Source organism: Roseobacter sp. N2S (genome assembly GCF_031454055.1).
Lineage (GTDB): Bacteria > Pseudomonadota > Alphaproteobacteria > Rhodobacterales > Rhodobacteraceae > Amylibacter.
On record NZ_JAVDQB010000002.1, the window covers coordinates 513483 to 570595 of the forward strand.

Genomic DNA, 57113 nt, shown 5'->3' on the forward strand with positions numbered 1-57113 from the left:
CGATATGCGAGTGGGTCACAACCACATGGCTGACAGGCCGCCCGTTGATCGCCGCCAGCAATGCTGCCAGATGGGCGTCATTGTCAGGACCAGGGTCAACAATCGCCAGCGACTCGGTCCCGATCACATAGGTCTGGGTGCCGGTAAACGTCATCGGCCCGCCGTTCGGGGCGGTTACCACGCCAATATCAGGGGTCAGTTGCACCAATGTTCCGGTTTGCGGGGTATAATCGCGGTCAAACGGGTCAGCCATGGACGGGTCTCCAGCTTTGGGTTGCACGGGCGCAGCGTGGCACGTAACACTTTTTAGGTGATGTTTAACAAATGGCTCAAGCCCTATCTGCCCCGTTCCCTGTTCGGACGTGCCTTTCTGATCCTCGCGGTGCCGATCGTGTTGATTCAGGTGGTTGTGGGCGTCGTGTTTGTAGAGCGGCTGTTCCAAGACGTGACCCGCCAGATGACCCAATCCATGTCGCTGGATCTGAACCACCTGATTTCATTGGTGGCGCAGGATCAGAACACGCGGCTGACAGCGGCCCATTTGCAAATTGCGCTGGCCCCTGCCCCCAATGCTGACCTGAACGCGCCGGACCAGTTAAAGGACAGTCTGGATTTTTCAGGCCGCTATGTGATCGAAACCTTGCATGAAATGGTGCCCCAAGCGCGGGTTGTCGATCTGAACAGCGCCAAAGGGTTTGTCAGTGTTCTGTGTGAAATCAATGGCAAAGCCTATGATTTCAGCTTTCCGCGCAACCGCGTTTCAGCGGCCAACCCCCACCAGTTGCTAGTGGCGATGGTGCTTGCGGCTGTGGTTCTAACGGCCCTTGCCGCTGCATTTTTGCGCAACCAGATCAGCCCCGTGCGCCGCTTGGCCCGTGCAGCGGATGCTTTTGGTAAGGGGCAGATGTTACCGCTGTATCCCCGAGGCGCTTCCGAAGTCCGCGCGGCAACCAATGCGTTTTTATCCATGCGCGCACGGATTGAACGGCAGATTGAGCAGCGCACCTTGATGCTGTCCGGGGTCAGCCACGACCTGCGCACGCCGCTCACCCGCTTGAAATTGTCCCTGTCCTTGCTGGATCAACCAGACGGAGACACCCGCCTGATGGCGCAAGATCTGGACGAGATGGAGGAAATCCTGAACGAGTTCCTGGCCTTTGCCAAAGGCGACAGTGAAGAACAGGACGAAATGGTCTCTCCCCGCGCACTGGCCGAACAGGTGGTCAGCAATGCCAGCCGCAGCGGACGCGACATCACCCTGACATTCGAAGGGGCGGAGGACGCCGCACAACCCGTCAAAATGCGCCGCCCCGCCGTGCAGCGCACCCTTTCAAACCTGCTGTCCAACGCCCTGAAATACGGCGACCGGATTGAGGTCAGCGTCTACACTGGCGCGGGTTTTGTGGAATTTGTGGTCGAAGACAACGGCCCCGGCATCCACCCCGACCAGCGCGACGATGCAATCAAACCCTTTGCCCGTCTCGACACAGCGCGCAACCAGAACAAAGGATCTGGCGTGGGGCTGGGGCTGGCAATCGCCGCCGATATCGCCCGCAGTCACGGCGGCAGTTTGAACCTGAGCGACAGCGAAAAGCTGGGCGGGTTGAAGGCGGCGTTTAGGCTGCCGCGGTAGATTGGGGGAAACGGTTTGTGAATATTAACGGATACCCAATCGCCTGAAAAAGGAACAAGCAGCATGATTGCCTATGTTACAGTCGGAGCCGATGATATGGACCGCGCGAAACGTTTTTACGCGGCATTCCTGCCCGAACTGGGCTATGGGCTAAAGGAAGGGGCCGAGGGGCTAAGCTGGGCGCTGCCCCTTCAAAAGGGCCAGTCCGTTGCTCTGCCGGATTTCTATGTAAAACCAACCTTCGATGGACGCCCCGCTTCGGCTGGAAACGGCACGATGATCGCCTTTGAAGCGCGCAATCAACAGCAAGTACGCGACCTTCATTCAGCTGCGCTTTCCGCTGGCGGCTTTAACGAAGGCCAGCCTGGATTTCGCGACTCTTATGGCCCCTATTTTTATGTCGGCTACCTTCGCGACCCACAGGGAAACAAGATCGCCTTATTCTCAAATGACGAAAACGAACCCGGTCGTGACGATTGAATCGGATCGGCCTGACGACGGCAAGGAAACGTTCACAGCCAAGGTATTCGGGCCGCGCAACATAGGGTCCGCGCGCGCCCTACCCTTTATGCAACGCCCTTAACTCCCGCCGCATGATCTTGCTTGTGGCGGTCATTGGCATTTCGTCCAGCACCTGAATGGATCGCGGTGCCACATGGGGGGAAACCCGCTGTTTTACCAGATCAATCAGTTCTGCGATCAGCCCGTCGTGAAACGCACCTTCGCGCAGCACCACAAAAGCCTTGACCGCCTCGCCGCGGATATCGTCGGGGATGCCGATCACGCCTGCAAAGATCACGTCAGGGTGGCGGGTCAGGCAGGATTCGATCTCGCTCGGGCCAACGCGGTAACCGGCAGAGGTAATCACATCGTCATCGCGCGATGAAAAGCGAAAGAACCCGTCGGCATCGGTTTCCCCGATGTCCCCCGTCAGCAACCAATCGCCGTGAAATTTGGCGGCGGTTTTTTCGGGATTGTTCCAATAACCCAGAAACATCCCCATATGGCTGCGATGGATTGCGATTTCGCCGGTTTGACTAGGCTCCAAGACCGTACCATCCGGACCTAAAACCACAACATTGGCCCCTGGAATGGGCAGGCCCATACTGCCGGGTTTAGGATCAAAGACGCGCACGGAATTGCCCAGCACCAGATTACATTCGGTCTGGCCGTAGATTTCGTTGATGGTCAGCCCCAGCCCCTTGCGCCCCCAGTCCAGAATATCCGCCCCCAATGCCTCACCGCCTGAAAGGACGGATCGCAGGGTGGTGGCACCCGGGGCTGGAATTTGACGCATCAGTTTAAGGGCTGTGGGCGGCAGAAAAGCGTTGCGGATGGAATGGGTTTCGATCAGGTCATAGACACGTTCAGGATCAAATTTCCCCATGCGATAGGCGACCACAGGCACGCCGTAATACAGACTGGGCATCAACGTGTTCATCAAGCCCCCCATCCACGCCCAATCCGCAGGGGTCCATTGCAGATCACCCGAATGGGGAAAGAAATTATGGGCCATTTCCACACAAGGCAAATGCCCGATCAGCACGCGGTGGCCGTGCAACGCGCCTTTGGGCGGACCAGTGGTACCTGATGTATAGACCAGCAGTGCGGGATCATCTGGCGCGGTGGCTTTGGTGCGAAACTCGTCAGATGCCGCGCCAAGATCGCCGTGGAAATCACGGATCTGAACATCCCTTAGCTGCGGCCCTGCCCCATCAATACAAAAGATGGTTTTAAGGTCGGGCAGACGCTCGATCACCTCCAGCACTTTGGGCAGATTGGCGCTGTCGGTCACCAGCATTTTGGCGCCGCTATCACGCAGGCGGAATTCCAACGCATCGGCCCCGAACAGGGTAAACAACGGCAAGGCCACACCCACCAGTTTATAGGTTCCAAAATGGCAGACCGCTGTTTCTAGGGATTGCTGCAACAGAATGGCGCAGCGATCCCCCCGTTGAAATCCTTGCGCCGCCAGCACGTTCGCGAATTGGTTAGAAAGCCGGTTAAGGCTCTGATAAGACACGCTTTCCGTTGACTGCCCGTCCTTCAGGCAAATCAACGCCGTGCGCTCTGGGTCTTGGCGCGCCCAGCGTTCGACGCAGGCGCTTGCTATGTTGAAACGGTCAAGAACCGGCCATTCGAACGCCTGACACATGGCCGCCCAACTGTCGCGGCGGGCTACCAGCGTGTCGGCGAAAACCGTCATCTTATAAAGACCCTGACTTCCACCAAATCGGTGATCGGGATCGCCAGAACCTGCATGGCGGCGATGGAAAGCTGCGATCCTGATCCTGCCTCGGCACCACTTGGCACCAGCATCACATTCACCGAGGCCCCTGATTTTTCGACAACCACACGGCCCTTAGCCTCGGATGAGACAAGGGGGGTGCGCAGCCAGAAACCATCCCGTTCCAACAAACCAAGAGAGGCGATTGTGGTGCCTTTGTCCTGTTCGGGGCGGGTGACCGGTTTGGTGGCTGCGGCCAAAGCGGATGGGGTAACCTTGCTGGCCTCGGCCACGGTAAGTGGTGCTGCATCTGTGGTTGTTTCGAGGGGTGTCTCGGCATTTTGGGGGGCTGCCGCCACCGCCGTAGCGGTTTTGTCCCCCCGTTTAAACAGACCGAATCTGCGATCTCCGCATCCTGTCACCACAAGGGCTGCGATCACTAATAGGGGGATTTGTTTTCTCATGCCTGCTTGTCCTGTTCTTGACCCGTTTCGGCCTTTATCCGGCCCATGCGCCTTTGCCCAGACGATAGGTGCAGCCGCGTTTCAATTCAACTCCCCGAAAAAGGTGGGAAATGTCTTGAAGCGTGCCTACCTTCGACCTAGGTTCAGCCTATGACAGATGCACCCAGACTAGTTGACCCCTTCCAGCGCGCCATCACCTATTTGCGGGTGTCGGTGACGGATAGATGCGATTTCAGATGTGTTTATTGCATGTCCGAAAACATGACATTCCTGCCCAAAAAGGAACTTCTGACCCTTGAAGAGCTGGATCGCCTGTGTTCCGCCTTTGTGCACGAAGGTGTGCGCAAGCTGCGGATTACGGGGGGCGAACCCTTGGTGCGCCGTGGTATCATGGAATATTTCCGCGCCATGAGCCGCCACATCGACAGTGGCAAACTGGATGAACTGACGCTGACCACCAATGGGTCACAATTGCGCCGCTACGCCAAGGAATTGGCGGAATGTGGCGTGCGGCGGGTGAATATTTCGCTCGATACGCTGGATGAACAGAAATTCGCCAAAATCACCCGCTGGGGTCGTCTGGCCCAGGTTCTGGACGGTATCGACGCCGCACAAGAGGCCGGATTGCGGGTGAAAATCAACGTGGTCGCCCTAAAAGGCGGCAACGAGGATGAGTTGGAAAAGATCGTAAAATGGTGCGCCGATCGCGGTATGGACCTGACCTTTATCGAAGTCATGCCCATGGGGGACTTGGGCAATGAGGACCGTCTGGATCAATACTGGTCCCTGAAAGACCTGCGCAAGCGGTTGGAAAACACTTGGTCCCTGACCGATCTGTCCGAAAACACCGGCGGGCCTGCACGCTATGTGCGGGTGAATGAAACAGGCCAGAAAATCGGCTTTATCACCCCGCTGACCCATAATTTCTGCGAAAGCTGCAATCGCGTTCGTCTGACCTGCACCGGCCAGTTGTTCCAGTGCTTGGGGCAAGAAGATGAAGCAGACTTGCGCAAAGTTCTGCGGGACAACCCCGAAGATGACAGCCCGCTGATCCGCGCCATCCATGCTGCCATCGCGAAAAAGCCAAAAGGCCATGATTTTGATTATTCCCGCCAGCAAGTGGGCGGCACCATGACCCGCCACATGAGCCATACCGGCGGGTAATTTCGCCAAGTCAGCGGGGCTGCCAGCAGCCCTGCGCCGTCAGCTTTGGAATTGCACCTTTAAGGTGGTCCCCGAAGGCCCCGAACCTTGGACCAACTGGCCGTCCAACTGGGTCGCCGCCGAAGCCATCAACATTTCCCCCAGCCCAGTGTGCAGCGCCGCCTGCCCGTTCAGCGCCCCGTCCCCAGAAACCGCGGGCGCGGCAGAGGCGTCCCCCGATACAGCGCGGCCAACCCCTGTATCGCTGCAATCCAGCGTCCAGTCTTGATAGCCCGTTTTGGTCAAAGAAATGTGGACCTTGCCAGCCTGCCCATCTGGAAAGGCATGTTTGATAGAATTGGCCAGAAACTCGCTGACGATCATCCCGATGGCCGAGGCTTTACGGGCATCCAGCGTATCATCCACGCTGGTAACGATGACTTCAACGTTGTCAGGGGACACATCCCGCAACAACTGGCCCACCCGCTCTAGATAGGTTTTGGCCTCAACGATGCCTTGACCCTCGCGCCCCATCAGTTCTGTATGCAGCGACGCAACGGCCCCGATCCGACGCACCACCAAATCCAGCACCTCAACCGCTTTGGGATCGTTGACCGCACGGGTCGCAACCCGCGTGATGGATGCGATGGTCTGCAACGAATTTTTCACACGGTGGTCAATTTCGTTTCTAAGCGCTTCTTCAGCCCGCAACCGTTTGCGCAATTCCAACTGGGTCATCACCTGCCGCGACAGGGTCTTCAGCGCCTGTCGTTGGAAATCGCTCAACGCACGGGGCTTGGTATCCAGAACACACAATGTGCCGATGGGCAGACCATTTGGCGCAATCAGATTAGCCCCAGCATAAAAATTGACCTGCGGGCCATCGGTGTGCAGCGGGTTATCAGACGTGCGGGCATCTGCCGACATGTCCGGAATTTCCAAATAACTTTCTTCCAGTACCGCATGGGCGCAGACCGATTGTTCCAGCGTGGTTTCGCTGGGTTCAAATCCAATCCGCGCTTTGAACCACTGTCTGTCATCATCTACCAAGCTGATCAGCGACACAGGCACATCACAAATTTTAGAGGCCAACGCGACGATATCGTCAAAGTCTGCCTCGTCTGTGGTATCCAAAACGTCATAGGATCGAAGCGTTTTCAAACGTTTTTCGTGCTGTGGGTGTTGATCAGAGAGAATCGGCGTATTCCTTGGACATATCGTAAAACTTTCAAGCCACACTGATGATTAAGGTGACCGGTTCTAAACAGCTCGCGAAAAATGGGCCGAGCAATTGTGGAAATTTAACAAAGTTAGCATTGCAGAGACAAGTGGCTTTCAGGGTTCAAGTCCGGATTGCATTGCACAAATGGTTTGGTTTTGGCGCGTTTTCGCCGAACGGCCCACAACAAGTATGATTGGTGGTATCCGAAAGTCTTTTATCGGGCATCTGCCCGTAACAACTGCGCCCGCCGCGCGGGGATATTTGCGATTTCCACCCCCGTGAACACATGAAACGTGCCAAGGGCGCGGTCTATAACAGCGTGATCCGACACCCAGCCCCCCATCCCCAGATAGGTGCGCAACAAGCTTGGCATTGGCCGGTTGGCTTGGGGGCTGGACGAGGTTTGGATCGGGGTTTCCAGCAGTTCGGCAAAATTGCGGGTCTCGGCCGCTTTGCGTTTGGGGGCCCAACATTGGGGCGCCAGATGTCGTTTTTGCAGCAAGGCCAGCGCCGCGTGATACGGTGTTGTGTCATTGCCTGGAAAAGACGAACAGCCAAACATCATGCCGATCCCGTGGGTATCCACATAACGGGTCAGCATGGCCCAGCCAAGCCGTACAATATCAGGGTCATTTGCCCCAAAAGACGTACAAAAGCGGCCGATTTCAAGCATTGGTCTGGCGTAGGTTTTCAGCTTGGACAGGTCATAGAACTGCGCCGAATAGCTGATGCCTATGCCTGCCCCGCTATCCAGATGCAAAAACCGGAAACAGGCCAGAACCGCACCGCTTTGGGTGTCTTCTACCAGCACATGTTGGCATTTGGGATCAAAGTCATCCGCATCCAACGCCCCCGAGTCCGCCGATTGTGGCCCCGTAAACATCTGGTGACGCAACCGTTGGGCCGCCTGTAGATCCTGCGCGCTTGCTGCCATACGCGCCTGTAAACGCCCTTTGACCACCGCTGGGATCGGGGCAATCTTATTGTCAAATGCGGTCATTAAACACCATTAGTTGATCAGGGCCAGTTGCAGCCAGCTCTTTTCACTATATCTATGGGACCAAAGGTAAAACGACAATGTTCATAATCAATGAAGGAGCATGACATGGTAGACAAGATCGTAAAAAGTGATGCCGAATGGCGCGCGCAACTGTCTGACTTGGCCTATAAAGTCACCCGCAAGGCAGGAACCGAGCGGGCGTTCACCAATGACAACTACCCCAAGGCCGCTGGCATGTTCCATTGTGTGTGCTGTGACGCGCCATTGTTTGATGCGAATGCGAAATTTGACAGCGGCACAGGCTGGCCGTCGTTCTATCAACCTGCAAACGGCGATGCGGTCGAAGAACACGAAGACAACGGTTGGTTCATGCGCCGCACCGAAGTGTTATGCGCACGCTGTGATGCCCATCTGGGGCATGTGTTCAATGATGGCCCACAACCTACGGGCCTGCGCTATTGCATGAACGGCGCTGCTATGACGTTCCAACAGGAAAATGATGACTGATAGGGAATAACGGATCAGGAATAACGGGTCGGGGCGGCGTTCCCGCCTGCCCTAGCCCTGTCTGCTTCGGCCCGCCTTATGTGCGGGCCGTTTTGCGTTTCAGCAGCGTGTTAACCGTCATCCAACAACTGGCTGGCATTAAAGTTGCCAAAGTTGCCGATCAACTGACGGAAGAAGCTGGTGCCCTGCACGCCACTGTCTGTAACACGGCGGCTAAAGGTGATGACGCGCCCGTCCTCAAGACCAAAACGTTCGATGTTGCTGACCACATCGTTGGAATCAAACGAAACCGCCAGAATAGTCCGCTCAATGGTTTCAGGCTTGTGATAGGTGTAATACTTCACCCGACTGGAAATGTAATACCACGCGCTGTCGGACAGAACCCCTGTGGACGACGGACGCCCGATGGTTTCTTCCACACTGGCCCGCGTGTCTGATCCAACCAGAATATTTCCCAGTTCCTCATCCGCAGGCACAAAGCCGTGGTTCGTGTAGGTTGCCGAACAGGCAGTCATCACAGCAAGGCCGATAACCGCCAGCGACGTTCTGATCTTTTTGGCATGCTTGAATTGCATGTTGCCTGTGCCCCATTTCTTATGTCACTGGCGTGTCATAGCTTGCTCTTGCCCGACAATCAAATATCTTATGGGCCAGAGCAACGCAAATGCGTAAATGTGGGAAGACTGATGGCTAAAATTGATAAATCCAACAAGCGGGTGGAAACGCGGGCCCAACTGCCCGTAGCGGACATGCCCTCGGGGCGGGAAATTTCTTTTGATCTGGTGTTTGACAAAGACCAGTTGCTAGAGGCGCGCGCCAAACTGAACATTCTGGATGTGCAAAAACTGCGGTTCACCGGCAAACTGACCCCGCGCGGCCGCAAGGACTGGGCGCTGGACGGCACCATCGGCGCCTCGGTGACGCAGGCCTGTGTTGTGACGCTGGAACCGGTCAAAACCCGCATCGACAAACCTGTGGCCCGTATCTTTGTGACCCACTGGGAAGAACCCGAAGCTGACAGCGTGGTGGAAATGCCCGAAGACGTGAACGAGGATCCCCTTGGCAGCGAAGTCGATCTGGAAGCCATCGCAATTGAGTCGGTTGCTCTGGCCATGCCAGACTATCCCCGCAGCGCAGATGCGGCGCTGGAAGAGGCCGTTTTCACCGAACCCGGTGTTGCCCCAATGACAGATGAAGCCGCAAAGCCCTTTGCAGGGCTGGCTGCTTTGAAAGAAAAATTGAATAAAGAGTAGAAATCGCAGGAAAAGGGGTTGCGAAGCCACTGTAACTTTGTATTTTCGCGGCTCTTGTATTCAGGCGGTAAATGACGCCTTGTTCTTACGCTGAACAAGGGTTAAATGACCGCGCATCCGGGTAATAAATACCCGCCATATCTTGAGGTTGTGACATGGCTGTCCCACAGAATAAAATCACTCGCTCCCGCCGGGGAAACCGTCGTTCACACGATTCACTGGTTGCTGACAATCCGAATGAATGCCCGAACTGCGGCGAACTGAAACGCCCGCATCACGTTTGTGGCGCATGTGGTCACTATGCTGACCGTGAAGTAGTTGCAGTTGTTGACGACGTCGAAATCGACGAAGACGCAGCCTAAGCAACGTGAGATTGAGCTGATCTGATATGCAAACAAGCGTAACTGTCGGCTCAAAATCTGCTTTAAAAACAGTCATTTCTGTTGATGCAATGGGAGGCGACCTCGGGGTCGCCGTCGTTGTTGATGGCATGGCGCAAGCGGCCAGTGAAGACCCTGGCATATCGTTTATTGTGCATGGCAATCAGGCAGAAATAGACCCGCTGATCAGTCGCAAACCGGCCCTTTCAGGTCGGGTTACTGTGCGGCACGCGGATGGCGTCGTGGACATGCACGACCGCCCAAGCCACGTGATGCGACACGGCAAAGGCACCTCTATGTGGTCTGCCCTTGATGCTGTGCGCGACAAAGAGGCCAGTGTGGCCGTGTCCTGTGGCAACACTGGCGCGCTGATGGCTCTTTCCATGATTCGACTGCGCAAGGCTCCGGGGGTCAAACGTCCGGCAATTGCGATTCTCTGGCCCTCGTTGAACCCGCAGGGATTCAACGTGATGCTGGATGTGGGCGCGGATATTCGCGCCGATGCACAGGATCTTAAGGTTTTCGCCTTAATGGGAGCCTCTTATGCCCATAACGGTTTAGGGCTGGAACGCCCCCGCGTCGGACTGCTGAACGTGGGCACCGAAGACCATAAAGGCCGCCCCGAACTGCACGAAGCCAACGACATCATCGAAGAAGATGCCGAGCAGAACGATTTTGAGTATGTCGGCTTTGTAGAAGGTGGAGACATCCACTCTGACAAAGTAGACGTGATCGTCACTGACGGATTCACCGGCAACATCGCGTTGAAAACCGGTGAAGGCACCGCAGGCCTGATCACTTTGCGCATGCGTGAAGCGTTTAAATTCAACTGGCTCTCGCGCTTTTCCGCCCTTTTCGCCTACCCCAGCCTGCGCCGCTTACAACACCGCATCGACCCGCGCCGCGTCAATGGCGGGGTGTTTCTGGGGCTGAATGGCACCGTGATCAAATCCCACGGTGCTGCAGATGCCACTGGTGTTGCCGCTGCGATCCGCTTGGCGCAACAACTGGCGGAACTGCGCTTCACCGAAAAACTGGCAGCCCGTGTTGCATCCGGCCTACAGAACAGACAAGATACAGAGGAACCCCAAGGCACCAGTGCTGACGGAACCTAAATTACCGGGAAATTCTGACATATGACGACGATCCGATCTGTGGCTATTGGCATTGGGCATTACCTGCCTGAACGTGTTGTTCCAAATGAGGAATTTGCCACCAAACTGGACACGTCAGATGAATGGATTCAATCCCGTTCCGGCATCCAGCGCCGTCATTTCGCCGCCGAAGGCGAAGTGACCTCTGATCTGGCCGTGAATGCCGCCAATGCCGCGCTGACAGACGCAGGGCTGACGGGTGCTGACATTGACGCTATCGTTCTTGCCACCTCGACACCGGACCAGACCTTCCCCTCTACCGCGACCAAAGTGCAACACCGCATCGGCATGACCGGCGGCTTTGCCTTTGACATTCAGGCGGTTTGTGCAGGATTTGCCTTTGCACTGGCCAATGCCGATGCGTTGATTGTTTCGGGCCAGGCCAAGCGTGTGATGGTGATCGGCGCGGAAACCTTCAGCCGCATCATGAACTGGGAAGACCGCACCACATGTGTGCTGTTCGGCGATGGCGCTGGCGCCCTGATTCTCGAGGCCCAAGACGGCACTGGCGACAGTTCGGATCGCGGCATCCTTGCCACCGACCTGAATTCCGACGGGCAATATAATGACCTGCTTTATGTGAACGGCGGGGTCTCTTCGACCCAGTCCACAGGACATCTGGTGATGGAAGGCCGCGAGGTGTTCAAACACGCCGTCGCTAAACTGGCCGCCACCGCAAATGCAGCACTGGCCAAAGCAGAACTGACCCACGAAGACGTAGACTGGGTTGTCCCCCATCAGGCGAATCTGCGGATTATCAAAAGCACAGCCGCCAAGCTGGGCGTGCCGATGGAAAAGGTGGTTGTGACGGTTCAGGACCACGGCAACACCTCTGCGGCATCGATTCCCTTGGCGCTGTCCGTGGCCAAGGAAAAGGGCCTGATCCAAAAAGGTCAGGTTCTGGTCGCCGAGGCCATCGGCGGCGGTCTGGCGTGGGGCGCTGTGGTTCTGCGCTGGTGATTCGCCGCCAAATCCCGCATCTCGCCTGCCAATCAGCCCCTTGATCCACGCCGCGAAACTCTTTGCAGCCAAAGGGGTTTCCCCCAAGTCTTCTTATTTATTTCTTATCTACCAATGCGTTGCAGTTGACAGGTAAATTAGAATTCCAATAGGGTTTGGGGATAGAACAGGGAGACAGTTATGGGCGGTAAGACCTTAACACGCATGGATTTAAGTGAATCAGTATTTCGCGAAGTTGGACTTTCACGCAATGAATCAGCCGATCTGGTTGAAAGCGTGCTGGATAATATCTCTGATGCGCTGGTCGCAGGTGAGAATGTAAAGATTTCTTCATTCGGCACGTTTAGCATTCGGGATAAAACCGAACGGATCGGCCGCAACCCGAAAACCGGCGAAGAGGTGCCAATCCGCCCCCGTCGTGTGTTGACCTTCCGGCCCTCCCATTTGATGAAGGACCGTGTGGCCAACGGCAACAAGTCCTAAAGGGACCAAATTTAGATGAGCAAATCCCCAGACGCGTTTCGCACCATTTCAGAAGTCTCTGAATGGCTTGATACGCCCACCTATGTGTTGCGGTTCTGGGAGAGCCGCTTTCCCCAGATCAAACCGGTAAAACGGGCTGGCGGACGGCGGTATTACCGCCCTGAAGACATGATGCTTCTGGGGGGCATTAAAAAGCTGCTGCATTTTGAAGAGCTGACCATCAAGGCCGCGAAATCCCTGTTGAAAGACAAAGGCGTCAAGCATGTGATGGACCTGTCACCGGATCTGAACACTCCCGTGGTGACGCCCCCATCAGCAGCAGATGCAGCAGATAAAGCCGATATCGCAAAAATGGTTCAGGCCGCCCCGTCCGAAAAACCTAAACCCAAAGTCGAAGTGCGGGTGGTGAAGCGGGCAAAGCAGGCCGAAGACGATCCCATTGCAGCCGAAGAAACTGCACCTTCCCCCGAGGAGACGCCGGTGATTATAGCAGATGACCCCAAGGCAGAGGCACCAGACGAACTGGCTGCGGATGCCGCCGAAACCGCCGTTGAACCAGAAAAGCCGCAAAACGAAGCGGATCAATCTACGGATGACCAGCCTAAACCTATGGCCGCAGATGAAGCCGTGGATGCAGCCCCTGCCCTAGCTCCCGCAGCACTGGCCAAAGCCGAAGAAGCCGACCGCCAAGCCGCCGCACAAGAAGCCGCCGAAGCCAAAGCCGCCTCAGACGAAGAGGCCAATAGCTGGGCCGGACTGGTTCCCGATATGGTGATGAATGCGCCTTTCCGAATCGGAATGGCCAGCGATTACGATGCGGAAACCCTTAGCGAAATCGAAATGCTCTATTACAGCCTGCGCATGGCACGCAACGGAATGCGCCGCTCGATTGCCCAGCAAGAGAAACGGGCCAGTTAAAGCGTTCAAAAGGGTGCAGTTCTGACTTGCAGAGCTGCCGCCAAACCCTTACATGAACGCCAGAGTGTCGGGCTATAGCGCAGCTTGGTAGCGCGTTCGTCTGGGGGACGAGAGGTCGCAGGTTCGAATCCTGCTAGCCCGACCACTAACCCCCTAACAATCCAGAGCATGCTACAATCCACAGGGGTTCATCCCCCCTGCCGCGTCGATTATTACTGCAAAAATCGCGCAGCGCCCCCAAAGCGACTCTTTTTGGGTCAAATATCCAAATCCGAACATCCCCAAGACCACATAGTTGGCATTTTCTAGGTGCGGATCTGCGCAAAATACGGCATAAGCCCGTGAAACTTTGGGATAAGAGGCCGTTATGACAACACAGGGCGTAGTTTCCAGCCAGGGCATCGCGCAGATGCTGGCACGTGGCGAAATTCAAACAGAACTTGCGCCAGTTGTCGGGCAAATTCAGCCTGCCTCCCTTGATTTGCGCTTGGGCACTAAGGCCTGGCGGGTGCGGGCCTCTTTCCTGTCGGGTTCGGATGGCACGGTGGCAGAACGGCTCGATCATTTCAAAATGCATGAAATTGACCTGAGCAATGGCGCGGTTCTGGAAAAAGGCTGCGTTTATGTGGTGCCTTTGATGGAATCCCTGAACCTGCCGCAGAATATTAACGCTGTTGCAAACGCCAAAAGCTCTACCGGCCGGCTGGATCTCTTCACCCGCTGCATCACCGATCGCGGGATCGAATTTGACCGGATCGAACGGGGCTATTCCGGCCCGCTTTATGCCGAAATCAGCCCGCGCAGTTTTTCCGTTCTGGTGCGCCCGGGAATGCGGCTGAATCAGATCAGGTTTCGCCAAGGCAAATCGGTTCTATCTGACGACGCGCTGGCGGCTTTACACGAAGAAATCGGGCTGGTGGATGGTATCGCGCAGATTGATGGCGGCTTGGGGTTCTCGGTGGATTTGAACGGGGATGAAAGCGGTCTGGTGGGCTACCGCGCCAAGCCGCATACAGGGCTGATCGACCTTGATCTGATCAACCACTATGACCCTGCCGAGTTCTGGGAACCTGTGACCACCAAAACCGGCGGCATCATTCTGGATCCCGGCGCGTTTTACATTTTGGTCAGCCGAGAAGCCGTCCACATTCCGCCAAACTGCGCCGCTGAAATGGCCCCCTACCTTGCCATGGTGGGTGAATTCCGCGTGCATTACGCGGGGTTCTTTGATCCTGGATTTGGCCATTCCGCGGCAGGCGGCACAGGATCGCGCGGTGTTTTGGAAGTACGCTGCCACGAGGCTCCTTTTGCGCTGGAACACGGGCAAAGCGTTGGGCGGTTGGTATATGAACACATGTCAGAAGTACCGGATGTTCTGTACGGCGCGGACCTGAAATCCAATTATCAAGGACAGGGTCTAAAACTGTCCAAACACTTCCGCATGTAGCCTTAAAGCCCGAGAATACCGCGGACAATGGCGCGGTGAATCGGGGGAAAGCACCCTGCCAGATTGAGTCCGGCCAATAGACCACGCCGCAGCAACAGGTTCTGCGACGTCGCGATCCGACGCCCCCGCTCGCTTAGGGTTAAGACGGCTTTGCCTTCGGCGTGGCGGGCAGCGTGATAGCCTTCCAAACCGCCTGCCACAAACCGCCCCGCCAGATCAGCAGCATCTGCAATGCCCAGATTCATCCCCCGCCCGCCCACGGGCGAATGGCAATGGGCCGCGTCCCCCGCCAGAAACACCCTGCCCTGCTGGTAGTGCGTCACTTGGCGCACCGAAATGGTAAATGTCGCCTCGCGGTGCAGTGTGGTAACGGTCATCGGTACTGGCAGCGCGGCCAAAGCATCAGCCTGATTGGCAATCACACGGAACCGGTTTGCTGCTAAAGGCACGACGATAGCGACCTTGCCTTGTTCCAATAGAAAGCCCTGAAAACAATTAGGATTAGGCCAATCGGTTGCATCCACATCGGCGATGGACCACTCTTCGGGCAGGTCGATGCCATTAAACGCAATACCCAGACCGCTGCGCACCGCTGAACGGGTGCCGTCGCAGCCGATCACATAATCATAGCTGTGCGGCGCGTCGTTGATGCTGGCGTTTACAGCGGCCTCCGTCTGGGTGATCTGTGTCAGCTCGCAACCGAACTGAACGGTGCCACCCAATTGGTGAAACCTGTCGCGCAAAACAGCCTCTGTCTGATCCTGCGCCAATGCAAACAGACGGTGGTTTTCTTCTGGCAGAACATCGAGGCGCAGGTCTACGGCGGAATTAGCCTGATTGTGAAAGATGACCCGCTCTACCGCAATTGCCTGTTGCAGGATTTGATCCGCTACACCCGCACGTTCAAAGATTGCAATGGATCGTGGCAACACCCCCACAGCGCGGGACAGATTGGACGGGGTTGCGGATTTTTCGATCACATCCGCTAGAATACCTTGGCGTGCCAGTTCAACTGCTGCGGTCAAACCAGTCGGACCCGCGCCAACAATCAGAATACGCGGCGTGCTTTCAGGCAGACCGCGCGCCATCACATACGGTCAATCGGGTCGTTTTGGCGTCTTTTCTTTTCGGCTTGTTTGCGAGCCAGTTTCTTTTGGCGTTTGAATTCCAGAAACTCTGCCTCTTCCTCGGCAGACAATTGCGGGCGGCTGGGCGGAGGGGCTGCACGGTTGCTGCCTTTGCCCATACCGCGCGTCATGCCGATGCCCTTGCTGATGCCCGCATTGATGCCGCGCCGCATAATCAAGCGGATGATCATATTGATGATCTGGTTCATATTCATGTCTTGGCTCCTGCCAGCTAACGGCTTTGCGTTTTAATATAGCCTGAACGTAAAGGAATTCCAAATGCCACGGCATTTGGCCTGTCGGGATTATTCGAACATATCGTCCTGATTGTCCGCCCCGCCCTCGTCTTCATTTTGCAGCGGTGCCGTGCCGGGTGGCGGGCGATTGTCCAGCAAGCCAGCATCCCGCAGTTCTTTGACGCCGGGCAAATCCCGTGCGTTTTCAAGGCCAAAGTGATCCAGAAAGCTCTGTGTCACAATAAAGGTCACGGGCCGCCCCGGCGTCATGCGGCGGCGCCCCAGTTTGATCCAGTCCAGTTCCATCAACATATCAATCGTCCCCGAGGACACCGAAACACCGCGAATTTCCTCAATCTCGGCACGGGTGACAGGCTGATGATAGGCAATGATTGCCAGCGTTTCAATGGCTGCACGGCTCAGTTTGCGGATCTCGACCTGCTCTTTTTGCATCAGGAACCCAAGATCGGGCGCGGTGCGAAAAGCCCAGCCATCGCCCACGCGCACCAGATTGATGCCACGCCCTTCATAGCGTTTGCGCAGATGTACCATGGCCTCGGACACGTCCGATCCGTGGGGCAAACGGTTTTCGATTTGCAGCTTGGTTTGGGGGTCGCTTGTGGCAAACAGGATGGCCTCGATCATGCGTTCCTGTTCGGCCATTGGCGGGGCTTCGAACAGGCTTTCGGTGATGTTGGCGGGTTGTTCTGGTTTGCTGTCGCTCACCGATCCACCTCACGTTTACGCAGTTGGATCGGGGCGAATGTTTCGGATTGGCGAATTTCCAGCACGCCAGCCTTTACCAGTTCTAACGAGGCCGCAAAGGTCGCCGCCGTGGCAGAGCGGCGTTTTTTACCGTCAACCGTCCACCCGTCAGGCAGGAATTGTGACAGGTCAGCCCAGTCAATTGCATGCCCCATCAGGGATTTCATCCGTTCCAACGCCTGTTCCATAGTCAGCACGCGATCCCGCTCCGCGAAATGCAGCGGCGCGAAACTGTCTTTGGTTTTCAGCCGTGCATAGGCCTGCATGAGGTCCAGAACAGTGGCCTTATAGACGATCTTTTTCTTCACGCTGACATCTTGGGAAATGCCACGGGCAAAAAAATCGCGACCCAATTGATCCCGCGCCATCAATCGCGCGGCAGAGCGGCGCATGGCCTCAAGCCGTTCCAACTGAAAGGCCAGATGCGCGGCCAGTTCTTCGCCGGACGGGCCTTCTTCTTCGGGGTCGGCAGGCAACAGCAGGCGGGATTTCAAGAAGGCCAGCCAAGCCGCCATCACCAGATAATCCGCCGCCAGTTCAATGCGCAGCTTTTTCGCCTCGTCCACAAATTTCAGATATTGCTCTGCCAGTGCCAGCACAGAAATCTTGCGCAGGTCCACCTTTTGGGTGCGGGCAAGGGTCAGCAACAAATCCAGCGGGCCTTCATAACCGTCCACGTCAATCAGCAAAGCCTCAGAGGCGATCCGCGCCTCGGTGGTTTCAAAATCGTCGGCCTGTTGGCTTTGGGCTGGAATTTGTTCAGTCATTGGCAGCGTCTTTCATCACCTGAGCAAGCGCATCCTCGGCTTGGGCAAAATCAAACGGCTCGGGGGGCTGGCGCAGGACCAAGGCAGCCTCTGCGCGGGCCGCCGCCGCGGCTGTCAGCCGTGGAACCTCCGACAGGATCGGGTCCATTTCGGCGCGTTCGCCGTTGCAATGCAATACCATGTCACAGCCCGCAGACAGGGCCGCTGCCGCCCGTTCGGCAAAGCTGCCAGACAGGGCCTTCATCGACAGATCATCCGTCATCAACAAGCCGCCAAAGCCTATGTCATTGCGGATCAGATCAATCACCGCAGGCGACAGGGTGGCGCAGTTTTCAGGATCAATCGCGGAATAGATGATATGGGCCGTCATCGCCATCGGCAGGTCCGACAGGCGCGAAAAGGGCACAAAATCAGAACTTTGCAACTGTGCCAGCGGGGTATCGAGATGTGGTAAGTCGTGGTGGCTGTCCAGTGACGCGCGCCCGTGACCCGGAATATGTTTGATGATTGGCAGCACACCACCTGCAAGCTGGCCTTCTGCCAAGGCACGCCCGTTGACAGCGACAGTTTCAGGATCAAAGCCATAGCAGCGGTTCAGGATGATCGCGTGGCTGTCCTTGGTCGCCACATCCAGCATCGGGGCGCAGTTCACATCAACCCCCACCGCTTTCAATTCCGCCGCAATCATCCGCCCCCGCAGGTGCATTACTTGCGCCGCGTTACCCCCTGCCGCTGTGCAAAAATCCAGTGCCGTGTCCCATTCCCGCCAATGGGGCGGGCGAAAACGGGCAACGCGCCCGCCTTCCTGGTCAATCAGGATCGGCGCATCGCGGCCCACGGAATCACGTAGTTCACTGGTCAGGGCGCGAACTTGATCTGGCGTTTCAATATTGCGGGCAAAGATGATGAACCCCCAAGGATCGGCATCCCTGAAAAAGGCAGATTCATCTGGCGACAAGCGCGGGCCGAGGCATCCGAATATGCACGCCCGCGCCGCCATTAACGAGAGGTCACTGGGATACAGGGTGTGCCAACCGCCAACAAAGCCGAACACAGCGCACGGGATTCATCAAGCGAGTCAAACCCCGCCGCGCGCAGACGATAGAACTGCCGCCCCCCCGATTTCGCCGCAATCACCAGACGTTTTTTATCGTCCAGCAGGTGGTTGTGTTTCGCCAATAGCTTTACCCATTCCGATTTGGCCAGATCCGCGCTGTCATAAGCGCCAAGCTGGATCAAACGGGTGCCCGCAGGAACACTGTCCACCGATTCAAAATCTGGCTCTGCGTCCGGCTGTGCTGATGTAGGCTGCACGCTGGTGATTTCTGTAGACAGATCATTGGGGCGGTTTTGCGGGCGTTTCGACGCGCTGGGGGAATATTCAGTGCCGCTGATATTATTGCGCGGGATCGTGTCCGGATCCACATTTGCCAGCGCCTGTTGCGCGACTTTTTCGGCGACTTCATCTGCGATTTCAAGCGCGTCGAGGTCTTCTTCGCTGTTGATAACGCTGTCTTCTTCGGGCGCCTCTGCGATTTCTTCGACCTGCGCGCGGGTGTCTTCATCCGACATGGCGGAAACCTGTGTGGATTTATCGGCCATGCTGGTGGGCTGGTCATTTTCAGCCAGCTGCGCGGGTGCAGGTGCCAAAACAACCGAGTCTGACGGGGCTGCAACGCCGCCTTCGGATTGCACGGAATTTACCGCCAACCCCTGATGGGACGCTTGCGAACCACCCGGATCAACCGGGGCCACACGGGACGGTCCGACCATGGCGCGAATAATCGGCACATCATGGGGGTCGCGGGTGCCAAGGCTGACGGTCCAATAAACAAAACCGGCGATCACAGCCACCGACAGGCTGGCAATCCCCCAGTTTACTGCGGTTCTCACAACGCCTAAACCGCCGCCCTCTGCGCCAGCTTTGGTTTTAGACTCCGTCTTCTTATTGGACATCAGGTTCGCCTCTTTACTCGCACACAATATATCGTGTGTCTGACTGCTCCAACCCCAAAATAAGCGGTTTTTCCGCCTTTTATCTGCATTCCGAGGTTTTTTTGTAACAACTTTCAAACCAAAATGGCTTGATGCCTGCTGTTTTTATGTTTTTGATCCTGCGGAACGCCCGAATTACATTTCTGTCATCGGGGTCACGCCCAGAATACCAAGACCGGCGGATAAAACAACCGAAACGGCGCGGATCAGCGCAATTTTAGACAGGGACAGATCGGTGTTATCCGCCTGCCAAAAGCGCAATTGCGGTTCGGCTTTGCCCAGATTGTGCAGGGAATGGTATTCCGCCGCCAGTTCATAAAGGTAGAACGAAACCCGGTGTGGTTCATTGTGCTTGGCCGCCAGTTCCAGCAAACGGGGCCATTCCGCCAGTTTACGGGCCAGCGCCAGCTCGGCGGGGTGGGTATTGGCGGTCAAATCCGCTGCTTCCAAAACCCCGTCAGCGGTATCAACACCTGCCTCATTTGCCTTGCGCATGACCGACGAAATCCGCGCATTTGCGTATTGCACATAAAACACAGGGTTTTCTTTGGATTGTTCCAGAACCTTGTCGAAATCAAAGTCCAACGGCGCATCCTGTTTGCGGGTCAGCATGTGGAAACGGGTCACATCGGGGCCAACCTGTTCAACCACATCGCGCAGGGTAATAAACGTCCCTGCCCGTTTGGACATCTTAAACGGCTCGCCGTTTTTGAACAGTTTCACCAGTTGGGTCAGTTTGATATCGACCGAAACCTTGCCGTCAGACAGCGCAGATACCGCTGCCTTCATCCGCTTCACATAGCCGCCGTGGTCTGCGCCGAAAATATCAATCAACGCATCAAAGCCACGGGTAATCTTATCATAGTGATAGGCAATATCCGGTGCGAAATAGGTCCATGCCCCGTCGGATTTCATCACAGGGCGGTCCACGTCATCGCCATGCGCAGTGGATTTGAACAGGGTTTGTTCCCGTGGCTCCCAATCGTCGGGCAATTTGCCTTTTGGCGGCTCAAGCACGCCTTCATAGATCAGCCCCTTGTCTTTCAACGAGTTGATCGCAGCCTCAATCCGCCCTGTGCCATATAGGGATTTTTCGGAATAAAACACGTCCATTTCGATGTTCAGGGATTTCAGATCGGCGCGGATCATATCCATCATCGCCGCGGTGCCGAATTCGCGCAGCTCTTCCAGCCATTCGGATTCAGGCTTGCCCACCAGACTGTCGCCGTATTTTTCCTTCAGCGCCTGCCCCACGGGGATCAGATAATCGCCGGGGTAAGTGCCATCTTCAAAAGCAACCTCTTGGCCGTTGGCTTCAAGATAACGCAGATAAGCAGAACGAGCGAGCACATCCACCTGCGCCCCGCCATCGTTAATGTAATATTCGCGGGTGACGTCAAAGCCTGCAAAATCCAGCAGGCTGGCCAGCGCATCGCCAAACACAGCGCCCCGTGTGTGGCCCACATGCAACGGACCTGTGGGGTTGGCGGAAACATATTCCACATTCACCTTTTTGCCCTGCCCCATGTCAGAGCGGCCGAAATCAACCCCCGCCTTTAACGCAAGCGGAACAATCGCTGTCCAGCAGGCCGGGTCCAGCGTCAGGTTCAGGAACCCCGGTCCCGCAACATCCGCCGCTGTGATCCGGTCATCTGCCAACAGCTTGGTCGCCAGTGCTTCGGCAATATCACGTGGGTTGGATTTGGCAGGTTTGGCCAGCACCATCGCCGCATTGGTTGCCATATCCCCGTGCAGCGCATCGCGGGGCGGTTCCACCGCAACATTGGTGAAATCCAGATCAGCCGGAAGCACGCCTTCGGATTGAAGGGCATTCAGGCTGTCGAGCACAAGTATTCTGATATCGGCAAATAGGTTCATAGCGCTTTCCTAGTAGATAAAACGCGGTTTAGCAGTTTGGCGTGGCGGGTCAACTCACCCGAACGCGCCTTTATGCAATTTCAGCGCGAAACGGTCGGTCATTCCAGACACATAATCCGCCACCAGACGGGCGCGGGCGAAATCATCGCTGTAGGGTGTCCAGCCTTCTGGCAACAGTTCGGGATTGTCCATAAAGCGGTGGAACAGATCGCGCAGAACGCTGGTCATTTCCTCGCGTACTTCCAGCACATCAGGATGGCGGTACATATTGGCGTATAGAAATTGGCGAATGGCGTTCAGGCCTGACAGCAGATCATCCGAAAAGGCGATGACGGGATGGCCAAGGGCGCGAATATCCTGCGCGCTTTGCGCCCCTGATTTATCCAGCCAGATTTTGCTTTCGGTTAACACATCTTCCACCATCAGACCAAAAACTCGGCGCAAGGCCTCGTGGCGGCGGCGGTCGGGATCAAGGTTGGGGTATTTCTTGTCCACTTCGGCAAAACAGGGTTTGACCAAAGGCAGATGCAAAATATCGTCAATTTGAAACAACCCAGCCCGCAACCCGTCATCCAGATCGTGATTGTTATAGGCGATGTCATCCGACAGCGCGGCGACCTGCGCTTCAGCACTGGCGTGGGTATACAGTTCCAGATCGTGTTTGGCGTTATATTCCGCCAGCGCAAAAGGGATGTCGCCCAAAACGGGACCATTGTGTTTGGCGATGCCTTCGAGACATTCCCACGTCAGGTTCAACCCGTCGAATTCCGCATAATGCCGTTCCAAGTCTGTAACAATTTTAATGGCTTGGGCGTTGTGATCAAAGCCCCCAAATGGCGCCATACATTCGTCAAGCGCATCTTCCCCTGCGTGACCAAACGGCGTGTGACCCAGATCATGGGCCAGTGCCACTGCCTCGGTCAGCTCTACGTTCAGCCCTAACGCGCCGGAAATCGTGCGTGCCACTTGTCCCACCTCAATGGAATGGGTCAGCCGTGTGCGGTTGTGATCGCCTTCATGTTCGACAAAAACCTGCGTTTTGTGTTTTAACCGCCGAAACGCGGTGGAATGGATGATCCGGTCCCGATCCCGCTGAAAGGCCGAGCGATGGGCCGAGTGCCCCTCATCCACAAGACGACCACGGCTTAGCGCCGGATTACTGGCGTATTTCGCTAACATTTATGTGTGGCCCCGATATTACCTGTGTCTTATCCTTGATGCTGCGCGCATCAAAGCCTATGTTTAGGGAAACCTTACACGATTGATGTGGACGTTAACAGATGGACTTGTCCCTGCCCCCCAAAGTAACCGACCGCGCCTTTGACCGACTTGCGGAAATCAACGATGGCGCCACAGCGACCCAATGCTTGCGCATCGCCGTTGAAGGCGGCGGCTGTTCCGGCTTTCAATATGAAATCAAACTGGAAGATACCGCCGCCGACGATGATCTGGTGTTGGAAAAGAACGGCCAAAAGGTGCTGGTCGACAGTATTTCCCTACCGTTTCTGACCAATGCCGTGATTGATTTCTCCCAAGAACTGATCGGCGCGCGGTTTGTGATCGAAAACCCCAACGCCAGCAGCTCTTGTGGCTGCGGCACCTCGTTTAGCATGTAAACGAACTGTCTGTGTGCCTGTGGCGGTACGCGCCATGGGCAGCGGATAACCTGTCGATTAGCCTTGTCCTTTACCCCGATTGCCGCGATATTTGCGCGGCAACGGAAGGACCAGACCCCATGAAAATCGCCAGCTTCAATATCAACGGGATCAAAGCACGCCTGCCCGCCCTTTTGCAGTGGCTGGAAGAGACAAAACCCGACGTGGCCCTGTTGCAGGAAATCAAATCGGTGGATGAAAACTTCCCCTGTGAACCGATCGAGGATTTGGGCTACACCGTTGAAACCCATGGGCAGAAATCCTTCAACGGGGTGGCGATCCTGTCCAAACTGCCGCTGGAAGACATCACACGCGGCCTGCCCGGTGATGATACCGACGAACAAGCCCGCTGGATTGAAGCAACCGTTATTGGCGATAAAACCGCCGTGCGGGTCTGCGGTTTGTACCTGCCCAACGGTAACCCGGCACCCGGGCCGAAATACGACTATAAACTGGGCTGGATGGAACGTCTGCACGCCCGCGCTCAAGAGCTGATGGCCGCTGAAGAACCCGCGCTGATGGCGGGGGATTATAACGTGATCCCCCAGCCCGAAGACTGTTGGGACGTGAAACCCTGGCTTGAAGACGCCCTGTTCCTGCCCCAATCCCGCGCGGCCTTTGAGCGGGTGAAAAACCTCGGCTTTACAGAAGCATTGCGCGCCCGCAATCAAGCCCCGATGACCTATACCTTTTGGGATTATCAGGCGGGCCGCTGGAACAAAAACCACGGCATCCGCATCGACCACTTCTTACTGACCCCCCAATGCGCCGACCTGCTGACAGACTGCCAGATCGACCGCGAGACCCGCGGACGGGAAAAACCCAGCGACCACGTGCCAATTTGGGTAGAGCTAGACGCCTAAAAGAAACCCCCATCAGGTTTTCAAATTGGTGTGATGATTATGATGCGATCCTGCGCTTACTGCTCTGATCAATCCATCGGCTGAAAGGGCGCGTGTTTGGCCGGTAAAAGATCATACATCGGTGGACTCTACGCCTTTTACATCACTGACAGAGCGGTCTGCGGCCTGTGCTCCCATAAAATCACAGAGGGTTGGGGGCCGCGATTAGGACAATATTTTCGCTTTATTCAAGACATAAACGGACTGGACCCGTTGGACAGCCAAGCGATTCTGACCCGCCCGATCTTGACCGCAAAATTTGTTAGTATTCGAAGTATGGTGCGCGACAAAACAAAGCCACACCTAAATCGCGGCTAAGTCAGGCGATCGGTGCCACCGTCACGTCGGGCCGCTCTCCGCCCAGTTTGGCGAAGGCCATCTGGCGGCAGGAAAAGACGATGACTTGCTGATCCGCGGCAACACGGTGCAGCGCCGTGAACATTTTCACGATGCGATCGTCGTCGGAATAGACCAGCGCATCGTCCAGAATAATCGGCATGGCGTGGCCTTGGCTGGCGAAAAGCCGGGCAAAGGCCAGCCGTGTCAGGATCGCGATTTGCTCTTGAGTGCCGCCGCTCAACTCTTCCAGGTCTTCTTGCTGGCCACTGCGGGCCAACCCGTCTGGCAACAGGCGTTCGGGATTGAAATTCAGCGCGGCGTCTTCGTGCAGAATGGACAAAAGCGGCTGTAATTCCCGTTGAACCGGCTCGAAATAAACCTCTCGGGCTTGGGTGCGGCGGCCTTCAAGTTCGCGCACCAACAGGTTCAGCGCGGCGACCTCTCGGCTGTAACGACCTTCGCGGGCGCGTGCCATATCCAACTGGCCACGAGTTTCAGTCAGGGCCTCTTCGACACCGTCTTCGGCGCGGGCGCGGATTTTTGCATTGGTTTCGACCAGTTGGCTTTGAAGGGAACGAATACGCTTTTCTGCCTGTTCCACAACGGTTTCAGCGCGTTTTAAATCCGCCTTCGTCGTGTCCAAATCCGGTGCATTTGCGGTCAGGCCTTCCAATACCTCCGCTGCATCTTTTAGGGAAATTTCGCAAACACTGACCTGACGGGCGGCTGCATCGCGTCGCTCTGGAAAGGTTTCAACATCACCGTAAACCCCTTTTGCCTGCGCCAATGTAGCCTCTGCCGTGGCCAATTCAGCGCGGGTTTGTGCATATGTTTCGCGCAAGCGCCCCAAATTATCGCGGTTGCGATCATATCGGGTGCGCGCAAGCCCTGCGGCGTCATCCGCAATCGCGAGCGCTGTCGTCATTTCGGCCAGATCAACCGGCTCGGCTGAAACATCGCTATCTTGGTCCCCCGCCGTGGCACGGGCCTGCGCAAGAGCGCCCCGCAACGCATCCAGCCCTTCTGGTACGACCGTATCAATCACCCCTTTTGCCAGCTCCACCTGATGTTCTGCATCCCGTCGCGCGGCATAGGCCTGATGCGCCCGATCAAGGGAAACAACCTGCGCCGCAGCCAAGGCGATATCCAGCGCTGCCTGCGCCTTTTCCACCGCTTTACGGCCCGAATCTTCATCAGCGCGGGCACCTGGGTCTACCGTCAGGCGACCAATCCCCGGTAAAGCAATTTCCTGCTTGGAATAAACCGGAATCGGGGTGTTTTCAGACAGTTCCCCGCCGCCCAAAGATATACGCGCCGCGCTGTCATAAATCACCGACAGGGTGACGTTTTGCGCATCAGCTGTGGCTTTGGCCTGTTGCAATTGCCCGTGGCTGCGAGTGATTTTATCCAGCACTTCCTGCGTGATCGCCATGCCAGCCAATCGCGCTTGTGCCTCTTCCAATTTTTCGCGGTGTTTTTCCGCCTTTTCAAGCCGTTGTGCTAGACGAGCGACTTCATCACGGGCGTTGCGCCCCAGCTCCGCCAGCTGCGCGGCATCCCGTTGCGCGCGCAGGTCTTGCAAGGCCTTCAGCGCCACCGTCAAATCCGCCTGCGCCACTTGCTCTTCGGCTTTTGCAGCCGCAACATCAGCGTCTTGTTCCTGAAGCTGGCTGCGCAGTTTTGCTTCAGCATCGGCGGCTTGTTTCAAAGCCTCTGCGGCTTTTAACAAATCATTCAAGCCTTTGACGGCATTGGTATGTTGCAGGGATTTCAGATCGAAATCCCTTTTCGCACCAGTGCATTTATCCGCATGAGCCAAGGCATGTGCGTGGGTTTCACGGGCTTGTTCCAAAGCTGCCTGCCGCTCTTCTTTGGCTGCGACCTGACCCCAGTTTTTCAGCTCTGCTTCTGTGGTTTTGCGATCGCTCAATGCTTTGGATAACTCCTTGCACTTTGCATCCAGTTCGGCTTCGCGGGCTTCCAAAGCCATGATTTCCTTTTGTTCGGCGTCCCACGGGCCATGGGCCTTGGCTTTGCCGCTGGCTGTGGCCAGTTTCGCCAGTTCCTCTCGGCAGCGGGCCAAGACGCGGTCCATCCGCCGCCCGCCTGTTACCCTGTCAATTTCCCCCGCCACCGAAGACAGTAAATCCCGCCGTGCGCCCAGCAGTTTTTCCTTTTCCGTTTTATCCGCCCCCGCTGTGCCCGCGGGTTCCAGCGCCGTGGTGCCCTGCCGCACCCACAACAGCCCTGCCGGGCCTTCAAGGCCGCGATCCATCAGCGCGGCGATCCATTTTTCCGCCTCGTCATCCTGCGCAATCAGTGTCCCGTTGTCGGCACGGCTGACCGTGGCGCGTTTTTGTGCGAGAAAGGATTTCTCGATCACAAAACGCCCTGTTTCAGTTTCCAATTCGGCCTGAACCCGCACCGCACCGCCTGATCTGGGTTGCAGGGATTTCACCTCTTTGCCTGCCGTGCTGTATTTCACAAAAAACAAGGCATGGAGCGCGTCAAAAAAGGTGGATTTACCGAATTCATTGGCTTCGGAAATGACGGTGACACCATCGCCGATGCCGCTGATTGTGGCTGTCTGTCCGCCGAATTTGCGCACATTGGTAAGGGTCAGGGAACGTAGTTTCATGAATTTTCCGCCGCAAAGGAAAACAACATAGAAAGTGCGTTTTCTGCAATTTCTTGTTCTTCCGCTGAAAGCACCGGATCCTGTGATCGCTCGGCCAGACTTTGCCCTGCGGATCGCAGCGCGCCTGCTGTGTCGATCGCATCCAAATCTGCAGTATCATGGGTCATTCGAAGGTGCGTCAGGTGTTGTTCCAGTGATAGAAAATCCGGTTCGATCTGGGCAATCGCCTGTTGCAGCTTGGTCTTATCTTGTAAACCGATCCGCCCTGTCGCTGCGATTTTAGCAATCGTGTCACGGCGTTTCGTCAGTTCTGGCAGGTTTTGGTTCAACTGGCCAACGCAGTCATCTTCAGGCATTAAATCAAGGGTCAGGCTAAGCCAGTCGATCTGCCCTGTTGTCGGAGTAGCCACCTCTGGCAGCGCTCTTGGTCCGTTCAGGCTGACCAAATTCGCGCTGGCCTGCTTCTGGTGTTTAAAACTGTCCCTTTCGGGGCTGCCTGAAAACCACGTCCGTTTACCAACTTCAATTTGCCCGTGCCAGTCGCCCAGCGCCAGATAATCCAGCCCTGATCGTTCGGCCCTATCTGGCGGAATGATTGCCGCGCCACCGTCCTCGGACAAGGTTGCCTCGCCGCCGGAAAAATCAGTGATACCGCCGTGACCCAGCCCGATGCGCAGCGCACCTTCAGAGGTCGGTTGGTCCATATCCTCGGTCAAATCCCGCCCCGGATTGCGCGTTGTACAGGGGGTCGACAGCACAAAAACACCCGTGCTGATCTTTAACGGCTCTGGCGTCAGCGCCAGTGTCACGTTGTTCGGTTTGTCCTGTAAAATGGTACGCCATAACTCGCTTGCGGCAAGGGAATCGTGGTTGCCCGGCATGATGACCCATTTCAGATCATTCGCCCGTGCGATTTCGTTCAGCGCTTGGCGCACCACGCTGGGCGCCGGGGTTTCCGCATCAAACGTATCCCCCGCCAGCAAAACCACCGAGGCCCCGCCGTTGCGCGCAGCCTGTGCAAGGCGGCCAATCACATCATGGCGCGCCTGTTTTAAGCGGCCGCGAACGTCTTCGGGAAAGCGTCCAAAGGGTTTACCAAGGTGCAGGTCAGAGGAATGTAAAAAGCGGATCATAGGGCGGCCTGCACTGGGATTTGCGCCAAGAAAAGGCTTTTAGAAACGAGACTGCGACGGGCCATGTGGTCTACTCCGAACCTGTGAACTCATGGAAGTAATACAACCTTGTCCCCTGCGGGCAAGCCATCGCAGGTTCCATCTGGAATTCCAGCTTTATTTCCTGCCACAAATAGTGCCAGTATTCCGCGAACCGCATTATTAGAACAAAGGTACCCCCATGGCAGGCTCTGCAAGACTTTCCGGTAAAACCGCTCTGATCACCGCTGCGGGCCAAGGCATCGGCCGTGCCAGTGCGCTGGCCATGGCCGCAGAGGGCGCCAAGGTTTTTGCCACGGATGTGAACGACGACGCCCTGTCCAGCCTGACCGATCCCAACATCGAAACCTTCCATTTCGACGTGCTAAAACAGGCCGAGGTCGAAGCCGCCATCGCCCGTACTTCCCCCGATATCTTATTCAACTGCGCAGGCTTTGTGCATCACGGGTCCATCCTTGACTGTTCGGATGCGGATTGGGATTTCGCCTTTAACCTGAATGTACGCGCCATGTACGCTACCATGAAAGCCGCCTTGCCGGGCATGATCGCACGGGGCGGTGGATCCATCATCAACATGTCCTCGGCTGTGTCATCGGTCATCGCAGCCCCCAATCGATTCGCTTACGGGGCGTCCAAGGCGGCGGTGATCGGCATGACCAAATCCGTGGCCAAAGATTTCGTCACCAAGGGTATTCGCTGCAACTGTATTTGCCCCGGCACCGTAGAAAGCCCCAGCTGGCATGACCGCGTCACCGCACTGGGCAAGGAACTGGGCAGTTATGAAGCCGCACTCGAGCAATTCGTATCCCGCCAGCCCATGGGCCGTGTTGCAACGGCACAGGAAATTGCAGCCCTTGTGGTTTACCTCGCGGGCGACGAAAGTGCCTTTACAACCGGACAGGCCCATATCATCGACGGCGGTTGGGCCGGATAAATACGACACATAAACAAGAAATAAGGAACACCCCATGAAACTCCTTCGCTATGGCCCAGCGGGTGCCGAAAAACCGGGAATGATCGACGCAGACGGCGTTTTGCGTGATCTTTCAGGCCAGATCGACGATCTGAACGGCGCGAACCTGTCCGATGCCGCGCTGGCCAAACTGGCTGCGCTCGATCCTACCAGCCTACCCGCAGTTGAGGGCTCCCCCCGCATCGGTCCTTGCGTCGGGGACATTGGCAAATTCATGTGTATCGGCTTGAACTATTCCGACCACGCTGCCGAGACAGGGGCCACCCTGCCCGAGCATCCGATCCTGTTCATGAAAGCCAACTCTGCCATTGTCGGCCCCAATGACACGGTAGTCATGCCGCGCGGATCAACCATGACAGACTGGGAGGTGGAACTGGGCGTGGTCATCGGCAAAACTGCCAAATACGTCAGCAAAGAAAACGCGCTGGACCATGTTGCGGGCTATTGCGTGGTCAATGACGTGTCTGAACGGCATTTTCAGAAACACCTGTCCGGCAACTGGACCAAGGGCAAATCCTGCGACACCTTTGGCCCCACAGGCCCGTGGATGGTGACCCGCGATGAAATCCCCGACCCGCAAGCGCTGGATATGTCTCTGGATGTGAACGGCCAGCGGATGCAGACAGGCAACACCAGCACAATGATCTTCAGCGTGGCGGAAATTATCGAACATCTGTCCCATTTGTTCACCCTGCACCCTGGCGATGTGATCGCAACCGGCACCCCCCCAGGCGTGGGTCTTGGCATGAAACCACCAACCTTCCTGAAAGATGGCGACGTGATGGAGGTGCATATCAACGGGCTTGGCACCCAAACTCAAAACGTCAAAGCCGACAGCTAAACAATCGCCCCGTCATCCCAACCGATGGCGGGGTTACTCTTGTGCGATCTGCGCGGATAAAGCCGCCACAATGGCCGCAGCGCTTTGGTCAATATCTACAACCACAAAAGATTCTGCCGCTGAAAAAGGCTCTAGCGTGGCGAATTGGCTGTCCAACAGACTGGTCGGCATAAAATGCCCTGCCCGCAGCGCCATACGGCTTTCGATCACCGCGCGACTGCCCTGTAACAACAAAAATGTCACTGGGCAGCCCGCTTGATCACGAATTCGGTCCCGATAGGATTGTTTCAACGCGGAACAGGCCATGATCACCGCACCGTCCACTGCCCCCAGCCTCTGGCCGATCCGGTCCAGCCAAGGTGCGCGGTCCGCATCGTTCAACGGCTGTCCCGCAGACATTTTTGCGATATTGGCTGCGGGATGCAAATCATCCCCGTCCAGAAACTGTGCCCCTAGCTGACGTGCCAAAAGCGACCCGATCGTAGATTTGCCGCAGCCCGTCACCCCCATGATGACGTATTTGCGCCCCACTGGGTTCGGCTTATCTGTCGTCAAAACCTCAGGCAGCCCGCCGCCGCGCGGCACGATCCTGCATGGCCAAACCAAAGGCCTCGAACAAGGGACGGGACACTGTATCATTGGCCGCGTTGTATTCAGGGTGCCATTGCACAGCCAGCGCGAAACCGGGGGCGCCCTCGATGCGGATCGCCTCGGGCGTGCCGTCAGGGGCGAACCCCTCAACCACTACCCGCTCCCCTGCTTCCTTAATGCCCTGCCCGTGCAATGAATTGGTCAGAACCACATCCTTGCCGAATATCCCCTCGAAGACCCCGCCTTTGGTCAGCGTAATATCGTGGCGATGGGCAAATTTTTCCTCAATCGTGCCATCGGGGGGCATGCGATGGTTCATCCGCCCCGGCAGGTCGCGAATTTCAGGATAAAGCGAACCGCCAAAAGCCACGTTAAACTCCTGAAAGCCACGGCATATCCCCAGAACGGGAATCGCCCGTTCCACACAGGCGCGGATCAAAGGCAGTGCCAGACGATCCCGATCCCGATCAAAATCCCCGTGGGCCGGTGTTGCCACCTCGCCGTATTCTTCTGGATGGATATTGGGGCGGGCCCCTGTAAACACAAACCCGTCAAACACATCACAAAGATCCTCGATCCCATTCAGGTCTGGTAAGGCAGGCACCACCAGCGCGGTGGCACCGCAAACTTCGGAAACGGCATACATGTTGTGCAGGCCACAGGCCTGAACCGCATACTCGTCGTTGATCATATGAGCATTGCCACTAATACCGACTACTGGACGCGCCATGGGACTCTCTTTTTTGTTTTTTGTATTCACGATGATTAGGCCAAAGCCGCCAAAAATTGCAAGCCCTAGGAACAAAGACCGTCGCCCCGCACCCTCAAATCGCTGCGTATCTGCCCGACCTTGCCTATCATTTCACCACCCGATGGCTTCAATGTTCCCAAAATACTCAATCCCAACATCCACATAAATACTGCGCCCTGAAAGCCCTGTTTAAACGAAAAAAGCGCCCGAAGGCGCTTTCAAATTCTTTCAATAGGATCGTAGATTTAAGCCTCGGCAAGGAAAGTCGCCGCCTCAATCCCTGCTATGGCACAAAGCGCGTCATTTTCCGAAGTATCCCCCGTCACGCCAACCGCTCCCAGAACTGCACCCTTTTTATCCAGAACTAAAACGCCCCCCGGCAACGGTATAAACCGCCCGCCATAAGCGCCGTTCAGGGCGTTGGCGAAATAGGGTTGTTGTTCCGCCCGTTCCATCGCTTTGGAACTGGGCATTCCCAACATCACCGCCGCATTGGCCTTCCCGTCGGCTATCTGAAACCGCCCCGCAGCCGCCCCGTCCTGCCGTTCAAAAGCCAGCACATTGCCGCCGCTGTCCAGCACCACAACCGACAAAGGGTTCAGCTCTAGTTCTTTGCCTTTGGCAAAAGCTGCACGAACAATTTTCCGACATTTCGCAAGATTCAATCCAGCCATTTAAAGGGTTCCTTTCAGTTCCAACCGCCGCGCGTGCAAGATCGGCTCGGTATAGCCCGAGGGTTGCACGGTTCCGAGGAAAACCAAATCACAGGCCGCTTGAAAAGCCAAGCCGTTGAAGTCAGGGCCCATGGGGTCATAAGACGGATCATTGGCATTCTGTTCATCCACAACCAATGCCATTTGGTGCATGATTTCCATCACGCGATCCCGCGTAACCACACCGTGATACAACCAGTTGGCAATATGCTGGCTGGAAATCCGACAGGTGGCGCGGTCTTCCATCAGGCCCACATTGTTGATGTCAGGCACCTTGGAACACCCTACGCCCTGATCAATCCAGCGTACCACATAGCCCAGAATACCTTGGGCGTTGTTTTCCACTTCGCGGGTGATTTCCGCGTCAGACCAGTTCTGCCCCCGCGCCACAGGCATTTGCAGGATCGTATCCACCGAGGCCCGCGCCCCATCCGCTGCGATTTCAGCCTGACGGGCCAACACGTCTACTTTGTGATAGTGCATGGCGTGCAGCGTGGCAGCAGTCGGGCTTGGAACCCAAGCACAGTTCGCACCTGCCTGCGGATGGCCAATCTTGGCTTTCAACATATCCGCCATCAGATCCGGCATGGCCCACATGCCCTTGCCAATCTGCGCGCGGCCTTGCAGCCCGCAAGCCAGTCCCACATCCACGTTATGATCTTCATAGGCGCCGATCCACGGCTCGCCTTTAATGTCATCCTTGCGCAGGAATGGCCCCGCTTCCATCGAGGTATGGATTTCATCCCCCGTGCGATCCAGAAAGCCCGTATTGATAAAGGCCACACGGTTTTGCGCCGCCCGAATACATTCACCAAGGTTCACCGTGGTGCGGCGTTCTTCGTCCATAATGCCCAGTTTGACAGTGTTTTGCGGCAGGCCCAGCGCGGTTTCCACACGGGTGAAAATCTCATCCGCAAAGGCCACTTCTTCGGGGCCGTGCATCTTGGGTTTCACCACATAAACAGACCCCGTGACCGAGTTACCCCCGTCCCGTTGCAAATCATGCATAGCACACAGGGTGGTACACATGGCATCCATCAGACCTTCGCCGATTTCCAGCCCGTCACGGTCCAGAATGGCAGGGTTGGTCATCAGGTGGCCCACATTGCGTACCAGCATCAAGGCGCGGCCTTTCAGGGTCAGCGCAGTGCCATCGGGCGCGGTATAGTCACGATCAGGGTTCAACGCGCGGGTGAATGTCTTGCCCCCTTTGGTCACGCTTTCCGCCAGATCGCCTTTCATCAGGCCCAGCCAGTTGGAATAGGCCAGAACCTTGTCTTCGGCATCTACAGCCGCCACGGAATCTTCGCAATCCATGATGGATGACATGGCGGATTCCAGCAAAATATCCGCAACCCCAGCTTTATCAACGCTGCCGATCTGATGGTTGCGATCAATGGTCAATTCAGCGTGCAACCCGTTGGTTTTCAACAGGATCGCGCTGGGGCTTGCCCCATCGCCGCGATAGCCCGCAAATTGCGCGGGATCGGCCAGCGCAACACCATCGGCCAGCACAGCGCCATTCACTACCGCATACCCTGCCACGTCAGCATGGGACCCTGTAGCCAGCGGAAAGGTTTCATCCAGATAGGTCTTGGCCCAAGCGATCACCTGCGCCCCGCGATCCGCAGAATAGCCCCCCGCAGGCGCGGTGCTGCCCATGGCATCCGTACCATAAAGCGCGTCATACAGGCTGCCCCAACGGGCATTCGCCGCGTTCAGCGCATAGCGCGCGTTCATGATCGGCACCACCAGTTGCGGGCCGGGCACCAGTGCGATTTCAGGGTCTACATTCGTGGTCTGGATCGTAAAATCCGCGCCTTTGGGCACCAGATAGCCGATCTCTTGCAAAAACGCCTTATATTCGGCGACGTCATGGTCTTGGCCACGCCGTTCAATATGCCAGCCGTCGATTTTGGCTTTCAGGTCTTTGCGCTTTTTCAGCAAATCGCGGTTTTTCGGGCCAAGATCATGCACCAGCGCGGACAGCCCCTCCCAGAATTGATCCGCTGTGACGCCTGTGTTCGGCAGCGCGTCTGTTTCGATAAACGTCGCCAGCGCTGCATCCACCTGCAACCCATGTTTTTCAATGCGTACCACGGTATACCTCCTCAAGTTTCTCGCGAACTCCTAAGCCAGCCCCCTGCTTGTGTCAAATTGACATGCTACAATAGACGCCAAAACCCGCCAATCATCAGCCCAAAATGGGCAATCAAAAAATCGCTCTTGAACCTGATGGCACTTCCCATGCAGTTTGCACCCAAATCAGGAGTCTTACATGCGCCCTACATCATCCGTCCCCGCCATTCGTCTGTCCGATTACAAACAGCCGGAATTCTGGATTGAAACCGTTGATTTGCATTTCAAACTGCACCCGACGCAAACCAGAGTGCGGTCAAAAATTGTGTTCAAGGGTAACACGGATCGCACCGACGGCCCCCATGATCTGCGGCTGCATGGCCAAGACCTGAAACTGCTGTCGGCCAGCATCAACGGCACGGCGCTGAAGCCCGATGAAATCCTGCTGGATGCCGAAGGGTTAACCATTCCCGCTGATCTGGTCCCCCAAGGCGGGTTCCTCTGGGAGGCCGAGGTAGAGACCAACCCGCAGGCCAATACATCCTTGAACGGGCTTTATATGTCGAACGGCATGTATTGCACCCAATGCGAGGCCGAGGGCTTTCGCAAGATCACCTATTATCTGGACCGCCCCGATGTGATGGCGGTGTTCACGGTCGCAATCGACGGTGATGCGCCGGTGCTTTTGTCCAACGGCAACAATCTGGGCGATGGCAAATGGCATGATCCGTGGCCCAAACCCGCCTATCTGTTCGCGCTGGTGGCTGGTGATCTGGTGTCCCATGACGATCATTTCACCACCATGAACGGGCGCGAAGTGGACCTGCAAATCTTTGTCCGCCCCGGGGATGAGGACAAATGCGCCTATGCCATGGACAGTCTGAAACGATCCATGCGCTGGGATGAAACCGAATACGGCCGTGAATACGACCTGAACCTGTTCATGATCGTCGCTGTGGATGATTTCAATATGGGCGCGATGGAAAACAAAGGCTTGAACATCTTTAATTCCAAATACGTTCTGGCCAGCCCTGAAACCGCAACAGACCGCGATTATGAACTGATCGAGGGCATCATCGCCCATGAATATTTCCACAACTGGACTGGCAACCGCATCACCTGCCGCGACTGGTTCCAATTGTGCCTGAAAGAGGGTCTGACCGTGTTCCGCGACCAGCAGTTCAGCGGCGATGCACGCTCCCATGCGGTGAACCGCATCGAAAACGTCCTGCAACTGCGCGCACGTCAATTCCGCGAGGATGCGGGCCCGTTGGCCCATCCGGTGCGCCCTACTGAATACATCGAAATCAACAATTTCTACACCGCCACCGTCTATGAAAAAGGCGCCGAGGTTATTGGCATGCTGCGCACGCTGGTGGGGGCTGACAACTATCGTAAAGCGCTGGATTTATATTTTGAACGCCACGACGGGCAGGCTTGCACGATTGAAGACTGGATCAAGACCTTTGAAGATGCCTGCCAGATGGACCTGTCGCAATTTGCCCTGTGGTACGCCCAAGCCGGCACCCCGCGTATTACCGTGACCGAGGATTTTGCAGGCGACACGCTGACCCTGACCTTTACCCAGACCAACCCAGACACCCCCGGCCAGACAGACAAAAAGCCCCAAGTTGTGCCAATCCGCACAGGCTTCCTTGCTGCCGACGGCACCGAAGCCGCGCCGGAACAAACCCTTGTCCTAAACGCAGGGGTGCAGTCGTTTGAAATCAACGGCCTTTTGGACAAACCCACCCTATCCCTGCTGCGCGGCTTTTCTGCGCCTGTGGTGCTGGATCGCCAGATCACCAATGCCGAACGGGCGTTTTTGCTGACCCATGACACCGACCCGTTCAACCAATGGGAATCGGGGCGGGCCTATGCGCTGAACCTGTTGCAAGATATGGTGGTGGCTGATGCGCCCGTAGACGCGGCCTTCCCTAAGGCGATGCAGGCGGTTGCCACCAATGACGCGCTTGACCCCGCGTTTCGTGCGCTGGTGCTGTCGCTTCCGTCCGAAGATGCGCTGGCTCAGGCAATCTTTGAAAGCGGCACAGCGCCCGACCCTGATAAAATCTATGCCGCGCGTCAGAATCTGGCCAAAGCCGTAGCCACAGAACTGGCAGGGGATCTGCCGGACCTTTACGGCGCACTGGCCACCCCTGGCCCCTACACGCCAGAAGCAGACCCCGCAGGCAAACGCAGCCTGCGCGGGGCGGTTTTATCCCTGATCAGCCATCTGGAACCGGATTGCGCCAGCGCCAAAGCCCAATTTGCAGCGGCAGATAATATGACCGAACAACTGTCAGCCCTTGCAACCCTGATCCGCCACAATCAGGGCGGCGATGCGGTGCAGGCATTTTATAACCAATGGGCGGCGGATCGTCTGGTCATCGACAAATGGTTCACCGTTCAGGTCAGCAGCGCCCCCGCAGACAGTGCGGTTGAAGTGGCCAAAGCCCTGACCGAGCATAAAGATTTCGACTGGAAGAACCCCAACCGCTATCGCAGCTTGGTCGCAGGCTTTGCCATGATGAACCCCGCAGGGTTTCACCGCAAAGACGGCGCTGGTTATGAATTCTTTGGCGACTGGCTGATCAAACTGGACCCGGTGAACCCGCAAACCACCGCGCGGATGTGCGGCGGATTTGAAACATGGCGCCGCTATGACCCTGCCCGCCAACAGATGATGCGCGCCCAGTTGCAGCGCATTGCGGATTTGCCAAATCTGTCCAAAGACACTGCCGAAATTGTCGGCAAGATTTTGAACTGATCTGTTTCGCCCGTTCCAATTGCCAAGCGGCTTGCACATAGGCGCAGTTGCGCCTAAAACGCAGGCCGTATTCCCACACGCTGCGCAAAGGCCCTGCACATGCTCGATCTGACCTATTCCGCCCCAAAACCCAAAGTCATCGCAGGCGCGACAGGCGACTGGGAGATCGTGATCGGCATGGAAATCCACGCGCAGGTGGCGTCAAACTCCAAGCTGTTTTCCGGTGCCTCGACCGAGTTCGGCGCAGAGCCGAACTCCAACGTGTCTTTCGTGGATGCCGCCATGCCCGGCATGTTGCCCGTCATCAACGAATACTGCGTGGAACAGGCCGTGCGCACCGGCCTTGGCATCAATGCAGAAATTAACCTCTTCTCTGCCTTTGATCGTAAAAACTATTTCTACCCTGACCTGCCCCAAGGCTATCAGATCAGCCAGTTGTATCACCCCATCGTGGGCGAAGGCGAAGTATTGGTAGACATGGAACCGGGCGTGGCCCGCTTGGTGCGCATTGAACGTATCCACCTTGAACAGGACGCAGGCAAATCCGTGCACGATATGGACCCGAACATGTCGTTCGTGGACCTGAACCGCACGGGCGTCGCCCTGATGGAAATCGTATCGCGCCCCGATATTCGCGGTCCTGAAGAGGCTGCCGCCTATGTCACCAAACTGCGCCAGATCCTGCGGTATCTGGGCACCTGTGACGGCAACATGCAAAACGGCAACATGCGGGCGGATGTGAACGTGTCGGTCTGCCGCCCCGGTGACTATGAAAAATTCGCAGAAACGATGGATTTCAGCGTGCTGGGCACCCGTTGTGAAATCAAGAACATGAATTCCATGCGATTCATGCAGCTTGCGATTGACTATGAAGCCAAACGCCAGATCGCCATTCTGGAAGACGGTGGTACGATTGATCAGGAAACCCGCCTGTACGATGCGGATAAAAACGAAACCCGCTCTATGCGGTCCAAGGAAGAAGCCCACGATTACCGCTACTTCCCCTGCCCCGACCTGTTGCCCCTCGAAATTGAACAAGACTGGGTAGATGACATCAAAGCGGGCCTGCCAGAACTGCCTGACGCCAAACGCGCACGGTTCATGGGGGATTTCGGCCTGTCCGAATATGACGCATCCGTATTGACCGCTGATGTGGAAAACGCCAACTTCTTTGAAAAAGTGGCTGACGGCAATGATGGCAAGCTGGCTGCAAACTGGGTGATCAACGAATTGTTCGGCCGTCTGAAAAAAGACGACAAGGACATTTCCACCTGCCCTGTTACGCCCGATCAACTGGGTGGCATCATCAAGCTGATCACCAAAGGCGACATTTCGGGCAAAATTGCCAAAGACCTGTTAGAAATCGTCTATACCGAAGGCGGCGACCCTGCCCAGATCGTCGAAGACCGCGGCATGAAACAGGTCACCGACACAGGCGCGATTGAGTCCGCCGTGGACGAGATCATGGCCGCAAACCCCGATCAGGTGGCCAAAGCCAAAGAGAACCCCAAACTGGCAGGCTGGTTTGTGGGGCAAGTGATGAAGGCAACGGGCGGAAAGGCCAACCCGAAAGCCGTGAACGAGATCATCGCGGCGAAACTGGCAGGGTAAGCCACTTCACCACGCTGACAGCGCCTGAACACCAAAATCAGGTCGGGATGGTTCATCCAGAACATGGATCATCTCGATCGAATGCCCGTCCGGGTCTTTGAAATAAATTGAAATCGCTGGCATCCACCCGATAACGACCGGTTCCTCCACCGGCTCGCCGTTGATACCAAGCGGTGCAATCCCTGACTGTTTCAAAAAGCTTTGGCTGTATAACATGGTTTCGCGGTCCACCCGAAACGCAAAGTGCAGCACCATGCCCAGTGGCGCGGTTCCCGCCCCCCAAAGGCCAAGCATGCCTTGATCTTTTCCACCAACCCAAAAGAAGGCAAGATCACGGTCATCATTCCTATAGGCCAGTTCAAGGCCGATCCTGTCTCGGTAAAACGCAATCGATGTGTCGAGGTCGCGCACTGGCAGGTGGGTTTCATAAACGCCGGAAATGGTTGGTTTTTGTAACGATGTCATAGTTGTACACTCCACAAATGTAATCGAATCGCACATTACTGCCTCAACCTAACTTGAGGTCAAATACAAATACGCACGCTACGCCATTTGGCCAAACCCCTTGCGCCCCCATCCCCGCCACAGCTAGGTTATCGCGAATTCCAATGACCAAGAGACAGTCCATGCAAACCCCTTTCCGCTCCTCTGCTAAAACCGTTCTGCCTGAATGGATCGACTTTAACGGCCACCTCAACATGGCCTATTACAGCGTGCTGTTTGATACATCGGTGGATGAAGCTTATGAACAAATCGGGTTTGGCCCAGAATATGCCCGCACGCAGGGGCATACCACCTATGTGGCGGAATTTCACATCTGCTATGTGCGCGAATTGCACGAAGGGGATTTGGTCACCGCCACAACGCAATTGGTGGATTATGACGAAAAGCGGTTTCACACCTATCAGGAACTCTATCACGCTGACGGCTGGCTTGCTGCCACAGCCGAGGCTTTGACCCTGCATGTGGATATGTCCGGCCCAAAGGTTGCGCCGATGCCCGCCGCAATTCTGGCGCGCATGAAAGAAATCCTGACGGCCCACAACACCCTGCCCAAACCCGCACGGATCAACCGTTCCATTGGCATTAAACGCCGCTAATCTGGGAACAGGCGCAGTTTGGCTTGTCACTTCGCGACGGGGCGGATGCCTCTTGCCCTGCGCGCGCCAATCATGCAAAACCCAACACGCGATACCGAGGGATTTTAGCCAATGCAAACCTACGAATATAAAGCCGTTCCAGCCCCGAACCGTCCCAAACGGGTCAAGGGTGTTAAAACCACGGCAGGCCGGTTTGCGGCCCTTCTGACCGAAACCATGAACGATCAGGCAAAAGAGGGTTGGGAATACCTGCGCTCTGACAGTCTGCCGGTTGAGGAAAAACCGGGTTTGCTAAAATCGCGGGTGGAAACCTATCACACCATTCTGGTGTTCCGTCGCGCCTTAAAACAGGCCGAGAAACCGGAAATGGCAGGCTACATCGAGGATCAATCCGAAGCGGTTGCCGAAACGCCAGACCCGATTGCGGTCCCTAAAATCGGCCCTGTCACCGAGCCGGACACACAAGACGCGCCGCGCCTGTCAACTGGCTGGGCCGAGGGGCATGAAGACCGCTTCCCCAAAGACCCGCCGATGCGCGGCAAAAAGGACGACAGCCCTTTCGCCGAGCCGGAAGACAAAGACGATCAAATCATTCGCTGACATCCAACGCCAGCGCGTGAACCCTTTCGTCCATCTCGGCCTTAACACAAATCATCACAGCGCGCTGGCGGGCCACACGGCTCATGCCGCGCAGCTTGTCAGACCGCATCACAATTCGAAAATGGGTCTCGCCGCCTTCACGGTAACCACCATGCCCGCGATGGTCTTCGCTCTCGTCAATGATTTCAAGGTGTTGCGGGCTAAATTCCGCCGACAACTTGTCTTCCATCCGCTGTTTCATGGTCATATTTTTTACCCTCACCTTAAAATGCCTCTTGGCGCTCTGGCTCAATAGGCTAAAGTCCCCTGTCCGAGTCGAAAGCTCTTTACGCTGATTGCGTAGAATATTCCAGCGCTCGGAACCGTGCCAGCGGGGGCCTGACAGGATCAGGCTGGACAAGAACGCATTGCTAAAGGAATACAACATGGCCGAACGTTCGCCGTTTAGTTTCGACATCTCCGTATCAGCCGACAAAAAGCGTCGCGCAAAAGGACGACGCGGCATGTCCGGCGCGTTTGAAACATCATCGCGTCAATGTGAACATGCCGGATGCGGCGAGCCGGGCAAATACCGCGCCCCCAAACATCCCGACAATCTGGAAGAGTTTTTCTGGTTCTGCCTGACCCATATCCGCGAATTCAATTCCAAGTGGAATTTCTTTGAAAACCACTCCGAAGAGGAAATGGAAAAACAATTTGCCGCTGATCGGGTCTGGGAACGGGACACCAAACCTTTCGGCAAAAAAGGCGAAGGCACCCGCGCATCGGTTGAGGAAAAAGCATGGGCCCGCTTGGGCATCGAAGACCCCCACGAGGTTCTGGGCCAGAACGCCACCCGCAACCACGGCAAATCGGATTCCGCCAGCAGTTCTCGGCGCCTGCCCGCCGTAGAACGCAAAGCGGTGGATATTCTGGAAGCACGGGATAACTGGACCAAAGCCGAATTGCGCAAACAGTATAAAAAGCTGATCAAGGAACTACACCCCGACCTGAACGGCGGCGACAGATCCGACGAGGATCGTTTGCAACAAGTGGTCTGGGCCTGGGATCAGATCAAAAACAGCAAGGTCTTCAAAGACTAACACAGACAGAAAAATGCCTCCGGCGGGGATATTTGACAAACAAAAAGTCACTCTTTTTGGGACAAATATCCTCAGGGGGTTTGGGGGCAGAATGCCCCCTTTTGTGGGGTCGGCTTTTAGATAATCTCGTCTTCGTCAAACAACGGGTCTTGCTCCAATTGCAGGGCAAGTCCCTCGACAGCCTCTTCTGCTTGCTGGTTGGATTTGACTGCGGCCACGTGAAAAATCGCATCGCCTTCATTCACCACTGGCAAGACGGCGCGTCCGATAATTACACCGTTTGAAGGGGCGATCACCTCGGCCTCGGTCTGACCGAAAGGGTCCGACACCAACGCCAGCACGTCGCCCGAACGCACCACATCCCCGTCTGCCTTGAAGATGCGGATCAGCCCGCCAGCTGGGGCGCGAACCCATTTGCTGCCCGAACAGAGCACCGCCTTTTCACGGGGCTTTGCGATGCCTTTTGCGGCCACCATGTTCAGATGGCGCAGCACCCGCAAAATTCCTGCGACCCCCGCGCGCACAGCCATTTCGTCAAAACGCAGCCCTTCGCCTGCTTCGTACAGCAACACCTCAACGCCTTTTTCCCGCGCGCATTGGCGCAGACTGCCGTCGCGCAGGGGCGATGTCAGGATCACGGGCGGGCCAAACACATGGGCCAGTTCCAGTGTGGCTGGGCTGTTATCGGACACGCGGATTTGCGGCAGATTGGTGCGGTGGATCGCAGCAGAGTGCAGATCAATGCCGTAATCACAGGGGGCTACGACCTCTTCCAGAAAAATATGGGCCAGCCGCGAGGCCAGAGAGCCTTTGCTGGTGCCCGGAAAAGAGCGGTTCAAATCCCGGCGGTCCGGCAGATAGCGCGAGCGCATCAAAAAACCGTAGGTGTTCACAATCGGCACCACGATCAACGTCCCGCGCAGGCGGTTCAGACCGTCAAACTGCAACAGGCGGCGCACGATTTCAACGCCGATTACCTCGTCTCCGTGGACGCCTGCACTGACGAAAAAAGTCGGGCCATCTTTGGCGCCGTGGATCACATGGGCTGACAGGGTGACCGGCGTGTGATCCGCCATCACGCTCACGGGGAGGTGGATTGTTTTTCGGCTTCCCGCCCCAACAGCATGACCGCCCAACATAAAATCCGCACGTTTCTTCGCCATAGGTCTTCTTCTTCGTCTTAGGTCCACAGGACGTTTGAAAGGCCTTAAACCGCCCTAAAAACGCAAGTATGGCAGTTTGGCACCTTCCCGCCTGCCAAACCAGTTCAAATCGTCCTGTCGCTGCAAAACAGGGGCAGCTTACTCCGATCCCTATATGGGGTGGTTTGAAATTGCGCCGACAACGCTCCGTCACGGGCAGATTGCGGGGGGCAAAATACCGCGCCCCCCTTGCACCCTTTGAGAATATATTCCACTAAGCAAGGATTGCCCTGCTTTGGGGCGCTTCTTTCGATGACGCAGGACGAATTACATGGCCGACAACTTTCTGGATGTGAACGCAAAACCAACCGAAGAACTCTCTGTACGCGAGGTGTTCGGCATTGACAGCGACATGACTGTAAAGGGGTTTGCCGAGCGCACCGACCGTGTGCCAGAGGCGGATAACACCTATAAATTCGATCCAGACACCACATTGGCCATTCTGGCTGGGTTTCAATACAACCGCCGCGTGATGATCCAAGGCTATCACGGCACGGGGAAATCCACCCACATCGAGCAAGTGGCCAGCCGCCTGAACTGGCCTGCAGTGCGCGTCAATCTGGACAGCCACATCAGCCGGATTGACCTGATCGGCAAAGACGCGATCAAGCTGAAAGACGGCAAACAGGTTACCGAATTCCACGAAGGCATCCTGCCTTGGGCCCTGCGCAACCCTGTTGCCATCGTATTTGATGAATATGATGCAGGCCGTGCGGATGTTATGTTTGTGATCCAGCGGGTGCTGGAAACCGACGGCAAGCTGACCTTGTTGGACCAGAATGAAATCATCACGCCGAACAAACACTTCCGCCTGTTCGCTACCGCCAACACTGTTGGCTTGGGCGACACAACGGGTCTGTACCATGGCACACAACAGATCAACCAAGGCCAGATGGACCGTTGGTCACTGGTGGCCACGCTGAACTATCTGTCCCATGACGCCGAGGCTGCAATCGTTCTGTCCAAGAACCCCCATTGGAACACCGAAAAAGGCCGCAAGGAAATCGCACAGATGGTTACTGTGGCCGATCTGTCGCGTACGGCCTTTATGAACGGTGACATTTCCACAGTCATGTCCCCGCGGACAGTGATTGCATGGGCTGAAAATGCGCGTATCTTCAAAGATATCGGCTTTGCCTTCCGCCTGACCTTCCTGAACAAATGTGACGAGCTGGAACGCCAGACCGTTGCCGAGTTCTATCAGCGTTGCTTTGACGAAGAACTGCCGGAATCCGCTGCGAGTGTAAGCTTGGGGTGATGACGTAAAAGGGCTTGGATGCACCTAGAAGGCCGGATATCGACCAATGAACAAACCAACTGACAATCCTGCTGATCCGTTCAAAAAGGCGCTGGCTGAAGCGACCAAAGCCATGGCAAATGAGCCAGAGCTGAACGTCAGCTACACCGTTGATCCTGCGGGCATGTCCAACGACTCTATGCGCTTGCCACAAGTGACCCGTCGCATGACGCGAGATGAGGTGTTGCTGGCCCGTGGTACGGCGGATGCCTATGCCATGCGCATCCGGTTCCACAATGAAAGCACCCACAATCGCTATGCACCGCAGGGCGAAATGGCGCGGTCTTTGTACGAAGCCATGGAAACCGCCCGCTGCGAGGCGATGGGTGCCCGTGCCATGCCCGGCACTGCCAGTAATATTGACGTCAAGATCAGCAACGAAGCCGCTAAAATGGGCTTTGCCCAAATCCAAGACGCCGCTGGCGCGCCCTTGGCTACGGCTGCGGGCTATCTGGTGCGCCATCTGGCCACGGGGCGTGACCTGCCCCCTGCTGCTGCCCATGTGATGGAACTTTGGCGCGGCTTCATTGAATCCCAAGCGGCAGACACGCTGGGTAATCTGGACGATGTGCTAGACGATCAGGTCGCTTTTTCCAAATTCGCCCGCCAGATGATCGACGATCTGGGCTACGGCGAACAATTGGGCGATGATCCCGACGAGGAAAACCCCGATCGTCAAGAAGACGCTGAAGAAGACAATCAGGAAGACGAAAATCCTGACACAGACAGCGGCGATCAATCAGACGAAAACGACGAGTCCGAAGCCTCGCAAGATCAGCAGGCCACGGATGAACAACAGCAAGCGCAAACCTCGATGGAGGAGCGCGACGATCTGGACAATGCCGAGGAAATGGACGCCCCCGACGGGCAGCCCCCGCTGGACCCCCCGCCTCCTGCGGCCCATTCCGATGCGGATCCAAACTATAAAGTCTACTCCACCGAATTCGACGAAGAGGTTCTGGCCGAAGAACTGGCCGAGCCTGCCGAATTGGAACGGTTGCGCGCCTATCTGGATCAACAACTGGACCCGCTGAAAGGCGCTGTGTCCCGTCTGGCCAATAAATTGCAACGCCGCCTTCAGGCCCAGCAGAACCGCAGTTGGCAGTTTGATATGGAAGAAGGTATTCTGGATGCAGGCCGACTGGCGCGGGTCATTTCCAACCCCACCACGCCCCTGTCTTTCAAAGTTGAAAACGACACGGAATTCAAAGACACCATTGTAACCCTGTTGATCGACAATTCAGGGTCCATGCGCGGTCGCCCGATTTCTATCGCCGCCATTTGCGCCGATGTTCTGGCCCGCACGCTGGAACGCTGTCAGGTGAAATGTGAAATCCTTGGCTTTACCACGCGGGCGTGGAAAGGCGGGCAAAGCCGCGAAACATGGCTGAAAAACGGGCGCGAACAGACGCCGGGCCGTTTGAACGACCTGCGCCACATCATCTATAAAAGTGCTGATGCCCCGTGGCGGCGCACACGGCCCAATCTGGGGCTGATGATGAAAGAAGGTTTGCTGAAAGAAAACATCGACGGCGAGGCGCTGGAATGGGCGCACCGCCGCATGGTGAACCGCCCCGAACAACGCCGCATCTTGATGGTGATTTCGGATGGTGCGCCCGTAGATGACAGCACCCTTTCGGTGAATTCCGCCAGCTATCTGGAAAAACACCTGCGCGATGTGATCGAAATGATCGAAAAACGCAAACAGGTTGAATTGATCGCCATTGGCATCGGCCATGACGTGACGCGCTATTATGAACGTGCTGTGACCATCACCGATGCCGAACAACTGGCAGGCGCGATCACAGAACAACTGGCCGGTTTGTTTGACCCGAACGGCAAAACCGGCCCGAAAATGGTTCTGCGCCGCGTCAGCTAGCGGTTTACAGTGGATTTTATCCGGCCCCTGCCCCAGTGATGCCTTTGCACGCTAGGAACAGATCGGACCCTGTAACACGGTTTTCTTAACAAAGGGGCCTCGCCGGCCCCTTAGACACGGTTTTTTAACAAAGGGGCCTCGCCGGCCCCTTAGACCCCGCAGGTATTTCCGCTCAAAAGAAGATGGCGGAATGAGGAGTGATTTATGTTTCAGAGCTTTGAGGCGACCACCACACCACAGACAGGCGGGCCGCGTCTGGCCTTGTTGCGTGCGGAACTGGATCGGGATGGTCTGGACGGATTTATTGTCCCCCGCGCCGATGCTCATCAGGGCGAATATGTCGCGGATTGTGATAAACGGCTGTCCTGGCTGACGGGATTCACTGGTTCGGCCGGGTTTTGTGTGGCGCTGAAAGATCAGGCGGCGGTTTTCATAGACGGGCGTTATAAATTGCAGGTGCGCGATCAGGTGGATCTGGAATATTTCACCCCTGTGGACTGGCCCAAAACCAAACTGGGCGATTGGCTGGCGGAAAATGCGGCAAGTGGTGCTGTGATCGGTTTTGATCCGTGGTTGCACACAAAAGGCGAGATTGACGCAGCAGAAGCGCGGCTAAAAGGTACAGGCATCATTCTGAAGCCTTGCGACAATCTTGTGGATCGTATCTGGGCCGATCGCCCTGCGCCGCCCAAAGGCTTGATGCTGCCTTATGGTGTTGAACTGGCAGGGAAGTCCAGCGCGGACAAGCGGGCGGATATTGCAGCGGAACTGGAAAAATCGGGACATAAGTCACTGGTTTTGACCCAACCTGACGCGATTGCTTGGGCCTTGAACACGCGAGGCACCGATTTGGGGCAAACCCCCGTGGCGTTGGCTTTTGCCACGTTAGATGACACCGGACATGCCACTCTTTTCATTGATCCTGCCAAAGTAGACGACGCCCTGCGCCAGCATTTGGGCAATGATGTCACCCTGCAAACCCCAGATGAATTTGGCGCGGCGATTGACGGGCTGTCCGGGCCCGTGCTGGTGGACGCATCCACCGCCCCTGTCTGGCTGGATGCCCGCCTGAAAGCGGCAGAGACCGAGGTGGCTTATGGCGCGGATCCGATCCTGCTGGCCAAAGCCGTCAAGAACCCTGTTGAACTGGCAGGCACCACCGAGGCCCATTTGCGTGACGGCGTGGCGGTAAGCGAGTTTCTGGCTTGGGTCGCAAGCCTTGGCCCTGCACCAACGATCACAGAAATCGACGTAGTAAAAAAACTGGAAGCCTTTCGTGCGGCCACAGGTTTGTTGAAACACATCAGTTTTGACACGATTTGCGGCACTGGTCCGAACGGGGCGATCATGCATTACCGCGTAACGGACCAGACCAACCGCCCCATCGAGCCTGATAATTTGCTGCTGGTGGACAGTGGGGCGCAATATCTGGATGGCACCACCGACATCACCCGCACCATGGCCATTGGCACCCCCCCTACCGAGGCGGTGCGGGCCTTTACACTGGTTCTGAAAGGCATGATTTCTGTGTCCAAGGCCCGCTTCCCCAAAGGGCTGGCAGGGCGCGATATTGATCCGCTGGCCCGCACGGCATTGTGGCAGGCAGGGTTGGATTTTGATCATGGTACGGGGCACGGCGTCGGGGTCTATCTGTCCGTCCATGAAGGCCCGCAGCGGATTTCCCGAGTGTCGGATGTACCGCTGCAAGAGGGTATGATCCTGTCGAATGAACCTGGCTATTACAAACCCGGTGCCTTTGGGATTCGGATTGAGAACCTGATCGTGGTTGAACCCGCCCCGCGGATTGCCGGCGGCGATGATCGCCCGATGATGCAGTTTCGCACGCTGACCTATGCCCCGATTGACCGCGCCCTGATCGACATAGACCTGCTGACAGGTCCAGAACGGGACTGGTTGAACGCCTATCACAAGGATGTTTCCCAAAAGTTACGGAATCGTTGTACGCCTGAGACACAAATCTGGCTGGATCAGGCCTGCGCCCCGATCTAGCGCAACACCCTTAACATCAAGGGATTATTTCGGGTACGGGGGAAAACCCCTGCCCTGCGCACTGCGACGTTCTGTTCTAAGCAGAACGCTTTGGACCTGTGCTACTATGCGCACAAAGTGAATGGATTTTGGGAGAGACCATATGACGAACGAACCAGAAATTGTGATTGAACCAGCCGTGGGCAACTGGAGTGTGCGGGCCCAAGGCGCGATCATCGGCGGCACATCCCGCGCGCTGTTGCTGCGGGAAAAGGGCCACGAACCGGTGATTTACATCCCGCGCGAAGACCTGCAAATGGTGTTTTTCGACCGCTCTGAAAAAACCAGCCATTGCCCCCATAAAGGTGATGCCACCTATTTCCACCTGATCGGGAAAAACCGCCGCCAAGCCGATGTGGCCTGGTCTTACGAAGCCCCTTTTGACGATGTGGCGCAAATCGCAGGGCATCTGGCGTTTTATAAAGATGCCGTCACCATTGAGGCTGTCAGCTAACAGGCTAAAGCGAACAGCCCGCTTAGGCGTGTTGTTCGCGCACGGTTTCGGCCATCGCCTCGCTATAGGCGCGCAAGGCATCTACCTGAAACAAGGTGCCCAGCAACTCTTCCGGCGCACCTGTTTCATCGGTGGATACCACAGGTAAAAATTGATGCTTTGCCCCGTCAAACAGGGGCAAAGCCACCTCTAGGGAACTCGAGGCGACAACGTAACAGTCTTCGGCAATTAATGCCTCGCAGCGTTCGGTGCTGCCCATACGGGGATGATCCAGACCGCGCATCAAATCTGACACGGGAATCGTGGCCAATAAATAGGCCTGTGGCCCCGCCGCAAGGCGCACGCCACGCCGTTCCAACTGTTCCAGAAAAAACGACCGTGCCACAAATTTACTGGCCAGCGTGGTGGAAAACGCAACTGCCAGCATGACTGCCAGACCGATCTGCCAGTCCCCCGTCATTTCAAACACGATCAATGTGGTGGAAATCGGTGCGCCCAGTACCGCCGCCCCTACGGCCCCCATACCCGCCAGCGCGTAAAGGGACTGTGTGCCAGACACGGACGGAAACACTGCCGTTGCAACCCAACCAAACGCCAAGCCTGTCAGTGCGCCCAGCATCAAAGCCGGCGAAAACGCCCCGCCGCCCATGCGCCCTGCCATGGTTACAGCCACCGCTGCCACTTTGACGATCGCAAGCCCAACAGCCGCCCAAAAAGTTATCTTGGCGGTCAGCGCCAGAAAGATTGTTTCATAGCCCACACCGATAATATTGGGCACAAAGATCGCCATTGCCCCCAACATCAGACCCGCAATTCCAGGCCGCAGCCAGCCGGGAATTTTGAACTGTTGTTGCCACCGGTCGCCCCGATCCTCGGCAAAGAAAATCGCCTGCATCATCACAACAGACACCAATCCGCACAGCAGCCCCAACAACACAAATGCAGGTAATTCCACGTAAAATTCCAACTCATGGGCCGGCAGCGAAAATTCGGTTATGTCCCCATAGCCAAACCGGCTGATCAGCGCGCCAGATACGGCGGCGATCACGATCGGACCAAAGGAATGAACCGCATAGTGGCGCAGGATCACTTCCATCGCAAAGATCGTGCCAGCGATGGGCGCGTTAAAAGACGCCGCAACAGCGCTGGCCACGGCACAGCCCAGCAAATCCCGCGCGGTAATCCCGTCAGCCTTGATCAAGCGGGAAACCTTGCTGGAAATCACCGCAGCCAGATGCACCACAGGCCCCTCGCGCCCCGAAGACCCGCCTGTGGACAGCGTAATAAAAGACGCGAGTGCCGAGGCCAACCCCGCCTTGCCCTCAACCTTGCCATTGTGCAACGCAGCCCCTTCAATCACATGGGCCACGGTACGCACCCGCCCGTCGGGGGTGAAGCGCTGCAATATGAACCCCACGATCAAACCGCCCACGACAGGAACCATCAAAACCCAGAACCACGGCAGCTGGCTGGCAGCCGAGGCCAACTGCACATCGCTCTCGCCGTAGATATGTTCCTGAAGCGTGGCAATCCCGACCCGAAACGCCAAAGTCGCCCAGCCCGCCGCACAGCCGATGATCAACGCCAGCGTCCAGAACACCAGTGAATTGGCGCCATCCTTGCGGATCGACTGCAATCCTTTGCGGTTCAACAGCCGCGAAACAGGGCGGGGATGGTTGCTTGCCAAAACTCTCTCTCCAGAACCCGAAGTATACCACAAATTTGCACTTTCCACAGGCCCTACATCTAATTAACCTGCGCATCAATCAGGAGGATCCCGAATGCCAGACAATGGTGCCGCAATATCAGAGCTGAAGACACTTTTGGGTGACCGGCTTTCCACCGCACAGGCCGTTTTACATCTGCACGGCGAAAATGAGACCTATTACGACAACACCCCGCCGGACGCAGTGGCCTTTCCCAACACCACACAAGAAGTGTCCGAAATCCTGAAAATCTGCCACGCCCACGGCTGTCCGGTGATTCCCTGGGGCGTTGGAACCTCGCTTGAAGGCCATGCCCTGCCGATCCGCGGCGGTGTGACCATCGACATGATCAACATGAACAAAATGCTGACAGTCGCCGCCGAGGATTTATATGCCGTCGTCCAGCCCGGCATCACCCGCGAAGAATTGAACACCGAACTGCGTGCAACGGGCCTGTTTTTCCCCGTAGACCCCGGCGCAAACGCGACCTTGGGCGGCATGACCGCCACATCTGCTTCCGGCACAACCACCGTGCGCTATGGCAAGATGAAAGACAACGTCATGGCCCTCGAAGTGGTTCTGGCGGACGGCCGGATCATCCGCACCGGATCAAAAGCCAAGAAAAGCAGCGCGGGCTATGATCTGACGCGGCTGTTTATTGGATCCGAAGGTACACTCGGGATCATCACCGAACTGACCGTAAAACTACACGGCCAACCCGAGGCGATTTCAGCTGCGGTTTGTGAATTCCAAGACAGCACAAGTGCGGTGAATGCGGTGATCATGGCGGTGCAAATGGGGCTGCCGATTGCGCGGGTCGAGTTCATTGACGCCCTCTCGATCAAAGCCATTAACGCCTATTCCAATATGACCATGACCGAATGCCCCCATTTGTTCATGGAATTCCACGGATCGGAAAGCGGCGTAGCCGAGCAGGTCCAGCGCATGAAAGAGATCACCGAAGAATTCGGCGGCGGTGGTTTTCAATGGGCCTCAAAAGCCGAGGATCGCAACAAGCTTTGGCACGCCCGCCACACCGCCTATTTCGCGATCAAAGCCCAAAGACCGGGATCTGATGGCATTTCAACAGATGTCTGCGTGCCGATCTCAAAGCTTGCCCAAGCGATGGACGAAACCATTGCCGATGTCGAAGCCCACGGCTGGAACGCGCCGATTGTCGGCCATGTGGGGGATGGAAACTACCACGTCCTCTTCCTGTTTGACCGCAATAACCCAGAAGAATTCGCGCTTGCCAAAGACCTGACCCACCGCATGAACCTGCGCGCCCTTGCGCTTGGGGGGACGGTGACAGGGGAACATGGTATCGGGATTGGCAAGATGAAGTATCTGGAAGAAGAACACGGCGAAGCGGTGAACATCATGGCCGATATCAAACGCAGCTTTGATCCTACGGGCATTATGAACCCAGGTAAAATCGTTGCGGTAAACTAAGTCGCAACCGCCGGGGGCGCTGCCCCCGGACCCCCGGGATATTTGGCGAAAATGGAAAGACGGACGCCCGCTCTTTTTTGTTTGTCAAATATCCCCGCGCGGAGCGCTACAGAGTTTTGGTCAATCAACCGCCACCCGCATGATTTCCCCACTCACCCCGTCAAAAGCTGTAGGGGTTAAGGGCAGGTACAACAAACGGTCGGGGTTTGTGGGGGGCGGGAAGGTCATCGTCTCGCTCTTTTGAAAGCCGAATTTCTGATAATATGGCGCATCGCCCACCAGAATAACCCGTTCCCAACCCAAGATTTCAGCCCGCGCCAGACTGTCGCGCACCAACAGCCCGCCCAAACCTTCGCCCTGATAGGTGGGATGTACCGCCACAGGTCCAAGCAAGAGCGCGGGGTGGCGGGCAGGTCCAACGACAACAGGCCAATAGCGAATAGCGCCTGCCAGAACCCCGAAATCATCCCGCGCAGCCAGACACAAAGCCCCAACCCGCGCCACGCCTTCGCGCAACCGATAGGAACTCAGTGCCTCGCGTCCGGGGGCAAAACACAGGTCGTACAGATACTCGACCTCGTAGCTATCCTCGGGTGTTTCAGGGTTCAATTGAAACATCGTTTCCTATCAGACCTTTAGAAGCAACGCATCGTTGCGGGAAAACTGCTGGAACCCGCGATAGCAGACCGTTACAAAAGGGGCAACGCAATTGAAAATTGGACGCCCATAATGTTTTACCGCCCCGGCCATGAAGACCACGGCCTGCCCCACAACCCGTTCAAAGCCATCGTGGCCCCCCGCCCTATTGGCTGGATTTCCACCCTGACCCCGAACGGCACTGCAAATCTGGCCCCCTATTCGTTTTTCAACGGGGTTGCTGACGATCCGCCGATGGTGATGTATTCCACCACAGGCAGCAAAATTGGCCGCGATGAGGCCAAAGACAGCCTGACAAACATCCGAGCCACGGGTGAGTTTTGCGTGTCGATTGTGTCACGCGCCTTACAAGATGCCATGAACCTGTCATCGGGCCACTACGCCCCTGACGAGGATGAATATGTCATCGCGGGCCTGACTAAAGGCACACCAAGCGTTGTCAAAGCACCGTTTGTGGCCGAGGCACCGGCCTCGCTGGAATGCAAGTTGTTCAAGGAAATCGAACTGCCCGGCGGCGCGACGATGGTTCTGGGCGAAGTTGTCGGCGTTCACATCCGCGACGAGCATATCATCGACGGCATTCTGGATGTCACCACCTACCAGCCCATGGCGCGGCTGGGCTATCGGGATTACGCTGCCGTTTCTGAAACATTCGCCCTGAACCGCCCCGGCCAAAAATAAGGACTGCAATTATGGAAACGGTCATCGGGATTATCGGCGGCAGTGGTGTTTACGATATCGACGGATTGGAAAACCCCCAGTGGATTCCGGTGGAAAGCCCTTTTGGCACGCCCTCGGATGATCTGTTGGTGGGGCGGCTGGATGGTGTTAAAATGGTGTTCCTGCCCCGCCACGGGCGCGGCCATGTGCAAACGCCGTCATCCGTAAACTACCGCGCGAATATCGACGCGCTGAAACGGGCGGGCGTGACGGATGTGATTTCGGTTTCTGCCTGTGGATCGTTCCGCGAAGAAATGGCGCCGGGCGATTTTGTCATTGTGGATCAATTCATTGACCGCACTTTTGCACGGGAAAAGTCTTTCTTCGGGCCGGGCTGTGTCGCCCATGTGTCTGTGGCCCACCCCACTTGCCCGCGCCTTGGGGCCGCCTGTTTTGACGCCGCCAAAGCCGAAGGCATCACCGTCCATCAAGGGGGCACCTATTTGGCGATGGAAGGCCCGCAGTTTTCCACATTGGCCGAATCGAAAATGTACCGCGAGGTTTGGGGTTGTGACGTGATCGGCATGACCAATATGCCCGAAGCAAAGCTCGCCCGCGAGGCAGAACTGTGTTATGCCTCGGTCGCCATGATCACCGATTTCGACAGTTGGCACCCCGACCACGGAGAGGTAGACGTGACACAGATCATTCAAACCCTGATGGGCAATTCCGCCAAGGCCAAAGGTCTGGTTGCACGCCTGCCAGCCCTGCTGGGGGCAAACCGCGTGGACTGCCCGCATGGCTGTGACAAGTCACTGGAATTCGCAATCCTAACCGCCCCAGAGGCCCGAGATCCTGCGATGGTGTCAAAACTCGACGCTGTTGCGGGTCGCGTTTTTTAGGCGTCGCGGGATGCGCAATTCAATCTTATTTTGTGCGCTGTTCGCACTGTTTTTAGCCGCGTGTAATGAACGGGGCACGATTTCAGTGATGCCAGACACCCCTTTGGGCGGCCCTGTGGAAGAAATCTTTGTTGCCACAACCCGCCAGCCCAGCGCGGGTGTGGATGTGTTTTCCAGCCTGCGCACTTCGCAACTTAGCTTTGCCCGTCTGGATGTGTCGATCCCACCGACCCATAAAGCGGGGCGGATCGAATGGCCTGAAAAACCAGAAAAATCTGTCGATCCAGCTACAGATTTCGTCACCAAAAAGATCGTGCGCTACGGGTCTGCCGCCAAATTCGCCACCGCCCTGCGCGCCAGTGCCGCCCCCGCCAAAAACGAAGCGGTTGTTTTTGTACACGGCTTTAACGTCACCTTTGCCGAGGGCGTTTACCGCCTTGCGCAAATCTCGCATGATGTGAAAAACCGCAGTACGGCGGTGCATTATTCATGGCCCGCAACCCAAAACACATTGGAATACACCCGCGACAGGGACAGTGCGCTTTTCGCCCGTGACGGGTTGCAAACCCTGCTAGAACTGCTGGTCGCACAGAATTACAAACGCATTGTGATTGTGGCCCATTCCATCGGCTCCAGCGTTGTCGTTGAAACCCTTCGCCAGCTGTCTTTGGAAAAGAAAACCCATGTTACCAACAAGCTGACAGGCGTGGTGTTGATTTCGCCCGATATTGATACCAATCTTTTCGAAATCCAGCTTAGCCGGATCAAACCCCTGCCTAAACCCTTTGTGATCTTTGGCGATGAAGCCGATATTGCCTTGAAAGCCTCGGCTTTTCTGACTGGGAAGAACAACCGTGTGGGCCAGCTGAAAGACACTGAAATCCTGCGCCGTTACGGGGTGCAATTTGTGAATGTCACCGATGTTGACGACGGCGAAGACCGGCTGAGCCACTCGGTTGCCATTACATCGCCTACGGTGCTGTCCATCTTGGAAAAACTGCCTGCGATGGGTTCACTTGAAACCCAGAACGAAGGCGCTGTGCTGCAACGCCTGCTTGATGCCCGAAGAAAACGCTAGGGCCGGTAAAGCCGCCCCTAACGCCCCCCAACCCCGTATATGCTCTCTACCGAAAGACGCTTTTATGACCCGTGACATTACCGATTTCATCCGCACCATCCCGGATTTTCCCCAAAAGGGGATCATGTTCCGCGATGTCACCACGCTGTTTGGCAATGCCGAAGGCTTTAAACTGGCGGTGTCCCAAATGGTCGATCTGTTTAAAGACGCCAACATCACCGCTGTCGCAGGCCTGGAAGCTCGGGGCTTCATCATCGGCGGTGCTGTGGCAGAACGCCTTGGCACGGGCTTCATTCCCGTGCGAAAGAAAGGCAAATTGCCCGGCAAAACCCTAACCGAGGATTACACGCTGGAATACGGGCAAGCCACCATCGAAATTCACGAAGACGCGCTGCAAGCGGGTGATAAAGTGCTGCTGATCGACGATCTGATCGCCACAGGCGGTACAGCGGCGGCTGGGATTAAACTGATCGAACGCCTCGGGGCCGAGGTCATCCACGCCGCGTTTATCATCGACCTGCCCGACCTTGGCGGCGCAAAAGTCATCCGTGACATGGGCGTCCCCGTAACAGCGCTTTGTGCTTTTGAAGGCGACTAGCACCACCTTCTTTTGAGCCTAAATACCTAAATGCAAACGCAGCCATTAAAGCTGCGTTCACCCCCGCAAAACAGCGCCTGGGTTCATGATCCCCAAAGGGTCCAGCGCCCGTTTCAGCTGCCCCATTACCGCCAGTTTCACCGGATCGCCGTAGCGTTCCAAATCTTCGGCCTTTAACCGCCCGACCCCGTGTTCTGCGGAAATGGACCCGTCAAATTCCGCCACCAGATCGTGGATCAACGTCATGATCTCGCGTTTCAGATGCATCCAATCGGCCTTGGCTTCGCCTTTCGGCGGGAAAACATTATAATGCAGATTGCCATCCCCCAGATGACCAAAGCTGTTCAGCCGCACGGGACCAAAAGGCTTTAACGCCGCAATCCCTGCGTCAATAAATTCCGGCAAACGATCCAGCGGGATAGAAATATCATGGCTTGAAATCGCCCCCACCCGCTTGTTTGCTTCTGGTATGGTTTCGCGCACGGTCCAGAATTCATCCCGCTGGGCGGCGGATTGGGCCACCACGACATCTTCGATCAAACCATCTTCTAACGCGGTTTCCAGCACCGCCATCATCCGATGTTCCAACCCGCTGCCAACCCCTCCCCCGATTTCAGCCAGAACCATCCACTCGGGTCTGTCGGCAAAAGGCACGCGGATTTCGGGCATGGTTTCGGATAGGAAATCAAACCCCGTACCGTGCACCAGTTCAAACGCGCTAACCAACCCGTCCAGCGCAGTTTGCATCCGCGACAACAGTTCTGCCGCCGCGCTTGGGTCGCGCACAACGGCAAAACACGTAGCCAATTCCGCAGGCTTGGCCACCATTTTCAAAACCGCCGCGGTAATCACCCCAAGCGAGCCTTCGGAGCCCACCAGCAGATTGCGCAGGTCATAGCCCGTGTTATCTTTTCGCAGCCGTTTAAGCCCGTGATGGATCGACCCATCGGGCAAAACTGCCTCAATCCCCAGACATAAATCCCGCGTGTTGCCATAGCGCAGAACCTGCACGCCGCCCGCATTTGTCGCCAGATTGCCGCCGATGCGACACGACCCTTCCGATGCCAGCGACAGGGGAAACATCCGCCCGACCTGATCGGCAGCGGCTTGAACCTCGGCCAGCGTCATACCTGCTTCAACCGTTAAGGTATTACCGACAGGGTCCACATGGCGCAGGGATTTCATCCGCTCAAGCGACAGGATCAACGGGGCCGCGCCTTGATCCAAGATCTGCCCGCCAACCAGCCCCGTGCCCCCCCCGTAAGGCACCACACCAACCTTGGCCGCTGTACATTTCTGAAGGATCACAGACACTTCTTCCACAGTGCGAGGCCGCGCCAACACGCCCCCAATCCCCTGCATCATGCCACGGGGTTCCTCTAGATAGGATGGCGGCACCGGATCAGCCACCCCGGGAAGGGCCGCGTTTAAGTCAGCCAGAAAGGCGTCATTGGCAGGGTTCAGCATGGTGATACTCCTTTGGGCAAAGACCTAACCAAAGGCAAACCGCTTAACAAGTGACCTTCATTCGTATTCAGTCACGAAACGGGGCGGAATGATCATAACCGTAGGGCGGTTTGGCAGTAAATCCTGACTGATGACAAAGCTGCTGTCCTTCAGGGTGACGACTTCGAATTCATCGCGCATTCCAGCCACGAACCGATCCAGCGTGCCCCGCCCGAACCAGTGCATCGGCAACACAACGGACGCCCGCAGCCGTTTCAGCACCTGCACCATAGACGGTAAATCAAGCGTCATGCTGCCATCCACCGCCGCCATCACCACATCCAGACGCCCGATACG

At 56.4% G+C, this 57113-nt stretch carries 56 protein-coding genes and 1 tRNA gene (2 of these 57 cut by a window edge); 30 read left to right on the plus strand and 27 right to left on the minus strand.

Annotated features, from left to right (window positions below; genetic code table 11):
* Positions 1–253, minus strand: partial view of an MBL fold metallo-hydrolase gene (locus GGE09_RS08255; RefSeq protein WP_309745629.1) — the beginning only. It extends 674 nt beyond the left edge of the window; 253 of the gene's 927 nt are visible here — the first part of the coding sequence; it begins with the start codon at positions 251–253; its stop codon lies beyond the left edge, outside the window.
* A 60-nt stretch (positions 254–313) separates the two neighbouring features.
* On the opposite strand from GGE09_RS08255, the gene GGE09_RS08260 reads away from it, so the two are divergent.
* On the plus strand, positions 314–1633 hold the full coding sequence (locus tag GGE09_RS08260; protein WP_309745630.1) for an ATP-binding protein: 1320 nt from the start codon (positions 314–316) through the stop codon (positions 1631–1633).
* Between the two features lie 63 nt (positions 1634–1696).
* Complete coding sequence (locus GGE09_RS08265) at positions 1697–2113, plus strand: VOC family protein (RefSeq protein WP_309745631.1); 417 nt, start codon at positions 1697–1699, stop codon at positions 2111–2113.
* A 79-nt stretch (positions 2114–2192) separates the two neighbouring features.
* Here the strand turns inward: GGE09_RS08265 and GGE09_RS08270 are convergent, their stop codons facing one another.
* Together GGE09_RS08270 and GGE09_RS08275 are read right to left on the minus strand one after the other, a co-directional pair.
* A complete protein-coding gene (locus GGE09_RS08270; RefSeq protein WP_309745632.1) occupies positions 2193–3839 on the minus strand; it encodes an AMP-binding protein in 1647 nt (548 codons plus the stop codon).
* Entirely contained in the window at positions 3836–4324 is a 489-nt protein-coding gene (locus GGE09_RS08275) for a D-galactarate dehydratase (RefSeq protein WP_309745633.1), read from the minus strand. Before GGE09_RS08275 ends, GGE09_RS08270 begins: the two co-directional genes overlap by 4 nt.
* A 150-nt stretch (positions 4325–4474) precedes the next feature.
* On the opposite strand from GGE09_RS08275, the gene moaA reads away from it, so the two are divergent.
* Positions 4475–5488, plus strand: coding sequence for a GTP 3',8-cyclase MoaA (gene moaA, locus GGE09_RS08280; RefSeq protein WP_309745634.1), 1014 nt, complete (start codon positions 4475–4477; stop codon positions 5486–5488).
* 39 nt (positions 5489–5527) lie between these two features.
* Here moaA and GGE09_RS08285 read toward each other — a convergent pair whose 3' ends face one another.
* Complete coding sequence (locus GGE09_RS08285; RefSeq protein ID WP_309745635.1) at positions 5528–6628, minus strand: histidine kinase dimerization/phosphoacceptor domain -containing protein; 1101 nt, start codon at positions 6626–6628, stop codon at positions 5528–5530.
* A 275-nt stretch (positions 6629–6903) separates the two neighbouring features.
* The gene (locus GGE09_RS08290) at positions 6904–7689 is read right to left on the minus strand and encodes a GNAT family N-acyltransferase (RefSeq protein WP_309745636.1); all 786 of its coding nucleotides are present in this window, start codon (positions 7687–7689) and stop codon (positions 6904–6906) included.
* A gap of 105 nt (positions 7690–7794) precedes the next feature.
* Here GGE09_RS08290 and msrB point away from each other — a divergent pair, with 105 nt between their 5' ends.
* Entirely contained in the window at positions 7795–8196 is a 402-nt protein-coding gene (gene msrB, locus GGE09_RS08295) for a peptide-methionine (R)-S-oxide reductase MsrB (RefSeq protein ID WP_309745637.1), read from the plus strand.
* Positions 8197–8306: 110 nt separating this feature from the next.
* Here the strand turns inward: msrB and GGE09_RS08300 are convergent, their stop codons facing one another.
* Positions 8307–8771 carry an outer membrane protein assembly factor BamE gene (locus GGE09_RS08300; RefSeq protein ID WP_309745638.1) on the minus strand — a complete coding sequence of 155 codons (465 nt, stop codon included), beginning with the start codon at positions 8769–8771 and terminating at the stop codon, positions 8307–8309.
* 111 nt (positions 8772–8882) lie between these two features.
* Here GGE09_RS08300 and GGE09_RS08305 point away from each other — a divergent pair, with 111 nt between their 5' ends.
* The 8 genes from GGE09_RS08305 to GGE09_RS08340 all read left to right on the plus strand — a co-directional run bounded on the left by GGE09_RS08305 (position 8883) and on the right by GGE09_RS08340 (position 14791).
* A complete protein-coding gene (locus tag GGE09_RS08305; RefSeq protein WP_309745639.1) occupies positions 8883–9449 on the plus strand; it encodes a DUF177 domain-containing protein in 567 nt (188 codons plus the stop codon).
* A gap of 155 nt (positions 9450–9604) precedes the next feature.
* Complete coding sequence (rpmF, locus tag GGE09_RS08310) at positions 9605–9811, plus strand: 50S ribosomal protein L32 (RefSeq protein WP_083225535.1); 207 nt, start codon at positions 9605–9607, stop codon at positions 9809–9811.
* 26 nt (positions 9812–9837) lie between these two features.
* Positions 9838–10944, plus strand: a complete 1107-nt coding sequence (gene plsX, locus GGE09_RS08315; RefSeq protein WP_309745640.1) for a phosphate acyltransferase PlsX — start codon at positions 9838–9840, stop codon at positions 10942–10944.
* A gap of 21 nt (positions 10945–10965) precedes the next feature.
* Positions 10966–11943 carry a beta-ketoacyl-ACP synthase III gene (locus GGE09_RS08320; RefSeq protein WP_309745641.1) on the plus strand — a complete coding sequence of 326 codons (978 nt, stop codon included), beginning with the start codon at positions 10966–10968 and terminating at the stop codon, positions 11941–11943.
* Positions 11944–12123: 180 nt separating this feature from the next.
* Positions 12124–12426 carry an integration host factor subunit alpha gene (ihfA, locus tag GGE09_RS08325; protein ID WP_309745642.1) on the plus strand — a complete coding sequence of 101 codons (303 nt, stop codon included), beginning with the start codon at positions 12124–12126 and terminating at the stop codon, positions 12424–12426.
* A gap of 15 nt (positions 12427–12441) precedes the next feature.
* Complete coding sequence (locus GGE09_RS08330; RefSeq protein WP_309745643.1) at positions 12442–13344, plus strand: MerR family transcriptional regulator; 903 nt, start codon at positions 12442–12444, stop codon at positions 13342–13344.
* 68 nt (positions 13345–13412) lie between these two features.
* Positions 13413–13489 (plus strand) — tRNA-Pro (locus GGE09_RS08335).
* Between the two features lie 222 nt (positions 13490–13711).
* A complete protein-coding gene (locus tag GGE09_RS08340) occupies positions 13712–14791 on the plus strand; it encodes a 2'-deoxycytidine 5'-triphosphate deaminase (RefSeq protein ID WP_309745644.1) in 1080 nt (359 codons plus the stop codon).
* A 2-nt stretch (positions 14792–14793) separates the two neighbouring features.
* Here GGE09_RS08340 and GGE09_RS08345 read toward each other — a convergent pair whose 3' ends face one another.
* The 8 genes from GGE09_RS08345 to GGE09_RS08380 form a co-directional block, all read right to left on the minus strand.
* A complete protein-coding gene (locus tag GGE09_RS08345; protein WP_309745645.1) occupies positions 14794–15879 on the minus strand; it encodes an NAD(P)/FAD-dependent oxidoreductase in 1086 nt (361 codons plus the stop codon).
* Entirely contained in the window at positions 15879–16133 is a 255-nt protein-coding gene (locus GGE09_RS08350) for a hypothetical protein (RefSeq protein ID WP_309745646.1), read from the minus strand. Before GGE09_RS08350 ends, GGE09_RS08345 begins: the two co-directional genes overlap by 1 nt.
* 90 nt (positions 16134–16223) lie before the next feature.
* The gene (gene scpB, locus GGE09_RS08355) at positions 16224–16817 is read right to left on the minus strand and encodes an SMC-Scp complex subunit ScpB (protein WP_309745802.1); all 594 of its coding nucleotides are present in this window, start codon (positions 16815–16817) and stop codon (positions 16224–16226) included.
* Between the two features lie 59 nt (positions 16818–16876).
* A complete protein-coding gene (locus GGE09_RS08360) occupies positions 16877–17686 on the minus strand; it encodes a ScpA family protein (protein WP_309745647.1) in 810 nt (269 codons plus the stop codon).
* The gene (gene nagZ / locus GGE09_RS08365) at positions 17679–18644 is read right to left on the minus strand and encodes a beta-N-acetylhexosaminidase (RefSeq protein WP_309745648.1); all 966 of its coding nucleotides are present in this window, start codon (positions 18642–18644) and stop codon (positions 17679–17681) included. Before nagZ ends, GGE09_RS08360 begins: the two co-directional genes overlap by 8 nt.
* A 41-nt stretch (positions 18645–18685) precedes the next feature.
* The gene (locus GGE09_RS08370) at positions 18686–19642 is read right to left on the minus strand and encodes an SPOR domain-containing protein (protein WP_309745649.1); all 957 of its coding nucleotides are present in this window, start codon (positions 19640–19642) and stop codon (positions 18686–18688) included.
* Between the two features lie 174 nt (positions 19643–19816).
* Positions 19817–21559 (minus strand): arginine--tRNA ligase, encoded by a 1743-nt coding sequence (argS, locus tag GGE09_RS08375; RefSeq protein ID WP_309745650.1) that lies wholly within the window; start codon positions 21557–21559, stop codon positions 19817–19819.
* Positions 21560–21613: 54 nt separating this feature from the next.
* Entirely contained in the window at positions 21614–22738 is a 1125-nt protein-coding gene (locus tag GGE09_RS08380) for a deoxyguanosinetriphosphate triphosphohydrolase (RefSeq protein WP_309745651.1), read from the minus strand.
* 107 nt (positions 22739–22845) lie between these two features.
* On the opposite strand from GGE09_RS08380, the gene erpA reads away from it, so the two are divergent.
* Both erpA and xth read left to right on the plus strand, forming a co-directional pair.
* Positions 22846–23175 (plus strand): iron-sulfur cluster insertion protein ErpA, encoded by a 330-nt coding sequence (gene erpA / locus GGE09_RS08385; protein WP_309745803.1) that lies wholly within the window; start codon positions 22846–22848, stop codon positions 23173–23175.
* Between the two features lie 119 nt (positions 23176–23294).
* Complete coding sequence (gene xth, locus GGE09_RS08390) at positions 23295–24077, plus strand: exodeoxyribonuclease III (protein WP_309745652.1); 783 nt, start codon at positions 23295–23297, stop codon at positions 24075–24077.
* Between the two features lie 358 nt (positions 24078–24435).
* Here xth and GGE09_RS08395 read toward each other — a convergent pair whose 3' ends face one another.
* Complete coding sequence (locus GGE09_RS08395) at positions 24436–27093, minus strand: AAA family ATPase (RefSeq protein ID WP_309745653.1); 2658 nt, start codon at positions 27091–27093, stop codon at positions 24436–24438.
* A complete protein-coding gene (locus GGE09_RS08400) occupies positions 27090–28226 on the minus strand; it encodes a DNA repair exonuclease (protein WP_309745654.1) in 1137 nt (378 codons plus the stop codon). The genes GGE09_RS08395 and GGE09_RS08400 overlap by 4 nt, the downstream gene beginning before the upstream one ends.
* Before the next feature lie 220 nt (positions 28227–28446).
* Between GGE09_RS08400 and GGE09_RS08405 the strand changes: the two genes are divergently transcribed.
* The gene (locus GGE09_RS08405; protein WP_309745655.1) at positions 28447–29199 is read left to right on the plus strand and encodes an SDR family oxidoreductase; all 753 of its coding nucleotides are present in this window, start codon (positions 28447–28449) and stop codon (positions 29197–29199) included.
* A gap of 34 nt (positions 29200–29233) precedes the next feature.
* Positions 29234–30079 carry a fumarylacetoacetate hydrolase family protein gene (locus tag GGE09_RS08410; protein WP_309745656.1) on the plus strand — a complete coding sequence of 282 codons (846 nt, stop codon included), beginning with the start codon at positions 29234–29236 and terminating at the stop codon, positions 30077–30079.
* 33 nt (positions 30080–30112) lie between these two features.
* On the opposite strand, the gene GGE09_RS08415 is transcribed toward GGE09_RS08410, so the two are convergent.
* From GGE09_RS08415 to GGE09_RS08430, 4 genes are all read right to left on the minus strand, one after another.
* The gene (locus GGE09_RS08415) at positions 30113–30634 is read right to left on the minus strand and encodes a gluconokinase (RefSeq protein ID WP_309745657.1); all 522 of its coding nucleotides are present in this window, start codon (positions 30632–30634) and stop codon (positions 30113–30115) included.
* A gap of 4 nt (positions 30635–30638) precedes the next feature.
* Entirely contained in the window at positions 30639–31400 is a 762-nt protein-coding gene (locus GGE09_RS08420) for a gamma-glutamyl-gamma-aminobutyrate hydrolase family protein (RefSeq protein WP_309745658.1), read from the minus strand.
* 266 nt (positions 31401–31666) lie between these two features.
* Entirely contained in the window at positions 31667–32095 is a 429-nt protein-coding gene (locus GGE09_RS08425) for a heme-binding protein (RefSeq protein ID WP_309745659.1), read from the minus strand.
* Entirely contained in the window at positions 32096–34234 is a 2139-nt protein-coding gene (locus tag GGE09_RS08430) for a malate synthase G (protein WP_309745660.1), read from the minus strand.
* 178 nt (positions 34235–34412) lie between these two features.
* On the opposite strand from GGE09_RS08430, the gene pepN reads away from it, so the two are divergent.
* Positions 34413–36983, plus strand: a complete 2571-nt coding sequence (pepN, locus tag GGE09_RS08435; protein ID WP_309745661.1) for an aminopeptidase N — start codon at positions 34413–34415, stop codon at positions 36981–36983.
* A gap of 99 nt (positions 36984–37082) precedes the next feature.
* Positions 37083–38594 carry an Asp-tRNA(Asn)/Glu-tRNA(Gln) amidotransferase subunit GatB gene (gatB, locus tag GGE09_RS08440; protein ID WP_309745662.1) on the plus strand — a complete coding sequence of 504 codons (1512 nt, stop codon included), beginning with the start codon at positions 37083–37085 and terminating at the stop codon, positions 38592–38594.
* Between the two features lie 6 nt (positions 38595–38600).
* Here gatB and GGE09_RS08445 read toward each other — a convergent pair whose 3' ends face one another.
* On the minus strand, positions 38601–39059 hold the full coding sequence (locus tag GGE09_RS08445) for a VOC family protein (RefSeq protein WP_309745663.1): 459 nt from the start codon (positions 39057–39059) through the stop codon (positions 38601–38603).
* Positions 39060–39220: 161 nt separating this feature from the next.
* Here GGE09_RS08445 and GGE09_RS08450 point away from each other — a divergent pair, with 161 nt between their 5' ends.
* Both GGE09_RS08450 and GGE09_RS08455 read left to right on the plus strand, forming a co-directional pair.
* Positions 39221–39694 (plus strand): thioesterase family protein, encoded by a 474-nt coding sequence (locus tag GGE09_RS08450; RefSeq protein ID WP_309745664.1) that lies wholly within the window; start codon positions 39221–39223, stop codon positions 39692–39694.
* 111 nt (positions 39695–39805) lie between these two features.
* The gene (locus GGE09_RS08455; RefSeq protein WP_309745665.1) at positions 39806–40294 is read left to right on the plus strand and encodes a DUF4177 domain-containing protein; all 489 of its coding nucleotides are present in this window, start codon (positions 39806–39808) and stop codon (positions 40292–40294) included.
* Here GGE09_RS08455 and GGE09_RS08460 read toward each other — a convergent pair.
* Complete coding sequence (locus tag GGE09_RS08460) at positions 40284–40541, minus strand: BolA family protein (RefSeq protein WP_309745666.1); 258 nt, start codon at positions 40539–40541, stop codon at positions 40284–40286. The genes GGE09_RS08455 and GGE09_RS08460 overlap by 11 nt on opposite strands.
* Positions 40542–40719: 178 nt before the next feature.
* Here GGE09_RS08460 and GGE09_RS08465 point away from each other — a divergent pair, with 178 nt between their 5' ends.
* A complete protein-coding gene (locus tag GGE09_RS08465; RefSeq protein WP_309745667.1) occupies positions 40720–41376 on the plus strand; it encodes a J domain-containing protein in 657 nt (218 codons plus the stop codon).
* Positions 41377–41492: 116 nt separating this feature from the next.
* On the opposite strand, the gene GGE09_RS08470 is transcribed toward GGE09_RS08465, so the two are convergent.
* Positions 41493–42539, minus strand: coding sequence for a M14 family metallopeptidase (locus GGE09_RS08470; RefSeq protein ID WP_309745668.1), 1047 nt, complete (start codon positions 42537–42539; stop codon positions 41493–41495).
* Positions 42540–42849: 310 nt separating this feature from the next.
* Between GGE09_RS08470 and cobS the strand changes: the two genes are divergently transcribed.
* From cobS to GGE09_RS08490, 4 genes are all read left to right on the plus strand, one after another.
* Positions 42850–43836, plus strand: coding sequence for a cobaltochelatase subunit CobS (cobS, locus tag GGE09_RS08475; RefSeq protein ID WP_309745669.1), 987 nt, complete (start codon positions 42850–42852; stop codon positions 43834–43836).
* A gap of 46 nt (positions 43837–43882) precedes the next feature.
* Positions 43883–45754, plus strand: a complete 1872-nt coding sequence (cobT, locus tag GGE09_RS08480; RefSeq protein ID WP_309745670.1) for a cobaltochelatase subunit CobT — start codon at positions 43883–43885, stop codon at positions 45752–45754.
* Positions 45755–45958: 204 nt separating this feature from the next.
* Positions 45959–47764, plus strand: a complete 1806-nt coding sequence (locus GGE09_RS08485) for an aminopeptidase P family protein (protein WP_309745671.1) — start codon at positions 45959–45961, stop codon at positions 47762–47764.
* A gap of 142 nt (positions 47765–47906) precedes the next feature.
* The gene (locus GGE09_RS08490) at positions 47907–48257 is read left to right on the plus strand and encodes a DUF427 domain-containing protein (RefSeq protein ID WP_309745672.1); all 351 of its coding nucleotides are present in this window, start codon (positions 47907–47909) and stop codon (positions 48255–48257) included.
* Positions 48258–48279: 22 nt separating this feature from the next.
* On the opposite strand, the gene GGE09_RS08495 is transcribed toward GGE09_RS08490, so the two are convergent.
* Positions 48280–49944 carry a chloride channel protein gene (locus GGE09_RS08495; RefSeq protein ID WP_309745673.1) on the minus strand — a complete coding sequence of 555 codons (1665 nt, stop codon included), beginning with the start codon at positions 49942–49944 and terminating at the stop codon, positions 48280–48282.
* A 94-nt stretch (positions 49945–50038) separates the two neighbouring features.
* Here GGE09_RS08495 and GGE09_RS08500 point away from each other — a divergent pair, with 94 nt between their 5' ends.
* Positions 50039–51415: an FAD-linked oxidase C-terminal domain-containing protein gene (locus GGE09_RS08500; RefSeq protein WP_309745674.1), complete on the plus strand. Its 1377-nt coding sequence runs from the start codon at positions 50039–50041 to the stop codon at positions 51413–51415.
* Positions 51416–51535: 120 nt separating this feature from the next.
* Here the strand turns inward: GGE09_RS08500 and GGE09_RS08505 are convergent, their stop codons facing one another.
* Positions 51536–52033 (minus strand): N-acetyltransferase, encoded by a 498-nt coding sequence (locus GGE09_RS08505; protein ID WP_309745675.1) that lies wholly within the window; start codon positions 52031–52033, stop codon positions 51536–51538.
* A 111-nt stretch (positions 52034–52144) separates the two neighbouring features.
* Here GGE09_RS08505 and GGE09_RS08510 point away from each other — a divergent pair, with 111 nt between their 5' ends.
* The 4 genes from GGE09_RS08510 to GGE09_RS08525 all read left to right on the plus strand — a co-directional run bounded on the left by GGE09_RS08510 (position 52145) and on the right by GGE09_RS08525 (position 55310).
* Positions 52145–52753, plus strand: coding sequence for a flavin reductase family protein (locus GGE09_RS08510; RefSeq protein WP_309745676.1), 609 nt, complete (start codon positions 52145–52147; stop codon positions 52751–52753).
* 11 nt (positions 52754–52764) lie between these two features.
* Positions 52765–53634, plus strand: a complete 870-nt coding sequence (locus GGE09_RS08515; protein WP_405048537.1) for an S-methyl-5'-thioadenosine phosphorylase — start codon at positions 52765–52767, stop codon at positions 53632–53634.
* A gap of 10 nt (positions 53635–53644) precedes the next feature.
* A complete protein-coding gene (locus GGE09_RS08520) occupies positions 53645–54712 on the plus strand; it encodes an alpha/beta fold hydrolase (protein ID WP_309745677.1) in 1068 nt (355 codons plus the stop codon).
* Between the two features lie 64 nt (positions 54713–54776).
* On the plus strand, positions 54777–55310 hold the full coding sequence (locus GGE09_RS08525) for an adenine phosphoribosyltransferase (protein WP_309745678.1): 534 nt from the start codon (positions 54777–54779) through the stop codon (positions 55308–55310).
* A gap of 57 nt (positions 55311–55367) precedes the next feature.
* Here the strand turns inward: GGE09_RS08525 and GGE09_RS08530 are convergent, their stop codons facing one another.
* Positions 55368–56777 (minus strand): FAD-binding oxidoreductase, encoded by a 1410-nt coding sequence (locus tag GGE09_RS08530; RefSeq protein ID WP_309745679.1) that lies wholly within the window; start codon positions 56775–56777, stop codon positions 55368–55370.
* Positions 56778–56834: 57 nt separating this feature from the next.
* A protein-coding gene (locus GGE09_RS08535) for an MBL fold metallo-hydrolase (RefSeq protein ID WP_309745680.1) crosses the window boundary here: on the minus strand, positions 56835–57113 show its 3' portion. It continues 534 nt past the right edge of the window; only the last 279 of its 813 coding nucleotides appear in the window; its start codon lies beyond the right edge, outside the window — the gene reads right to left on this strand; the stop codon is at positions 56835–56837.

Coding starts and splice junctions, on each gene's coding strand:
- GGE09_RS08260 (WP_309745630.1), top strand. CDS start 314: ATGTTTAACAAATGGCTCAAGCCCTATCTGCCCCGTTCCCTGTTCGGA.
- GGE09_RS08265 (WP_309745631.1), top strand. CDS start 1,697: ATGATTGCCTATGTTACAGTCGGAGCCGATGATATGGACCGCGCGAAA.
- GGE09_RS08270 (WP_309745632.1), bottom strand. CDS start 3,839: ATGACGGTTTTCGCCGACACGCTGGTAGCCCGCCGCGACAGTTGGGCG.
- GGE09_RS08275 (WP_309745633.1), bottom strand. CDS start 4,324: ATGAGAAAACAAATCCCCCTATTAGTGATCGCAGCCCTTGTGGTGACA.
- moaA (WP_309745634.1), top strand. CDS start 4,475: ATGACAGATGCACCCAGACTAGTTGACCCCTTCCAGCGCGCCATCACC.
- GGE09_RS08290 (WP_309745636.1), bottom strand. CDS start 7,689: ATGACCGCATTTGACAATAAGATTGCCCCGATCCCAGCGGTGGTCAAA.
- msrB (WP_309745637.1), top strand. CDS start 7,795: ATGGTAGACAAGATCGTAAAAAGTGATGCCGAATGGCGCGCGCAACTG.
- GGE09_RS08300 (WP_309745638.1), bottom strand. CDS start 8,771: ATGCAATTCAAGCATGCCAAAAAGATCAGAACGTCGCTGGCGGTTATC.
- GGE09_RS08305 (WP_309745639.1), top strand. CDS start 8,883: ATGGCTAAAATTGATAAATCCAACAAGCGGGTGGAAACGCGGGCCCAA.
- rpmF (WP_083225535.1), top strand. CDS start 9,605: ATGGCTGTCCCACAGAATAAAATCACTCGCTCCCGCCGGGGAAACCGT.
- plsX (WP_309745640.1), top strand. CDS start 9,838: ATGCAAACAAGCGTAACTGTCGGCTCAAAATCTGCTTTAAAAACAGTC.
- GGE09_RS08320 (WP_309745641.1), top strand. CDS start 10,966: ATGACGACGATCCGATCTGTGGCTATTGGCATTGGGCATTACCTGCCT.
- ihfA (WP_309745642.1), top strand. CDS start 12,124: ATGGGCGGTAAGACCTTAACACGCATGGATTTAAGTGAATCAGTATTT.
- GGE09_RS08330 (WP_309745643.1), top strand. CDS start 12,442: ATGAGCAAATCCCCAGACGCGTTTCGCACCATTTCAGAAGTCTCTGAA.
- GGE09_RS08340 (WP_309745644.1), top strand. CDS start 13,712: ATGACAACACAGGGCGTAGTTTCCAGCCAGGGCATCGCGCAGATGCTG.
- GGE09_RS08345 (WP_309745645.1), bottom strand. CDS start 15,879: ATGGCGCGCGGTCTGCCTGAAAGCACGCCGCGTATTCTGATTGTTGGC.
- GGE09_RS08350 (WP_309745646.1), bottom strand. CDS start 16,133: ATGAATATGAACCAGATCATCAATATGATCATCCGCTTGATTATGCGG.
- scpB (WP_309745802.1), bottom strand. CDS start 16,817: ATGGCCGAACAGGAACGCATGATCGAGGCCATCCTGTTTGCCACAAGC.
- GGE09_RS08360 (WP_309745647.1), bottom strand. CDS start 17,686: ATGACTGAACAAATTCCAGCCCAAAGCCAACAGGCCGACGATTTTGAA.
- GGE09_RS08370 (WP_309745649.1), bottom strand. CDS start 19,642: ATGTCCAATAAGAAGACGGAGTCTAAAACCAAAGCTGGCGCAGAGGGC.
- argS (WP_309745650.1), bottom strand. CDS start 21,559: ATGAACCTATTTGCCGATATCAGAATACTTGTGCTCGACAGCCTGAAT.
- GGE09_RS08380 (WP_309745651.1), bottom strand. CDS start 22,738: ATGTTAGCGAAATACGCCAGTAATCCGGCGCTAAGCCGTGGTCGTCTT.
- xth (WP_309745652.1), top strand. CDS start 23,295: ATGAAAATCGCCAGCTTCAATATCAACGGGATCAAAGCACGCCTGCCC.
- GGE09_RS08395 (WP_309745653.1), bottom strand. CDS start 27,093: ATGAAACTACGTTCCCTGACCCTTACCAATGTGCGCAAATTCGGCGGA.
- GGE09_RS08400 (WP_309745654.1), bottom strand. CDS start 28,226: ATGATCCGCTTTTTACATTCCTCTGACCTGCACCTTGGTAAACCCTTT.
- GGE09_RS08405 (WP_309745655.1), top strand. CDS start 28,447: ATGGCAGGCTCTGCAAGACTTTCCGGTAAAACCGCTCTGATCACCGCT.
- GGE09_RS08410 (WP_309745656.1), top strand. CDS start 29,234: ATGAAACTCCTTCGCTATGGCCCAGCGGGTGCCGAAAAACCGGGAATG.
- GGE09_RS08420 (WP_309745658.1), bottom strand. CDS start 31,400: ATGGCGCGTCCAGTAGTCGGTATTAGTGGCAATGCTCATATGATCAAC.
- GGE09_RS08425 (WP_309745659.1), bottom strand. CDS start 32,095: ATGGCTGGATTGAATCTTGCGAAATGTCGGAAAATTGTTCGTGCAGCT.
- pepN (WP_309745661.1), top strand. CDS start 34,413: ATGCGCCCTACATCATCCGTCCCCGCCATTCGTCTGTCCGATTACAAA.
- gatB (WP_309745662.1), top strand. CDS start 37,083: ATGCTCGATCTGACCTATTCCGCCCCAAAACCCAAAGTCATCGCAGGC.
- GGE09_RS08445 (WP_309745663.1), bottom strand. CDS start 39,059: ATGACATCGTTACAAAAACCAACCATTTCCGGCGTTTATGAAACCCAC.
- GGE09_RS08450 (WP_309745664.1), top strand. CDS start 39,221: ATGCAAACCCCTTTCCGCTCCTCTGCTAAAACCGTTCTGCCTGAATGG.
- GGE09_RS08455 (WP_309745665.1), top strand. CDS start 39,806: ATGCAAACCTACGAATATAAAGCCGTTCCAGCCCCGAACCGTCCCAAA.
- GGE09_RS08460 (WP_309745666.1), bottom strand. CDS start 40,541: ATGACCATGAAACAGCGGATGGAAGACAAGTTGTCGGCGGAATTTAGC.
- GGE09_RS08465 (WP_309745667.1), top strand. CDS start 40,720: ATGGCCGAACGTTCGCCGTTTAGTTTCGACATCTCCGTATCAGCCGAC.
- GGE09_RS08470 (WP_309745668.1), bottom strand. CDS start 42,539: ATGGCGAAGAAACGTGCGGATTTTATGTTGGGCGGTCATGCTGTTGGG.
- cobS (WP_309745669.1), top strand. CDS start 42,850: ATGGCCGACAACTTTCTGGATGTGAACGCAAAACCAACCGAAGAACTC.
- cobT (WP_309745670.1), top strand. CDS start 43,883: ATGAACAAACCAACTGACAATCCTGCTGATCCGTTCAAAAAGGCGCTG.
- GGE09_RS08485 (WP_309745671.1), top strand. CDS start 45,959: ATGTTTCAGAGCTTTGAGGCGACCACCACACCACAGACAGGCGGGCCG.
- GGE09_RS08490 (WP_309745672.1), top strand. CDS start 47,907: ATGACGAACGAACCAGAAATTGTGATTGAACCAGCCGTGGGCAACTGG.
- GGE09_RS08500 (WP_309745674.1), top strand. CDS start 50,039: ATGCCAGACAATGGTGCCGCAATATCAGAGCTGAAGACACTTTTGGGT.
- GGE09_RS08505 (WP_309745675.1), bottom strand. CDS start 52,033: ATGTTTCAATTGAACCCTGAAACACCCGAGGATAGCTACGAGGTCGAG.
- GGE09_RS08510 (WP_309745676.1), top strand. CDS start 52,145: ATGTTTTACCGCCCCGGCCATGAAGACCACGGCCTGCCCCACAACCCG.
- GGE09_RS08515 (WP_405048537.1), top strand. CDS start 52,765: ATGGAAACGGTCATCGGGATTATCGGCGGCAGTGGTGTTTACGATATC.
- GGE09_RS08520 (WP_309745677.1), top strand. CDS start 53,645: ATGCGCAATTCAATCTTATTTTGTGCGCTGTTCGCACTGTTTTTAGCC.
- GGE09_RS08525 (WP_309745678.1), top strand. CDS start 54,777: ATGACCCGTGACATTACCGATTTCATCCGCACCATCCCGGATTTTCCC.
- GGE09_RS08530 (WP_309745679.1), bottom strand. CDS start 56,777: ATGCTGAACCCTGCCAATGACGCCTTTCTGGCTGACTTAAACGCGGCC.